The organism is Burkholderia sp. AU30198, assembly GCF_020419825.1.
In the GTDB taxonomy this organism is placed as follows: domain Bacteria; phylum Pseudomonadota; class Gammaproteobacteria; order Burkholderiales; family Burkholderiaceae; genus Burkholderia.
Genome location: NZ_JAIZSA010000012.1, coordinates 169798 through 227468, shown reverse-complemented (window position 1 = coordinate 227468; position 57671 = coordinate 169798). Strand labels below are relative to the sequence as shown.

Here is a 57671-nt window from a genome sequence, read left to right as displayed (position 1 = left end):
ATAGCGGCATCCGCTCACCGCGCGACGACCCGGTTTCGCCCCTCCCGCTTCGCCTGGTACAACCGTTCGTCGACCACGCGCAGCAACGCATCGACCGTGCTGCCGTCGGCCCCGTATTGCGCGACACCGACACTGACCGTCACCTGCACGCGCTTGAAATCGAGCCCGAACGGCGAGCTCGCGATCGATGACCGCACACGCTCGGCCGTCATCCGCGCGCCTTCGAGCGGCATATCCGGCAGCAGCGCCATGAACTCCTCGCCGCCGACCCGCGCGAGCCCGCCGGCGGGCCGGATCGCATCGAGGCACTGGCGCACGACGCCGCGCAGCACCTCGTCGCCGATCTGGTGCCCGTACGCATCGTTGATGTTCTTGAAATTGTCGAGATCGAGCGCGAGCAGGCAGAACGGTGTGCCGTCGCGCTCGGCCCGCACCATCTCGCGCTCGACCTGCGCGATGAACTGCCGGCGGTTCGACGCGCCCGTCATCGGATCGGTCGCGGCCATGTATTCGAGCTTCTGGTTCGTGCGCCGCAGTTCCTGCAGCGCGCTCTCGGTACGCGCCATCGATTCCGACAGCCGGCTCATCAGGTCTTCCTGGCTGTAGATCGCCGAGAACGAGCGGGTCGTCTGCAGCGCCTGCACGACGCCGTAGCTGAGCAGGAAGAAGCCGCCCGCGAAAATCGCGTGCGCCAGCCACCACATGTGATTCCACGGCTTGCCGAGGATGAACGCGAGCGACGACAGCGCGAACGCCATGATCGACACGCCGTAAATCACCATCAGCGGCGAGCGGATCCGCCGCGCGAGCAGCACGGCGACGTTCAGCAGCGAGAATACGAGCGCGCCGCCTTCCATCGACAGCCGCGTGCCCAGCGCGCCCGCGACCGGCGAATACGCGATGTATGCCACGGCCGCGTTGACGATCACGAAGAACACGATCCACGGCAGCCACGTGCGCACGCTCGTGCGCCTCTCGATCCGATCGGGCGGACGCGAATACGACAGCAGGCCCGTGAGCAGCAGGATCGACATCACGAGCCGCGACGCGGGCCCGTACAGCAGGAACAGCCAGATGTTGTGATGCGCCATCCCGGTGAACACACCGTGCAGCGCATAGATCATCGCGAAGCCGAGAAAGCCAAGTGTCAGCCAACGCAGCAGCGGCTCGCCGGATGACCGGTAGCACACCCACGTCACGTAGGTGACGAACGCGCCTTCGAGCGTCGCGGCAGCAATCGCGATTTCATGGAACGCGTGGCTCTCGAACACGACGTGCGGGTCGCTGAAGAACCACAGATAGGCGATCAGATAGGCGGGCAGCAACGCGAATCCGACCAGCAGGCATTTCGCGTAGAGCCTCGCGGCCGCGCTGACGACGCGCGGCGGTTCCCCGGCTGCATAGGTCGTACTCATTCGGTCCCCGGTCGGTCTGCTGCGTTGGTTCGAACCTTCGCGGTACGGATCGCACGACGCACGATCCGGCCCATCGTGCCGAAAGGCAAATGTCAGAGCAAGTATAGGTGGGGCAATTCGTTTGACAAGTAAGGGGAAACGGCATTGCCGGGTGCACGCCTTTTGCTTCCCGATTGTTTCGAATGGCGATCCAGTCCCACCGATTCGCGTCGCGGCCGCCCGCTTCGCCGAAGCGAAACCGCGGCCGCCCCCCTGCCAAAGATCAGAGGATTTCGAACAGGCCGGCCGCGCCCTGCCCGCCGCCGATGCACATCGTGACGACCACGTACTTCACGCCGCGCCGCTTGCCTTCGATCAGCGCATGGCCCGTCAGGCGCGCGCCCGACACGCCGTACGGATGGCCGACCGCGATCGCGCCGCCGTTCACGTTCAGGCAATCCTCAGGAATCCCGAGCGTGTCGCGGCAGTACAGCACCTGCACCGCGAATGCTTCGTTCAGTTCCCACAGGCCGATATCGTCGACCTTCAGCCCCGCCTGCTTCAGCAGCTTGGGCACCGCGAACACGGGGCCGATGCCCATCTCGTCCGGCTCGCACCCGGCCACCGCGAAACCACGGAACACGCCGAGCGGCTGCAGCCCTTCGCGCTGCGCAGCGTCGGCGCTCATCACGACGCATGCCGACGCGCCGTCCGAGAACTGGCTCGCATTGCCGGCGGTGATCACGCCACCCGACACGGCCGACCGGATCTTCGACACGCCTTCCAGCGTCGTGTCGGGGCGGATCCCTTCGTCGGCCGAGACCGTCACTTCCTTCGTGAACAGGCGGCCCGTCGCCTTGTCGGCCACGCCCGCGAGCACGGTGATCGGCACGATCTCGTCGCGAAAGCGCCCGGCTTCCTGCGCGGCCGCGGCACGCAGTTGCGACTGCACGCCATACTCGTCCTGCCGCTCCTTCGAGATGCCGTAGCGCTTTGCGACGTTCTCGGCCGTCTGCAGCATGTTCCAGTAGATCTCAGGCTTGTGCTGGACGAGCCAGCCTTCCTGGATCATGTGGTGGTTCATCTCGTTCTGCACGCACGAGATCGATTCGACGCCGCCTGCCACATACACTTCGCCTTCGCCCGCGATGATCCGCTGCGCAGCCAGCGCGATGGTCTGCAGCCCCGACGAGCAGAAGCGGTTCACCGTCATCCCCGGCACGCTCACGGGCAGCCCCGCGCGCAGTGCGATCTGCCGCGCGATGTTCGCGCCGGTCGCGCCTTCGGGGTTCGCGCAGCCCATGATCACGTCCTCGACGCGTGCGGGGTCGAGCTTCGCGCGTTCGAGCGCGGCCGCGACCGCGTGGCCGCCGAGCGTCGCGCCATGCGTCATGTTGAAAGCACCGCGCCAGGATTTCGCCAGCGGCGTGCGGGCGGTCGATACGATTACGGCTTCGGTCATGCGAGTCTCCTTCGGTCCTGCTTCATGTCCTGAATCGAATGGGAAGGCGCTACGCCGCCGGGCGCGCGCCCGCGGACGTCACATGCGCGACGCCCGCTGCCTGCATCTGCTGCCATGCGTGGGCGAGCGACCCGTTCAGGTCGATCGCGCGGCACGCATCGTTGATCACCGCGGCTTCGAAACCGGCCGCGCGCGCATCGAGCGCCGACCACGCGACGCAGTAGTCGGTCGCGAGCCCGCAGCACCACACGCGCTTCGCGCCGAGCTCGCGCAGATAACCCGCGAGCCCGGTGCGCGTCGTGCGGTCGGCTTCGACGAACGCGGAATAGCTGTCGACCTGCGCGTCGCCGCCCTTGCGGATCACGAGCCGCGCATGCGGGATGTCGAGGTCGCGATGCAACGCCGCGCCTTCGGTGTCCTGCACGCAGTGGACGGGCCACAGCACCTGCTCACCATACGGCAGCGCGAGCGTGGAGAACGGTTCGCGGCCAGGATGGTTCGCCGCGAACGACACGTGCTCGCGCGGATGCCAGTCCTGCGTCAGCACGACCTGGTCGAAGCGTTGCGCCAGTGCGTTGATCACCGGCACGACCGCGTCGCCGTCGGGCACCGCGAGCGCGCCGCCCGGCATGAAGTCGTATTGCACGTCGATCACGAGCAGTACGTCGTCGGTGCGTTTCATTGCGTTTCTCCGGGTGTGCGTCGCGCCGCGATCCGGCGCGTCAGCCGTTGAACCCGCGGCCAGCCTTCGCGAGCTCCGCGATCGACGGCGCGAGCTGCCATGCATCGCCGTTCGGTGCCGCCGCGTAGCGGCGAATCGCGCGCTCGACGTTGTAGAGGCCAACCACGTCCGCGTACAGCATCGGGCCACCGCGCCACACCGGGAAGCCATAGCCGGTCAGGTAGACCATGTCGATGTCGGACGCCTTCGATGCGATCTTTTCCTCGAGAATCTTCGCGCCTTCGTTGACGAGCGCGAGCACGAGCCGCTCGACGATCTCGTCGTCGCCGATCTTGCGCCGCTCGACGCCGCGCTCCTTCGAATACGCGACGACCATCTCGTCGACGAGCGACGACGGCTTCGCCTTGCGCTCGCCCGGCACGTAGTCATACCAGCCGGCGCCCGTCTTCTGGCCGAAGCGGCCCTGTTCGCACAGGCGGTCGGCGATCTTCGAATACTGGAGATCGGGCTGCTCGATGTAGCGGCGCTTGCGGATCGCCCAGCCGATGTCGTTGCCGGCGAGGTCGCTCATCCGGAACGGCCCCATCGCGAAACCGAACTTCTCGATCGCGCGATCGACCTGTGCGGGCAGCGCGCCTTCCTCGAGCATGAAAAGCGCCTGGCGGATGTACTGCTCGATCATCCGGTTGCCGATGAAGCCGTCGCACACACCCGACACGACCGCCGTCTTGCGGATCTTCTTCGCGACGGCCATCACGGTGGCGAGCACGTCCTTCGCAGTCTGCGCGCCGCGCACGACCTCGAGCAGCTTCATCACGTTCGCCGGGCTGAAGAAGTGCATGCCGACGACGTCCTGCGGACGCTTCGTGAACGCCGCGATCTTGTCGACGTCGAGCGTCGACGTGTTCGACGCGAGGATCGCCCCCGCCTTCGCGACTTCGTCGAGCTTCGTGAACACCTGCTCCTTCACGCCGAGTTCCTCGAACACGGCCTCGACGATCAGGTCGGCGTCCTTCAGGTCGTCGTAGGACAGCGTCGGCGTGATCAGCGCCATGCGCGCGTCGAGCTTCTCCTGCGTGAGCTTGCCCTTCTTCACCTGCGCGTCGTAGTTCTTGCGGATCGTTGCGACGCCGCGCTCGAGTGCATCCTGTTTCGTCTCGAGCAGCGTGACGGGCAGGCCCGCGTTGATGAAGTTCATCGCGATCCCGCCGCCCATCGTGCCCGCGCCGATCACGCCGACGCGGCGGATCTCGCGCAGCGGCGTATCGGCCGGCACGTCGGGAATCTTGCTCGCCGCACGTTCACCGAAGAACGCGTGCCGCAGCGCGCGGCTTTCCGGCGTCATCATCAGCGCGACGAAACCCTCGCGCTCGGCAATGCTGCCCTTGTCGAAGCCATGCAGCACGCCGGCCTCGACTGCGTCGATGCACTTGTGCGGAGCGGGGAAATTCGGTGCGGCGGCCTTCGCGGAATTGCGCGCGAACTGGATGAAGCCCGCGGCGTTCGGGTGGACGATCTTGCGATCGCGTACGCGCGGATGCGGCCCCTTCTGCGCGCCGACCTTGCCCGCGAACGCGACGGCCGCGTCGAGCAGGTCGCCGTCGGCCATTTCGTCGAACAGCCCGCTCTTCGCGAGTTGCTCCGACGGCACGGGCGCGCCCGACACGATCATGTTCAGCGCGGTTTCGAGCCCCACCGCGCGCGGCAGGCGCTGCGTGCCGCCCGCGCCCGGCAGCAGGCCGAGCTTCACTTCGGGCAGCGCGACCTGCGCGCCGGGTGCCGCGACGCGGTAGTGCGCGCCGAGCGCAAGCTCGAGGCCGCCGCCCATCACGACGCTGTGCAGCGCCGCGACGACGGGCTTCGCGCTCGCCTCCACCGCGCGGATCACGGTGTGCAGCGTCGGCTCCTGAAGCGCCTTCGGCGTATTGAATTCGGTGATATCGGCGCCGCCCGAGAATGCGCGTCCCGCGCCGGTCAGCACGATGGCCGTGACCGACGGGTCCTGCGCGGCGCGATCGAGCGCGTCCATGACGCCCTGACGGGTCGACAGGCCGAGCCCGTTGACGGGCGGATTGTTGAGCGTAAGGACGGCTACGCCGTCACGAGTCGAGTAATCCACTGCCATCTGCCTGCCTCCATGCATCGCGCGCCGGGGTGGCTGCGCTTCATTGTGCGCGGTCGAACAGCCGCATGTCCGAATGAACTGAGGCAGCATACAACGAAAAAGCACGGTCGTTCAATTTGAATTTTGTTCCCGATCCGGGGACGGATCGGGCGACCGCTTCGCGAGCCCTTCCCGGCCCGGGCGTCGGCGCTACGGCGCGCAGACCGCCGTCGGCAATACGTAATCGCGGAACGTCTCGCGCAGCTTCAGCTTCTGCAGCTTGCCGGTGGCGGTGTGCGGCAGCGATTCGACGAACACGACGTCGTCGGGAATCCACCATTTCGCGACCTTGCCTTCGTAGAACGCGAGCAGCGCGTCACGGCTCAGGTTCGCCCCTTCGCGCGGCACCACGACGAGCAGCGGGCGCTCGGTCCATTTCGGATGTGCGCAGGCGATGCACGCGGCCTCGGCCACGCCCGGGTGCGCGATCGCGACGTTCTCGATGTCGATCGAGCTGATCCACTCGCCGCCCGACTTGATCACGTCCTTGCTGCGGTCGGTGATCTGCAGGAAGCCGTCGGGGTCGATCGTCGCGACGTCGCCGGTCGGGAACCAGCCGTCCGACAGCGGCGACGACTCGCCGCGAAAGTAGTGGTCGATCACCCACGGGCCGCGCACCTGCAGCTCGCCGAACGCGACGCCGTCCCACGGCAGTTCGTGGCCGTCCTCGCCGACGATGCGCATGTCGACGCCGCAGATCACGCGCCCCTGCTTCTCGAGCAGCTTGCGCTGCGCGTCGAGCGGCCGCTGCGACTGCGCCCAGTTGAGCTTCGCGAGCGTGCCGAGCGGCGACAGTTCGGTCATCCCCCATGCGTGGATCACGCGCACGCCGTATTCGTCCTCGAAGGTGCGCAGCATCGCGGGCGGGCACGCGGAGCCGCCGATCACCGTGCGGTTCAGCGTCGAGAAGCGCACGCCGGCTTCGCGCATGTAGTTGAGCAAACCGAGCCACACGGTCGGCACGCCCGCGGAGAACGTCACGCGCTCCGCTTCCATCAGCTCGTACAGCGATTTCCCGTCGAGATCCTTGCCGGGCAGCACGAGCTTGCCGCCCGTGAGCGGCACCGCGTACGGCAGCCCCCATGCGTTGACGTGGAACATCGGCACGACGGGCAGCACGGCGTCCATCGCGGACAGGTTCATCGCGTCGGGCAGTGCGGCGCCGTATGCGTGCAGCACGGTCGAGCGGTTCGAATACAGCACGCCCTTCGGGTTGCCGGTGGTGCCCGACGTGTAGCAGAGCCCCGACGCCTGCTGCTCGTCGAGGCGCGGCCAGTCGTAGCGGCCGTCCTCCGCTTCGACGAGGGTTTCATAGCAGAGGAACGGCGTCGTGCCGGACGGCAGGTGCGCGGCGTCCGTCATCGCGACCCAGCCCTTCACGTGCGGGCATTGCGGCGCGATGGCGTCGACGAGCGGTGCGAAATTGATGTCGAAGAAGACGTAGCGGTCTTCCGCGTGATTGACGATGTACGCGATCTGCTCGGGGAACAGGCGCGGGTTGATCGTGTGGCACACGGCGCCCATGCCGCCGATCCCGTAATACGCTTCCAGATGCCGGTAGCCGTTCCACGCCAGCGTGCCGACGCGATCGCCGGTCTCGACGCCGAGCCGCGCGAGCGCCTGCGCCAGCTGCTTCGCGCGGCGTTCGCAATCGCGATACGTGTAGCGATGCAGATCGCCTTCGACGCGCCTCGACACGATCTCCGTGTCGCCGGCATGCCGCGCGGCATGAGAAATCAGCGAGGACACCAGCAACGGCATGTCCATCATCTGGCCCAGCAACGGCTTACCCATCGTCTTGTTCTCCGTGAGGATGCGAATCGGTGCCTCTGCAACGCGCCCGTCAGCGGCCCCGGACGGGCGTGGCGCACGGTGCGCGCGTCACCATGCGGGCGGCGCGGCGCCGCCTTACAATATCGGCTTACCCAGAGGCGCTCAACATGTCGTTTTCCCGAAGCGCAGCCGATCCGGCTGACACCCTCCCCGACCTCGCTGCCACGCTCGGCGCACCCGCCGAAGGCGCGTTCGTCACCCTTGGCGACGCGTTTCATACGCGGCTGCCGGCTGCGCCGCTTGCCGCGCCATACGTCGTCGGCTTTTCCGACGAAGTCGCGCATCTGCTCGACCTGCCGCCGTCGGTCGCCGCGCAACCCGGCTTCGCCGAGCTGTTCGCCGGCAACCCGACGCGCGACTGGCCCGCGAACGCGATGCCGTATGCATCGGTGTATTCCGGCCACCAGTTCGGCGTGTGGGCCGGCCAGCTCGGCGACGGCCGCGCACTGACGATCGGCGAACGCACCGGCACGGGCGGCCGCCGCTACGAGCTGCAGCTGAAAGGCAGCGGCCGCACGCCGTACTCGCGGATGGGCGACGGCCGCGCGGTGCTGCGCTCGTCGATCCGCGAATTCCTGTGCTCGGAAGCGATGCATCACCTCGGTATCCCGACCACGCGCGCGCTGACGGTGATCGGTTCCGACCAGCCGGTGGTGCGCGAGGAGATCGAGACGTCGGCCGTCGTCACGCGCGTGTCGGAGAGCTTCGTGCGCTTCGGCCACTTCGAGCACTTCTTCTCGAACGATCGCCCCGACCTGCTGCGCCAGCTCGCCGATCACGTGATCGACCGCTTCTATCCGGAGTGCCGTCGCGCCGACGATCCGTACCTCGCGCTGCTCGAAGCCGCGACGCTGCGCACCGCCGATCTCGTCGCGCAGTGGCAAGCCGTCGGCTTCTGCCACGGCGTGATGAACACCGACAACATGTCGATCCTCGGCGTGACGATCGACTACGGCCCGTTCGGCTTCGTCGATGCGTTCGACGCGAACCACATCTGCAACCACTCGGATACGAGCGGGCGCTACGCGTACCGGATGCAGCCGCGCATTGCGCACTGGAACTGCTATTGCCTCGCGCAGGCACTGCTGCCGCTGATCGGGCTGCAGCACGGCATCGCCGACGACGATGCGCGCGCCGAGCGCGCAGTGGAAGACGCGCAGGCCGTGCTCGCGAAGTTCCCGGAACGTTTCGGCCCCGCGCTCGAACGCGCGATGCGCGCGAAGCTCGGCCTCGAACTCGAACGCGAGAACGACGCCGAGCTCGCCAACAAGCTGCTCGAGACGATGCATGCGAGCCACGCGGATTTCACGCTGACGTTCCGCCAACTCGCGCAGATCTCGAAGCACGACGCGAGCCGTGACGCGCCCGTGCGCGACCTGTTCATCGACCGCGACGCGTTCGATGCGTGGGCGAACCTCTACCGCGCGCGGCTGTCCGAGGAAACGCGCGACGATGCGGCACGTGCCGCCGCGATGAACCGCGTGAACCCGAAATACGTGTTGCGCAACCATCTGGCCGAAGTCGCGATCCGGCGCGCGAAGGAAAAGGATTTTTCGGAAGTCGAGCGGCTCGCGCAGATCCTGCGTCGGCCGTTCGACGAACAACCGGAGCATGAAGCGTACGCCGCGTTGCCGCCCGACTGGGCCGGGTCGCTCGAAGTGAGCTGCTCGTCCTGAGCCCCAACCCGCGCGTATCGACCGACCGATCAGGAGAACCCCACATGTCCCACGATTCCGACGACAAGACCTTCCCGTACGAGAAGGACGACGCCGAGCTGCGCCGCCGGCTCACGCCGATGCAGTACGAAGTCACGCAGCACGCGGCCACCGAGCGTGCGTTCACCGGCGAATACACCGACACCGAAGACACCGGCATCTACCACTGCGTCGTCTGCAGCACGCCGCTATTCGAATCCGGCGCCAAATTCCACTCGGGCTGCGGCTGGCCCAGCTACTTCAAGCCGCTCAACGGCGAGGTGATCGACGAAAAGGTCGACTACTCGCACGGGATGGTACGCGTCGAGGTGCGCTGCAACCACTGCGGCGCGCATCTCGGCCACGTCTTCGAGGACGGCCCGCGCGACAAGACCGGTTTGCGGTACTGCATCAATTCGGCTGCGTTAAACTTCGAGTCCCGACCCGAAAACGAATGAGCGGCGCCGGGCGGATCCGCGGGGCGCCACTCGTCGCCGCCCGATCCGCTCCAGCGGTGCCTGGCGGGTCCCTACAACGGTGAAAGGCCGCGCAAGCGGCCTTTCACGCAGCTGCGAGCGCCATGAAATTCCTGTTCGATCTGTTTCCGATCATCCTGTTTTTTGTCGCCTTCAAGGTCTGGGGCATCTTTACCGCCACCGCCGTCGCGATCGTCGCGACGCTGGCCCAGGTCGCATGGGTCGCCTTCCGGCACCGGAAGGTCGACACGATGCTGTGGGTCAGCCTCGGCGTGATCGTCGTCTTCGGTGGCGCCACCCTCGTCCTGCATGACGAGAAATTCATTCAATGGAAACCGACTGTGCTGTACTGGCTGTTTGCGATCGGGCTGCTCGCCGCGCGCTATGCGTTCGGCAACAACCTGATCGAGAAGATGATGGGCAAGCAGCTCACGCTGCCGCACCCCGTGTGGGACAAGCTGAACGTCGCATGGGCGCTGTTCTTCGCGGTGCTCGGCGTCGCGAACCTGTACGTGGTGCACAACTTCACCGAATCGCAATGGGTGAACTTCAAGCTGTTCGGCACGACGGGCGCGATGGTCGTGTTCATCATCCTGCAGAGCCTGTGGCTCACGAAATACCTGAAGGACGAGTGACATGACGGACACCTTTCTCCACGCATCGCCCGACGAACGCATCGCACTGATCGAAGCGCGCCTCACCGCCTCGCTCGCCCCGCTGTCGCTCACCGTGCGCGACGACAGCGCGCAGCACGCGGGCCACGCCGGCGCGTCCGCCGGCGGCCACTTCACGGTCACGATCGTGTCGGCCGCCTTCGCCGGCAAGCCGCGCGTCGCGCGGCACCGGCTGGTGTATGATGCGCTCGCTGATGCGATGCAGCGCGGCATTCACGCGCTCGCGATCGTGGCTTACACGCCCGAAGAATTCAACGAATCTTCAATCTAGTCTCATTAGGAATTCCCGATGATCCTGAAATCCCCCCGCCTGTGGGTCGCGGCGGCTGCTTTCGCAGCGGCACCGGCATTTGCCCAGAACATCGCCGTCGTCAACGGCACGCCGATTCCGAAGTCGCGCGCCGACGCGATGGTGGCTCAGCTCGTCCAGCAAGGCCAGACCGACAGCCCGCAACTGCAGCAGGCCGTGCGCCAGGAACTCGTGAACCGCGAAATCCTGATGCAGGAAGCGATCCGTGAAGGCATCCCGAACCGTCCGGACGTGAAGGCGCAAGTCGCCGTCGCGCAGCAGACCGTCGTGCTGCGCTCGATGATCGAGAGCTTCCTGAAGAAGAACCAGCCGACCGACGCCGAAGTGAAGGCGCGCTACGACGACCTCGTCAAGAGCACCGGCGGCAACCGCGAATACCACCTGCACCACATCCTCGTCAGCGACGAGCAGCAGGCGAAGGACCTGATCGCGAAGATCAAGGCCGGCGCGAAGTTCGAGGATCTCGCGAAGCAGTACTCGAAGGATCCGGGCTCGGGCAAGAACGGCGGCGATCTCGACTGGTCCGACCCGAAGGCGTACGTGCCGGAATTCGCGGCGGCCGCGCAGAAGCTGCAGAAAGGCCAGATGACCGACACGCCGGTGCGGACGCAGTACGGCTGGCACATCATCCGTGTCGACGACATCCGCGACATCGCCCCGCCGCCGTTCGATCAGGTGAAGGCGCAGATCGCGCAGCAGCTCGTGCAGCAGAAGCTGCAGGCGTTCGAGGAAGGTCTGCGCCAGCAGGCAACTGTCAAGTAACGCCGGCACGCGTCGCACGCGCATCGAAAAGCCGCTCTTCGGAGCGGCTTTTTTATTGCCCCCGCGCTGACTGCCGGTGCGTCACGCTGCGCCGCAGCCCGACAAAAGAAAAGGCCGCTCCGAAGAGCAGCCTTTCCCGTGCCGGATTCACGCGCACCGCAGGCGCAGGCTACGCGGGATAGAACACGTCGTGATAGCGGACGTCGCCCGACGGGCGCGGTGCCGAATCGTCGAGCGACAGCGCGAGGAAATACTCGGGCGGCACGCCCGGGAACACGATGTCGCCGGATGGCGCAAAGCCGAACCGCGTGTAGTACGCGGGTTCGCCGAGCAGGACACAGCCGCGCGCGCCAAGCCGGCGCAACGCGTCGAGCCCCGTGCGCACCAGCCCCGCGCCGATGCTCTGCCGCTGGCAGTCGGGCAGTACCGCGAGCGGTGCCAGCCCGTACCAGCCGTCGGACGGTTCGCTGCCGATCGACACCGGCGAGAACGCAACGTGCCCGATCAGGCGGCCGTCGCGCTCCGCGACGAGCGAGACGCTCAACGCACCGTCCGCCCGCAGCGTGTCGACGATCCGCCGTTCGAACTGCCCGCCTTCCGGTTCGCCCGCGAACGCGGCGACGATCACGCGACCGATCGCGTCGGCCTCGCTCGCGCGTGCGTCGCGCAGCGTGACGACCTCGACCGGCGCATTCGGGTCGAACATCATCCCGATCAGCCGATCCAGCGGCGCGCGTTACGGAACACGCGCATCCACGGGCTCGCTTCACCCCAGCTTTCCGGGTGCCAGCTCATCGCGACCGTACGATGCACACGCTCCATGTGCGGCATCAGCACCGAGAAGCGGCCGTCGGCCGTCGTGACCGACGTGATGCCGGCCGGCGAGCCGTTCGGGTTGAACGGATAGCCCTCGGTCGCTTCGCCGCGGTGGTCGACGAAACGCATCGCGACCGCGACGCGATCGATGTCGCCCTGCTGCGAGAAGTCCGCATAGCCTTCGCCGTGCGCAACCGCGACCGGAATCCGCGAGCCTTCCATCCCCGCGAAGAAGATCGACGGCGACTTCTCCACTTCGACGAACGAGAAGCGCGCCTCGAACTGCTCGGACTTGTTGCGCGTGAACTTCGGCCACGCTTCCGCGCCCGGGATCATCGACGCGAGGCTCGACAGCATCTGGCAACCGTTGCAGATGCCGAGCGCGAACGTGTCGGGACGCGCGAAGAATGCCGAGAACATGTCGGCGAGGTTCGCGTTGAAGCGGACAGTCTTCGCCCAGCCTTCGCCCGCACCCAGCACGTCGCCGTACGAGAAGCCGCCGCATGCGACCGCACCCGCGAAATCGGCGAGCGTTGCACGGCCGGCGAGCAGGTCGCTCATGTGTACGTCGTGCGCGTCGAAGCCCGCGCGGTCGAACGCGTAGGCCGTTTCCAGATGCGAGTTCACGCCCTGCTCGCGCAGGATCGCGACGCGCGGCCGTGCGCCGGTCGCGATGAACGGCGCGGCGATGTCGTCGGCCGGATCGAAGCTCAGCACCGGTGAGATGCCCGGATCGGCCACGTCGAGCAGCGTGTCGTATTCGGCATCCGCGCACGCGGGGTTGTCGCGCAGGCGCGCGATGCGCCAGCTCACTTCGCTCCAGGCGCGATGGAGTTCGCTGCGCGGTGCGTCGAAGATCTTCTTCGCGTCGCGGTACACCTCGATCACGTCGCGGTCGTTGACCGAGCCGATCACGTGCGAGCACGCCGACAGCCCGAACTCGCGCAGCGCGCCGAGCACCGCGTCACGGTCGGTCACACGCACCTGCACGACAGCGCCGAGCTCTTCCGAGAACAGCGCACGCAGCGTGCGATCGTCGCGGCGGCCGCTCGTCTGCTTCGCCCAGTCCTTCGCGTCGCCGTAGTCGGATTCGTGGTTCGGGTCGAGCGTCAGCATGTCGACGTTCAGCGACACGCCCGCGTGGCCCGCGAACGCCATTTCGCACACCGTCGCCCACAGGCCGCCGTCCGAGCGGTCGTGGTATGCGAGCAGCTTGTCTTGCGCATTGAGCGACTGGATCGCGTTGAAGAAGCGCTTCAGGTCTTCCGCATCGTCGACGTCCGGCGTCGTGTCGCCGACCTGCTGCGTGACCTGCGCGAAGATGCTGCCGCCCATCCGGTTCTTGCCGCGGCCGAGATCGATCGCGATCAGCACGCTGTCGCCTGCGTCGGCGATGCGGCGCAGTTGCGGCGTCAGGTGGCGGCGCACGTCCTCGACCGGCGCGAACGCGGAGATGATCAGCGACACCGGCGACACCACTTCCTTCGCGACGCCCTGCTCGTCCCACTTCGTCTTCATCGACAGCGAATCCTTGCCGACCGGGATGCCGATCCCGAGTGCCGGGCACAGCTCCATGCCGATCGCCTTGACCGTGTCGAACAGCGCGGCGTCCTCGCCGGCCGTGCCGCATGCGGCCATCCAGTTCGCCGACAGCTTCAGCTTGTCGAGCGACGCGATCGGCGCGCTCGCGATGTTCGTGATCGCCTCGCCAACCGCCATGCGGCCCGATGCCGGCGCGTCGATCACCGCGAGCGGCGTACGCTCGGCCATCGTCATCGCCTCGCCCTTGAAGCCCGCGTAGTCGAGCGCGGTGACCGCGCAGTCGGCCACCGGCACCTGCCACGGGCCGACCATCTGGTCGCGCACCGACGTGCCGCCCACCGAGCGGTCGCCGATCGTGATCAGGAACGACTTGCTGCCGACCGTCGGGTGCTTCAGCACGTCGACCGCCACTTCCGACAGCGCGATGCCCGTCACGTCGACCGGTGCGCGCTCGGTCGCCACACGCGTGACGTCGCGATGCATGCGCGGCGGCTTGCCGAGCAGCACTTCCATCGGCATGTCGACCGGGTATTCGTCGGTGCCCGTCGCTTCGTCGTCGACGAGCTTCAGCTGGCGTTCGTCGGTCGCGACACCGACCACCGCGAACGGGCAGCGCTCACGTACGCAGATCGCCTCGAAGCGCGGCAGGTCGGCCGGCGCGATCGCCAGCACGTAGCGCTCCTGCGCTTCGTTCGACCAGATTTCGCGCGGCGACAGGCCCGATTCCTCGAGCGCGACCTTGCGCAGCTCGAAGCGCGCGCCCTTGCCCGCACCGTCGACGATCTCGGGGAACGCGTTCGACAGGCCGCCCGCACCAACGTCGTGGATGCTCAGGATCGGGTTTTCCGCGCCGAGCTGCCAGCAGCCGTTGATCACTTCCTGCGCGCGACGTTCGATTTCGGGGTTGCCGCGCTGTACCGAATCGAAGTCGAGTTCGGCCGTGTTCGCACCGGTCGCCATCGAGCTCGCGGCGCCGCCGCCCATCCCGATCCGCATGCCGGGGCCGCCGATCTGGATCAGCAGCGAGCCTGCCGGCACGTCGTGCTTGTGCGTATGTTGATCCGCGATGTTGCCGAGGCCACCCGCGATCATGATCGGCTTGTGATAGCCGTGCACCTTCCCGCCGACGTTCTGCTCGTACACGCGGAAGTAGCCGCCGAGGTTCGGGCGGCCGAATTCGTTGTTGAACGCGGCGCCGCCGAGCGGGCCGTCGATCATGATCTGCAGCGGCGACGCGATGCGGTCCGGGCGGCCATACGGGCCGTGCGCGTCGTTCGGGTTGCGCTCGCCGACCGGCTGCGCCGCGTCACGTGCGTTTTCCCACGACTGGCGGGCGTCCGGCAGATCGAGGTTCGACACGGTGAAGCCCGTGAGGCCGGCCTTCGGACGCGCACCGCGGCCCGTCGCGCCTTCGTCGCGGATCTCGCCGCCCGCGCCGGTCGCCGCACCCGGGAACGGCGAGATCGCCGTCGGGTGGTTGTGCGTCTCGACCTTCATCAGCGTGTGCGTGAGCTCGGTGTGGCGGCCGTAGCGCTCGCCCGGCTCGCCGGCAGCGCCTGCGTTGCGCGGGAACCAGCGTTCGGCTTCGGCGCCGACCATGATCGACGAGTTGTCCGAATACGCGACGATCGTGCCCTGCGGGTTCAGCTTTTCGGTGTTGCGGATCATCGCGAACAGCGACATGTCCTGCGCTTCGCCGTCGATCGTCCACTGCGCGTTGAAGATCTTGTGGCGGCAGTGTTCGCTGTTCGCCTGCGCGAACATCATCAGTTCCACGTCGGTCGGGTTGCGTTCGAGCTTGCGGAACGCGTCGACCAGGTAGTCGATCTCGTCGTCGGCGAGCGCGAGACCCAGCTCGGCGTTCGCGCGTTCGAGCGCGCCGCGGCCGACACCCAGCACGTCGACGCTCGCGAGCGGCTTGGCCGGCAGTTCGTCGAACAGGTGCTTCGCGTCGTCGCGTGCGGCGACCACGCTTTCGGTCATCCGGTCATGCAGCGCGGCCGCGACGGCCGCGCGTGCGTCGTCCGACAGCGCCTTCTTGCCGCCGAGCAGGCCCGACTTCAGCGTGACCGTGAATTCGATGCCGCGCTCGATGCGGCGCACGTGCGTGAGGCCGCAGTGCTGCGCGATGTCGGTCGCCTTGCTCGCCCACGGCGAGACCGTGCCGAAGCGCGGCAGCACGACGAAGGTCTCGGCCGTGCCCTTCTCGGCCGCCGGTTCGAACGGCGCGCCGTAGTGCATCAGCGCGTCGATGCGCGCGCTGTCGTCGGCCGACAGCGGCTCGGCCGCATTGACGAAGTGCAGGAACTGCCCGCGCACCGCGACGATGTTGGCGTCGATTTGCCTGAGCGTGTCGAGCAGACGGGTTTGACGGAAATCGGAGAGGGCCGAAGCGCCGGGAAAACACGAGAAGTGAGCCATGGGCTGGACTGACGTCGATGAGTCGCGCGAGGTGGCGACGTGGGGCGAAAGGTAGGGTAGCCCCCCTTCCTTACGGAAGAAGGGCCCCCTAAGAACCGTACGTGCGAGTTTCCCCGCATACGGCTCAAGCCTACAAGAGCAAAATCTGGCCTACGGCCAGACCGGCTTAGTTACTGCAATTTTACCGGCGTGCACCTGCCGATGACAGTCCGGATGTAGCAAAACCCGGTTGGAGAGAGAGTCCGATCCGCCATGCATCCGATATTCCAGATGATGATCGTGCCAACCCGTCTCGTCCGTCAGGGCACTGCCACAGTGCGCACAACAGCCGCTTTGTGACATGTACAGCGAAGCCCATTGCTTCCGGTAGCGCATCGAATTCCACATACGCTCCTGCCGCAACTCTTCGCCGTACTGCTCCATCGTGGGATCGAAGGGATTGAAGTCCCCTCTCACCTTCTTGTGCCTTCTGATTTCCGTACCGCTGAGTTGGTACATCTCCAGAAGGCCCTTACTGCCGTCTTCGCGCACCGTGGGCGCCGCGAACACCCAATTACGGTTTCCGACCGTGTGAAAGTACTTCCTCTTCACCCAGTCTTTACCCTTGTTTGGATGCCGCCGTTTCGACCACCGCCAGAGCCTCCTGACCACTAGATGCTCCATGCGGGTGTACGCCTGCTTGGCAACTACGGGGCTGTGATACTGCGCCCATCCTCGTAGCATCGGGTTCAGCAGAAGGATCAAGCTCTCCTGCTTCGCCGCCTTGTTACCGCTGATTGTTTCCTCGACCTTGCGATAGAACGTCTTTACGTTCTTCTTGCTCGGTTTGATGAGCAGCGTTCCCGAGTACTTCCGGAAATTCCACCCAAGGAAATCGAAACCGTCGTTGATGTGGACGATCCGCGTCTTTTCCTCGGAAAGTTGCAGTCCTCGTTGTGCGAGGAAGGCTTCTACCCAAGGTCTGACGTCGCTTTCTAGCACCTCTTGCGAAGTGCCGGTGATCACGAAGTCGTCGGCGTACCGCACCACTCTCACCTTCAGCTTCTTGGCCCGAACAATCCCGAACGTGGCATTCAGATGCCCCGCAAGTTCTCGTTCAAGCCCATTCAGCGTCACATTGGCCAACGTCGGGGAAATGATGCCTCCCTGTGGCGTACCGGCCTCAGTCGCCTGTAGCTGCCCTTCGTAAATCAGGCCAGCCTTCAACCACTTCCGGAGAATCCCCTTGTCCATTGGGACGTGGTTCACCAGCCAGTCATGGTTGATGTAGTCGAAGCAGCCTTTGATGTCTGCCTCCAGAACCCATTGGGCCGAAGCTTTCTGAGCCAAAGAGACAAACAACTGCGACATGGCGTCGGCCGTTGAGCGGTTGATCCGAAACCCATATGAGTTCGGGTCGCTCGTCGATTCCGACACCGGCTCCAGAGCCAGCAAGTACAAGGCTTGCATCGCCCTGTCCCGCATGGTCGGTATGCCCAGGGGGCGTAACTTCCCATTGGCCTTGGGGATGAAGACCCTCCGTAATGGCAGAGGCTTATATCCGCGCCGCTTCAACCTGCCGACAGCTTCCCATCGGCTCTCAGGCGTGTCCCACAGTTCGCGATCGACCCCAGCCGTTCGCGCACCTTGGTTTTGCGTAACACGTCGTACCGCGTACAACTTCGCGGACAACGTGCGGGTCAGCATCCGTTGCAGGGCTTTCACCCTGCGCCAGTCACCTTCCCGCGTTGCCTTCGCAATTCGAATCTGCATCCCTCTCACGTTCCGTTCCACGCGGCGCCAATCAACGTCGTGCCAGTGGTTCGGCGCATGGGAAAGCGCAGACCCACCCTTACGGGTAGATACTTTCATGCTGCTCTCCTGCTCAAAGAAGTGAATCCCTTCGCGGAAAGCAGCACGCCCCTTGCGGGAGCGTTTTGCTCCCACAAGGGAAAGAACAACACTGATGGCTAAGAAACCACCAGCAATCACTATTTCAGCTTGAGGGTTAGTCAGCCGTCTTGCGACGGTAGACCAGACGGAAGTCTGCCCGCTTTCGCGTGGGGTGATGTCTCAACCCCTATCCGAGCCATTACAGCCCGGCATTCGCTTTTTCCGTCCTCCCATACCCGCACGGCCAACAACATCCCTTGCGGTCTGCCTGCCGAGCCAATGGCCCGGCAGCCATACGGGCTTACCACGTTCCCGGCGTGTCACACGACTGGTTTAGGTCCTGCCTCTTCCCCGGCGGTCCGATGACGACGTAACCCGAACCTTCAGCGGGTTATCCGACCGCGCACCTTTTGGTCGATGCCTAACAGCAGCTTTGGCACCACAATTATTACGAGGTTTATCAGCAGTTCACTTACGTTGACCCTGCCAGTCAGCCTAGCTCCTTGATCCGATTGCTGCTCCGAATCTCCACGTGGCGATCTCACGATCTCCGCGCGCCCGATACATCCGGGGGCTTCATTGTCGGGAGAGCTTCACACCCCACCGTTACCAGTGACGCATGTCTCCCTAGGCTACTGCTGGTCGTACAACAGGTTCACTATCTCCCGACCACTGAGAGATTGAACAATGACACACCGAGCTTTCGCTCGTCTCAAGCTTCGAAACCCCAAGCCACGCATGTCTTGAGGAATTGCATACAACACCCCACCGAGTCGGCGGAGGTGAAGCCGCTGACTGGGCGGGTCCTGACGGTAATCAGGCCAATGCAATGCGATGTCCAGTTGAATGCAGCACACCGAACACCGCCTATGGCGACACCCGGAGTACCCAACCGGGTTCGCTTCGTTACCAATAAAAGTACAGCGCTTGTGGGCAGTTGCACTCGGAAGCTCGCGCTTCTTCGTGATGCACCGCGGTGTACTTCTCGCAGCCGGTCAAGGTTTCCCCTCCAGACACTGCTAGTCGATGTCCCTTACGTTGGGACTACCCGGACACGAGCGTGCGTGTCGCACGAAGGCCGTAATTATACCCGGAAGTCGGTCGCCCAAGACCGGCCGATCGGCAGCCTGCATGCACCGCAACGGTGCCGCGGTGCGCGCCGCGCACGAATCGCCCGCCGGGCCGCCCCGCGCGGGCGCGGCAACCGGCGGCCGTGGCGCGGCCGCACGATCGCTGCTCGCCCGGCGCCGTTTCCCGCGATTTTGGCGCTATCATTCCGGGTTCACCGGGCCGGGGCCCTCAGCGAATTCTCACCGGGCGGCGCCTGCGCGCCGCCCGTCATCGAAGCAATCCATGGATGTCATCGTCATCGGCGGCGGAATCAGCGGCGTCGCCACCGCCTACCAGTTGCGCGCGGCTGGCCACCGCGTGTGCGTGGTCGAACGCCACGCGACCGTCGCGCAGGGTGCGACCTACGGCGACGGCGGCGCGCTGCAGCCGAGCCCGCTCGACGTCTGGTTCGGCCCGACCTTCATGCGCCAGCGCCAGCCGCGCGACAGCGGCATCGTCTACAAACCGGGCTTCAACGGCGGCGTGCGCCGCTTCGTCAAGCAACTCGGCACGCTGCGCGAACCCGAAGCGTTCGCGGCCCAGTACGCGCGGCTGCGCCCGCTGATCGACGCATCGCGCGACACGCTCGCCGACATCGAGACGCACCTCGAACTCGAATTCGACCAGAAGCCCGGCATCCTGCACGTCGTGCGCGACCCGCGCGACTGGGACGCGATGCAGCCCGCGCTCGACCTGCTGCGCACGCTCGACCAGCCGTACCGCCTGCTCTCCGCCGACGAATGCGCGGCCATCGAGCCGTCGGTGCCGGCCGAGCCCGGCTTTGCCGGCGGCGTGCTGCTCGAGACCGAACGCACCGGGAATTGCCCGCTGTTCACGAAGCTGGTCAAGCAGGCGCTCGACGAGCATGGCGTGCAGTTCCGTTTCGGCGCGGAAGTCGCCGCGATCCGCGTCGACACCGGCCGCGCCGCGGTCGAGCTCGTCCCGCCCGGCGACCGGCGTGCGTCGAACGCGCGCGAGGTCGACGTGATTTCCGCCGACGCGATCGTGGTCGCCGCCGGCGCCGGCAGCCTGCCGCTGCTCGCCCGGCTCGGCTGGCGCCTGCCGCTGCATCCGGTGCGCGTCCATACGCTCACCGCGCCGATCGCCTACCAAGAACACGTGCCGCACCTGAACGTCATCGATTCGATCAAGCGGATCTCGATCACGCCCACTCACCAGAGGCTGCGCGTCGGCGGCGGCGCCGTACTGCAGGGCGTGCCCGACACCGCGAAGCCGCTCGCCGAGCCGCTGTCCGAGGCGGCGCTCGCGCTGCTTGGCCAGGCCGTCCATGACTGGGTGCCCGGTGCCGCCAGGATCTCGGCCGCGTTGTCGTGGCAAGGCATGCAGTTGCTGTCGCCGGACGGCCTGCCGGTCGTCGGTCCGACCCCGCATCCGCGCGTGTTCGTCAATTTCGGGCACGGCCCGGCCGGCTGGGGGCTTGCGTGCGGGTCTGCTAAAGTGGTGACCGATTATCTGGGCGGCGACGTGCAACACTGGCCCGCCGACACGCTCGCCGCGCTGCGCGCCGGGCGCTTCACGACCTGACCGCCGCGGGCCCGTCCCCGGCGGCCGCCTTGCCAGCCGCCACGACCCCGCGATGACCGTTACCCGCCCGCTCCCCGATTCCGATCCCATTGCGCTGCTACGCGTCGCCGACCTGCGCTCGGCCGAAGCCGCCGCCGCCGCGGCACTGCCGCCGCATACGCTGATGGCGCGCGCCGGCGCCGCCGCCGCGCGCTGGCTGTCCGAACGCGCGGCCGGCGACGACCGCCCCGTCTGGTTCGCGGTCGGCCCGGGCAACAACGGCGGCGACGCGCTGGTTGCCGCCGCGCACCTCCAGCAGCTTGGCGTCGCGACGCAGGCGTGGATGCCGGTGCCGGTGAAGCCGGACGACGCGCAATGGGCGCTCGGCCTCGCGCGCGCAGCTGGCGTTCCGCTGTCGGCCATGCCACCCGCTTCGCTGGACGGCTATGCATGGATCGTCGACGGGCTATTCGGCATCGGTCTCGGCCGCGCGCTCGACGGTGCATTCGCCGAGCAGGCAGCGCGCATCGCCGCGCACGCGCGCAGCGGTGGCCACGTACTCGCGCTCGACGTGCCGAGCGGGCTCGACTGCGATACGGGCCAGATCGTCGGCGCGGGCGTCGCCGTCGCTGCCACTCACACGCTCACCTTCATCGGCGCGAAGCCTGGCCTGTATACCGGCGAAGGCCGGGATCTCGCCGGCGAGATCGACGTCGCATCGCTCGACGTCGCGCCGCTCGCCGCGCCGGCCATCGTGCTGAACACACCCGCGCGGTTCGCCGCCGCCCTGCCCGCGCGCGCATTCGCGTCCCACAAGGGCACGTTCGGCAGCCTCGCGGTGCTCGGCGGCGACACGGGCATGTGCGGCGCGCCGATCCTGGCCGCCCGCGCCGCGCTGTTCGCGGGCGCCGGCAAGGTGCACGTCGGCTTCCTCGGCGCCGGCGCGCCGCCGTACGACCCGCCATTCCCCGAACTGATGCTGCACCCGGCCGACGGCCTCGATCTCGACGCGATGACCGCGATCGCGGCCGGCTGCGGACTGGGCACGCGCGAGGCCGCGGCGACGCTCGTGCGCGACGTGCTCGCGCACGACGCCGCGACGCTGCTCGATGCCGACGCACTGAACCTCCTTGCGACGCATGCGGATCTCGCGGCCGCGGTCGCCACGCGCGGTGCGCGCGGCAATCCGTGCGTGCTGACGCCGCATCCGCTCGAGGCCGCGCGATTGCTCGGCAGCGACACCGCAACGGTTCAGCGCGACCGCATCGCGGCCGCGCAGGCGCTCGCCGCGCGCCATGCGGCCATCGTCGTGCTGAAAGGCTCGGGCACCGTGATTGCGGCGCCCGACGGCCGCGTGACGATCAATCCGACCGGCAACGCGGCGCTCGCCACCGGCGGCACCGGCGACGTCCTCGGCGGCCTGATCGGCGCGTTGCTCGCGCAGCGCGTCGCGACGTACGAAGCGGCGCTCGCGGGTGTCTACCTGCACGGCCTCGCGGCCGACACGCTGACCGCACACGGCACGGGCCCGGCCGGACTCACGGCCGGCGAGCTCGCGCCGATGGTGCGCACGCTGATCAATCGCCTTTTTTATCCGTCGCCGCGCGCCGACACATAACGCCGCTATACTGACTGCCCCGCCGCTCGGCGGGCCCTCTCGTCCGCCGGCCTTCCGATCCCGATGAGCCGGCGCGGCATTCCTCCCGATTCACGCTTCACTCGAACCGCCATGACGCTGAATTCGCTCCCCGCCTGGACTGCCCTTCAATCCCACTTCGAGCAGATCCGCCACGCCCGGCTGCGCGACTGGTTCGCACCGGAAAACGACCATACGCCGACCCGTGCCGAGCGCTTCACGCTCGCGGGCGGCGGCCTCGCGGCCGATTTCTCGAAGAACCGCATCAACGACGACACGCTGCGCCTGCTCGTGCAGCTCGCGCGCGACGCGGGCGTCGAAGCGCGCCGCGATGCAATGTTCGCGGGCGAAATCGTCAACCCGACCGAAGGCCGTGCCGCGCTGCACACCGCGCTGCGCGCGACCGATCCGCAAGCGCCGTTCCATGCACAGATCAGCGCCGAGCGCGCGAAGATGGCGACCTTCGCGCGCGCCGTGCGCAGCGGCACGTGGACGGGCTACACCGGCAAGCGCATCCGCCACGTGATCAACATCGGCATCGGCGGCTCCGATCTCGGGCCGAAGATGGTCGTGCATGCGCTTCACCACGTCGCAACGCCCGACATCTCCACGCACTTCGTATCGAACGTCGACGGCGCCGATCTCGCGCGCGTGCTCGAACAGGTCGATCCCGAGGAAACGCTCGCGATCATCGTGTCGAAGACCTTCACGACGCTCGAGACGATGACGAACGCCCGCTCGCTGCGCGACTGGTTCATCGCGCGCGGCTGCCCCGAGGACGCGCTCGCGAAGCACTTCGTCGGCGTATCGGCGAACCCGGCCGAAGTCGTGAAGTTCGGCATCGCCGCGGACAACGTGTTCGAAATGTGGGATTGGGTCGGCGGCCGCTATTCGCTGTGGTCGGCGGTCGGCCTGTCGATCATGATCGCGATCGGCCCCGAGCAGTTCGACGAGCTGCTGGCCGGCGCGAACGACATGGATCGCCATTTCCGCGAAGCGCCGCTCGAACGCAACCTGCCCGTGCTGCTCGGCCTGATCGGCATCTGGTACCGGAATTTCTTCGGTTCGCAGAGCTATCTCGTCGCGCCGTATTCGGAAGCGCTGCACTACCTGCCGTCGTACCTGCAGCAGCTCGAAATGGAGAGCAACGGCAAATCCGCGCGCCTGGACGGCACCTTCGTCGATTACCCGACGTCGGCCGTCACGTGGGGCGAGCCGGGCACCAACGGCCAGCATGCGTTCTTCCAGATGCTGCACCAGGGGCCGACGATCGTGCCGATCGACTTCATCGCGGTGCTGACGCCCGAGCATCCGCTCGCGAGCCATCATCCGAAGCTGCTGGCGAACTGCTTCGCGCAGAGCGAAGCACTGATGCTCGGCCGCACGCTCGAAGAAGCACGCCAGGTCGCGGGGCCGGGCAAGGAAGCGCTCGCGCCGCACCTGACGTTCCCGGGCAACCGCCCGACGACGACGCTGCTCGTCGATGCGCTGACGCCGCGCACGCTCGGCGCGCTGATCGCGCTGTACGAACACAAGGTGCTCGTGCAGGCAACGGTGTGGGACATCAATCCGTTCGACCAGTGGGGCGTCGAGCTCGGCAAGATTCTCGGCAAGGTGGTGGAAGCCGACCTGTCGGCCGAATCGGTCGATCCGGCCAAGCACGACTCGTCGACCACCGCGCTGATCGAGCGCGCCCGCGCGGCGCTGAAACGCTGAAGCCCTGACGCAAAGGCGTCATCCGATGCCGGCCGCACAGCCCTGCCTGCGCGGCCGGCCGAAAAACTCAGGCGCCGCGCGGCGCGGCTTGCGGCGCGATGATGCGCCCGGCGTCGAGCGTCACCGTCGTCGCGCAGCGGCGCGCGAGTTCGGCATCGTGCGTGACGAGCACGAGCGTGGCACCGTGCGTGCGGTTGAGTTCGAACATCAGGTCGATGACCGCATGGCCGGTGGCGGCATCGAGGCTGCCGGTCGGCTCGTCGGCGAACAGGATCGCCGGGCGCGTGACGAATGCGCGCGCAAGCGCGACGCGCTGCTGCTCGCCCCCGGACAACAGCTTTGGATAATGCGCGGTGCGTTCGCCGAGACCGACCTGCACCAGCAGCGCCCGGGCGCGATCGGCTGCGTCGCGCGCGCTGATGCCGCCCCGCAGTTCGAGCGGCAGCATCACGTTCTCGAGCGCCGTCAGGTGCGGCATCAACTGGAACGACTGGAACACGAACCCGACAGCGCCGCTGCGCAGCGCGGCGCGCGCATCCTCGTCGAGCTGGTCGAGCGCGCGACCGAGCAGGCGAACCGTGCCGCTCGTCGCGCTGTCCAACCCCGCAAGCAGGCCGAGCAGCGTCGATTTGCCGGACCCCGACGCGCCGACGATCGCGAGGCTGCTGCCCGGCGTCACCGCAAGCGTGATGCCGTCGAGGATCGTCAGCTCGCCCGTTGCGTCGGCGACCCGCTTGCACACGTCATGGACTTCGATGATCGGATCGGTAATCTTGAACATGGACACGACATTTCGCTGGAAAAGACGCGCGGCGGTCGCCGCGCTGCTGGGCACCCTGCTCGCTGCCACCATGCCGGCACGCGCCGCAACGACGCCCGCGACATCGGGCTCGCCCGTGATCGTCGTGCTCGGCGACAGCCTGTCGGCCGAATACGGGCTGCCGCGCGACACCGGCTGGGTGGCGTTGCTGCGGCAACGGCTCACGACCGAGCGAATCGATTATAGCGTCGCGAACGCCAGCGTCAGCGGCGACACCACGAGCGGCGGCCGTGCGCGGCTGCCCGCGGTGCTGCAGCGACTCAAACCGTCGATCGTCGTCGTCGAGCTCGGTTCGAACGATGCACTGCGCGGCGTGCCGCTCGCGACGACCGAGCAGAACCTGCGCGACATCATCGCCGGCGCGCGACAGGCACGGGCGAAGGTCGTGCTGGTCGGCATGTACGTGCCACCCAACTACGGCCCCGACTACACGCAGAAGTTCCACGCCGTCTATACGCGCCTGTCGAAGGATCTCGACGTGCCGCTCGTGCCGTTCCTGCTGGCCGGCATCGAGAACAAGCCCGAGATGTTCCAGGCCGACCAGATGCACCCTGCGCAGCAAGCGCAGGGCGTTCTGCTCGACAACGTGTGGCCGGCGCTGAAACCGCTGCTCGGCAAGCCGCGCGGCTGACGAGCAGTCCTCGCCGGAAAACAAAAAGCCCCGCATGATGCGGGGCTTTTTGTTGCGTACGAAACGACTATCAGTTGTCGCCGTTCTGCGACTGGCTGGTCGTCGAGCCGTACAGCTTCACCTTCGAGCGATCGCGCAGCGCGGCGAGATACGCTTCGCCTTCGCTCTGTGCGTCGACCTGCGCCATCTGCTGCTGCGCGGCCGCCAGTTGCTGCGGATCGACCGCCGAACCCGGGATCACCGCGTTCACGCGGTAGATCGCATAGCCGTCCGCACCGAGATCGACACCGACGTAGGCCGGCAGCGTCTTCGCATCGACCTTGTAGACGGCGCTCAGCGCAGCCGGCGTCAGGCCCTGCGACTGCGTGCGCGATACCTTCTGCGCGGCCGCGAACCCGTCGGTCGACTTCGACTTCTGCAGTTCGGCGAGCTTCGCCGCGCCGTCCTTCTTCGCGAGTTCCGCGGCCTGCTCGGCGACGACCTTCTGGCGCACGACGTCCTTGATCGCGTCGAGTGCGGGCACGGCAGCCGCCTTGTAGTCGGTCACGCGCGCCGAGATCAGCGTGTTGTTGCCGACGTCGATCGCCTGCGTGTTGTTCTGACTCTTCACCGAGTCGGTGGCGAACACGGCGGCCAGGAACTTCGGATTGTTCAGCGGGCTCGTCGGCGGCAGTTGCGGATTCGGCGTCGGCGTGACGGTAGCCGTCTGGAGCGTCAGCTTGTACTTGTCCGCGGCCGGCTGCAGCGTCTTCGCCTTTTCGTAGACGGTGGACGTGAACCCCTCCGCGTTGTCCGTGAACGCCTTCGATGCATACTGCTGCTTCAGGTCGACTGCGATCTGATCCTTCACGTCCGCGAACGGCTTGACGGCCGCGGGCTTCACTTCCGTTGCCTTCAGGATGTGGAAGCCCAGATCCGACTGCACGACACCGCTCACGTCGCCCTGCTTGAGCGCGAACGCGGCATCGTCGAACGCCTTGCCGCCTGCCGTCGAGCCGGGCGTGATGAAGCCGAGGTCGCCGCCCTTCGCAGCCGACGGTGCGTCCTGCGAGCTCTTCTGTGCGATCTGCGCGAACTGGTCTGGATGCGCCTTCACGTCGGCCAGCAGTTGCTCGGCCTTCGTCTTCGCTGCCGCCTTGTCGGCCGCGCTGGCGCTGCCCGCTGCGGCGATGAAGATGTGGCTCACGCGAACCTGCGCTTCGGTGCGGAAGTGCGTCGGGTTGTCGTCGTAGAACTTCTTGATGTCCGCATCGGTCGGCTGCGCGCCCGCGGCCGCTGCGGCCGGCGAATAGACGAGGTACTGGATCGTCGCGGTCTCCGGCGTCGCGAAGCTCTGCTTGTGCGCGTCATAGTACGCGGTGAGCTGCGCGTCGGTCGGCTGGACCTTCGCTGCGAAATCGCTCGTCTTCAGCACGAGCGGCTGCACTTCGCGCTGCTGCGCGGCGAGTTCGGACAGGCGTTGCGCGAGGCTCTTCGGCGTGAACGCGCTCGATACGATGCTGGCCGGAATCTGCTGCAGCGAGAGGCTGTAGCGCACGCGCTCCTGATACTGCTCGGGCGTCATCCCCTGGAACGACAGCAGTTGCGCATAGCGCTCGACGTCGATCGAACCATCGGGCTTCTTCAGCGACGCGATCATCGGGTCGCTCATCAGCGCTTCGCGCACGGCGTTGTCGGATGCGGTCAGGTGCAGACGCTGCGTTTCGTCTGCCAGCACGCGTTGCTGGATCAGGCCGTCGAGCACCTGCTTGCGGTGCTCGGGCGTATCGAACATCTTGATGTCGAACTGCCCGCCGAGTGCCTGGCGCGCCTGGTCGATCTGCTGGCGGAACGCGCCGTCGAATTCGACCCGCGTGATCTTGTGCCCGTTGACTGCCGCGACGTTCGCGCTATCGTCAAAGAAGCCGCGGAAGCCTTGGATCCCGACGAAACCCAGCCCCGGCAACACGATCAGGAGCAGGAGCGCCATCATCAGGCGCTGGTGATTACGGAAGAAATCGAGCATGCGTGACGGGAAAATTGGACAAAACGACCGATATTACAACATACGGGGTGGGACGGGAGAAAAGCAGGCGTACTACAGGCGAGCGCAACGCGACAACCGGGCGCACAAAACAATAATGCCTGCACAACGCGGGCATTTTTGATTGTTTGGCGGAGCGGACGGGACGCGCCTACATCCCGCAGGCCGCGGATGCGCGTGCACGCGCAACCCTTCGAGTCCCGCCGGAAGCTGCGCAGGCAGCTTCCTCCACTCCGCTGTCACGCGCCCGCCAGCGGGCGCATCGGACAACACAAATGAAAAAGCCCGCACAAGGCGGGCTTCTTCATTTTTTGGCGGAGCGGACGGGACTCGAACCCGCGACCCCCGGCGTGACAGGCCGGTATTCTAACCGACTGAACTACCGCTCCTTGGTCTGGCTGAATCAGGAAACTGGTGGGTGCTGAGGGGTTCGAACCCCCGACCTACGCCTTGTAAGGGCGCCGCTCTACCAGCTGAGCTAAGCACCCGTTTCCGATTCGTTCTGGCTGCGATCTGCGTTTCGGCATCAACAACCAGCGAGCCCGCAAGTTTAATTCATCCCCAATCATTTTGCAAAGCCCCGACGTGAATTTTTTAAACGTTCGCGCGCACGATGCCGACACGCATAAAAAAACCCGCGGCCACGCCGCGGGTTTCGTGAACAACCGTCAGGAAGGACGGTGCCCCAATGCTTAGTGCTTGACGAATTCCGTCGAGCCGGCATCCTTCGCCGCATCGGCGACCGGTGCCGCCGCCTTCGCCTCTTCTTCCGGCGGCAGCGGGGTCGGCGAACGCTCGAGCGCGAGTTCCAGCACCTTGTCGATCCAGCGGACCGGCACGATCTCGATCGCGTTCTTCACGTTGTCCGGAATCTCGGCGAGATCCTTCACGTTCTCTTCCGGGATCAGCACGAGCTTGATGCCACCGCGATGCGCTGCGAGCAGCTTCTCCTTCAGGCCGCCGATCGGCAGGACTTCACCACGCAGCGTGATTTCGCCCGTCATCGCGACATCGGCACGCACCGGGATACCCGTCAGCACCGACACCAGCGCGGTCGTCATCGCACCGCCGGCGGACGGACCGTCCTTCGGCGTCGCACCTTCCGGCACGTGGATGTGGATGTCCTGCTTCTCGAACGCTTCGTCCTTGATGCCGAGACGACGCGAACGCGAGCGCACGACCGAACGTGCCGCCTCGACCGACTCCTTCATCACGTCACCGAGCGAACCCGTACGGATCACGTTGCCCTTGCCCGGCATCACCGCGGCTTCGATCGTCAGCAGGTCGCCGCCGACTTCCGTCCACGCGAGGCCCGTCACCTGACCGACCTGGTTTTCCTTCGCCGCGAGGCCGAAGTCGTACTTGCGCACACCAAGGAACGTGTCGAGGTTTTCGCCATCGACCTTGATCGCACCCGATGCCTTCTTCAGCAGCAGCATCTTCACGACCTTGCGGCAGATCTTCGACACTTCCCGCTCGAGCGAACGCACACCGGCTTCGCGCGTGTAGTAGCGGATGATGTCGCGGATCGCCTGTTCGGTGACGTCGATCTCGCCTTCCTTCAGCCCGTTGTTCTTCTTCTGCTTCGGCAGCAGGTAACGCTGGGCGATGCTGACCTTCTCGTCTTCCGTGTAGCCCGACAGACGGATCACTTCCATCCGGTCGAGCAGCGGCGGCGGGATGTTCAGCGAGTTCGACGTCGCGACGAACATCACGTCCGACAGGTCGAAGTCGACTTCGATGTAGTGGTCGGCGAACGTGTGGTTCTGTTCCGGATCGAGCACTTCGAGCAGCGCCGACGACGGATCGCCGCGGAAATCCATGCCCATCTTGTCGACTTCGTCGAGCAGGAAGAGCGGATTGCGCACGCCGACCTTCGTGAGGCTCTGCAGGATCTTGCCCGGCATCGAACCGATGTACGTACGACGGTGACCGCGGATCTCGGCTTCGTCACGCACGCCGCCGAGCGCCATCCGGACGAACTTGCGGTTCGTCGCGCGGGCGATCGACTGGCCGAGCGAGGTCTTGCCGACGCCCGGGGGCCCGACGAGGCACAGGATCGGCGCCTTGACCTTGTCGACGCGCTGTTGCACCGCGAGATACTCGAGGATGCGTTCCTTCACCTTCTCGAGGCCGAAGTGATCTTCGTCGAGCACCTGCTCGGCGTTCGACAGGTCATTGTTGACCTTGCTCTTCTTGCGCCACGGCAGGCCGATCAGCGTGTCGATGTAGTTGCGCACGACGGTCGCTTCCGCCGACATCGGCGACATCAGCTTCAGCTTCTTCAACTCGGCGTCGGCCTTCTTCTTGGCTTCCTTCGGCATGCGCGCGGCGTTGATGCGCTTCTCGAGTTCCTCGAGATCGGCGCCCTCTTCGCCTTCGCCCAGTTCCTTCTGGATCGCCTTGACCTGTTCGTTCAGGTAGTACTCGCGCTGGCTCTTTTCCATCTGGCGCTTCACGCGCCCGCGGATGCGCTTTTCGACCTGCAGGATGTCGATCTCGGCTTCGAGCTGCGCGAGCAGATGCTCGAGGCGCTCGATGACCGGGAACATCTCGAGGATGTGCTGCTTCTGGTCGAGTTTCAGCGGCAGACGCTCGGCGATCATGTCGGCGAGGCGGCCTGCTTCGTCGATGCCCGACAGCGACGTGAGGATCTCCGGCGGGATTTTCTTGTTCAGCTTCACGTACTGGTCGAACTGCGACACGATCGCGCGGCGCAGCGCTTCCGTTTCAGCGCTGTCGGCGTGATCGGGCTCGAGCGGCATCACGTCGCAGGAGAATTGCGTTTCCTGCTCTTCGATCGACAACGCCTTCGCGCGCTGCAGGCCCTCGACGAGCACCTTCACGGTGCCGTCCGGCAGCTTCAGCATCTGCAGGATGTTGGCGATACAACCGACCTCGTACATGTCCTTTTCGGTCGGTTCGTCCTTGGCCGCGGTTTTCTGGGCGACGAGCATGATGTGCTTGCCGCCTTCCATCGCTGCTTCGAGGGCCTTGATCGATTTCGGCCGGCCCACGAAGAGCGGAATCACCATGTGCGGGAAAACGACGACATCCCGCAGCGGGAGCAGCGGGAGCGTGATGCGTTCCGGCGGGAGAAGTTGGGTGCCTGACATTTCATTTCCCCATGAGTGGAATCAATTGTTCGGTAATTGAGGCCGCCACAACGAATTGCAAGCCTTCAAGTGCGGGAAATATTCGGTAAGAAAGTAACCACCGCGTGTCGAGTCAGAGTTACCCACAAGATAAACGAAAAAAAGCCGCCCACGGTCTCATGAACGGCCTTTTTCGCAGAACATCGTCGGCTAGCCGGTCAGTTCGAACCCGCCACCTTCGGCGTGTCCTCGTAGATCAGCAAAGGCTTGCCGTCACCTTCGATGACGTTCTCGTCGATGATGACTTTGCTGACCCCTTTCATCGTCGGCAGTTCGTACATCACGTCGAGCAATGCCTGTTCGATGATCGAACGCAAACCGCGCGCGCCGGTCTTGCGGCGGATCGCCTTGCGGGCGACTGCCTGCAGCGCGCCCGGCCGGATCTCCAGCTCGACGCGCTCCATCGCGAACAGCTTGTGATACTGCTTGACGAGCGCGTTCTTCGGCTCGACCAGGATCTTCATCAGCGCGGCTTCATCGAGCTTGCCGAGCGTCGCGACCACCGGCAGGCGGCCGATCAATTCGGGGATCAGACCGAATTTGATCAGGTCTTCCGGTTCCGTTTCGCGCAGCACTTCGCCCGCGTCGCGTTCCTGCTTGCTCTTGACCGTCGCGCCGAAGCCGATACCGGTTTTCTCGGTACGATCGGTGATCACCTTTTCGAGACCGTCGAATGCGCCGCCGCAGATGAACAGGATGTTGGTCGTGTCGACCTGGATGAAATCCTGGTTCGGGTGCTTGCGGCCGCCCTGCGGCGGCACCGACGCCATCGTGCCCTCGACGAGCTTCAGCAGCGCCTGCTGGACACCCTCGCCCGACACGTCGCGCGTGATCGACGGGTTGTCCGACTTGCGGCTGATCTTGTCGATTTCGTCGATGTAGACGATCCCGCGCTGGGCCTTGTCGACCTCGTAGTTGCAGTTCTGCAACAGCTTCTGAATGATGTTCTCGACGTCCTCGCCGACGTAGCCGGCTTCGGTCAGCGTCGTCGCGTCGGCGATCACGAACGGCACGTTCAGCAACCGCGCGAGCGTCTGCGCGAGCAGCGTCTTGCCGGAACCCGTCGGGCCGATCAGCAGGATGTTGCTCTTCGACAGCTCGACGTCGTCCTTCTTGTCGAGATGCTTCAGGCGCTTGTAGTGGTTGTACACGGCCACCGCGAGGATCTTCTTCGCGCGCTCCTGGCCGATCACGTACTGATCGAGGATGTCGCGAATTTCCTGCGGGCTCGGCAGATCCGACCGGGACAGGCTGGCCTCGACGCCGGCGGCAGCCGCCTCGTCACGAATGATCTCGTTGCAAAGGTCGATACATTCATCGCAGATGAATACCGACGGGCCAGCGATGAGTTTTTTCACCTCATGCTGGCTCTTTCCGCAAAACGAGCAATACAACAGCTTCTCGCTGTTCGAACCTTTTTTGTCCGCCATGAATGTAGAGCCTCCGGACAGGTAAATGACATGATACGCCGAATGCTCCGAGCGCCGCGCCTAGGGCGCGACCGGAGCCGGCTGGATGCGCTTGCCGCAGATGCTCAGGGCGTTCGGGACATCGCAGGGGCGCCGCACGAATCGGGGCGGCACCCCACTTAAGCTCACGGGCGCTTCAGCAGCACCTGATCGATCAGCCCGTACGCCTTCGCATCCTCGCTCGACATGAAGTTATCACGGTCGGTGTCGCGCGCGATGCGCTCGACGTCCTGGCCCGTGTGCTGCGCGAGCAACTGGTTCAGCCGCTCCTTCAGGTAGAGGATTTCGCGTGCCTGGATCTCGATGTCGGATGCCTGGCCGCGTGCGCCGCCGAGCGGCTGGTGAATCATCACGCGCGAGTTCGGCAGCGCGAAGCGCTTGCCCTTCGCACCCGACGCGAGCAGGAACGCGCCCATGCTGGCCGCGAGGCCCATGCACAGCGTCGACACGTCCGGCTTGATGAACTGCATCGTGTCGTAGATCGCCATGCCGGCCGACACCGACCCGCCCGGGCTGTTGATGTACAGGCTGATGTCCTTGTCGGGATTCTCGCTCTCGAGGAACAGCAGCTGCGCAACCACGAGGTTGGCGGTCTGGTCGTTCACTTCGCCGACCATGAACACCAGGCGCTCCTTCAGGAGACGCGAGTAGATATCGTACGAACGCTCGCCGCGGCCGCTCGTTTCGACGACGATCGGCACCAGCCCCAGCGCTTGCGCCTCGAAACCCTGCGGCGCGTTCGAAGCAAGCATGTCCAGCAATTCAGCGCGAGTGATCATTCAATGAACCTTGTTCGAATGGAAAATTGAACGGAAGGAAGCCGCCCGCTCAATCGCCATATTAATGGCAACCGTGCGCTTGACGTAAAAACGGCGTGCGGGCCGTCGCTCCGACAGCCGGCACGCCGCTAGAGCAACACTTACGCTTGCGCCGATGCGCTCGCGAGTGCTTCGAAGCTCACTTCCTTGTCCGTCACCTTCGCCTTGCCCAGCACGAAATCGACGACGTTGCTTTCAACGACGAACGCTTCCATCTCGGCGAGGCGCTGCTGGTTCGAATAATACCAGCGGACCACTTCCTTCGGGTCTTCGTAGCTCTTCGCGAACTCGTCCACTTCCGCGCGGATCTGTTCCGGCTTCGCTTCGAGGCTGTTCGACTTCACGAGTTCGGCCAGCACGAGGCCCAGCTTCACACGGCGTTCTGCCTGCTCGGCGAACATCTCGGCCGGGATCGGTGCGTCCTTCGCGTTCGGCACGCCGCGCTGCGCCAGATCCTGGCGAGCCATTTCGACGAGGCGTTGCTGATCCTGCTCGATCAGCGCCTTCGGCACGTCGAGTTCGGAAATCTTCAGCAGCGCGTCCATCACCTGGTTCTTGACGATCGACTGCGTGCGGCGCTTCGCTTCACGCTCGAGGTTTTCCTTGATCTCGCCGCGCATCTTCGTGAGATCGCCGTCTTCGATGCCGAGCGACTTCGCGAATTCACCGTCGATTTCCGGCAGGTGCGGCCACTCGATCTTCTTCATCGTGACCGTGAACTGCGCCGTCTTGCCCGCGACGTCCTTGCCGTGGTAATCCTCCGGGAACGCCAGGTCGAACGTGCGCGACTCGCCGTCCTTCAGGCCCAGCGCTGCCGTTTCGAATTCCGGCAGCATGCGGCCTTCGCCGAGCACGAACGGGAAATCTTCAGCCGTGCCGCCCTGGAACGCGACATCGTCGATCTTGCCGACGAAGTCGACCGTCACGCGGTCGCCGTTCTTCGCTGCGGTGTCCGCGCCGCCGTCGCCGTGCTCGCCGGCTTCGCCACGTGCGTGGAAGTGCACGCGCTGCTTGCGCAGGATGTCCAGCGTGCGGTCGATTTCATCGTCGCCGATCGACGTCGTCGAACGCTCGACTTCAGCCGTCGCCAGATCGCCGATCGTCACTTCCGGGTACACCTCGAACGTCGCGTCGAACGCGTATGCACCTTCAGCCTGCTCCTGCTTCGGCTCGAAGCTCGGCTGGCCAGCGACGCGCAGGTTTTCCGCGCGGCTGATCGTGAAGAATTCCTGGCCGATCTTGTCGCTCAGCACTTCTGCCTCGACCTGACCCGCATACTGTTGCGCGACCATCTTCACCGGCACCTTGCCCGGGCGGAAACCCGGCATGCGCACGGTCTTCGCGAGTTTCTGGATACGGGCGTCGATTTCCTTCTGCACGGTGTCTTTCGGCAGGGAAATCGTCACGCGGCGTTCAAGCTTGCCGAGGTTCTCAACAACGTTAGCCATGGCTTCAATCGTCCTAAAATTATTCGAGCGAATCGGGTTTTCCTTGCCGTGCCTGCCTGCGGCGTGATGTGCGTCACATCCACTCGCCGCGCCGGAGCGCCACGCCATCCCTGCACGCGCCGGATGGCTAGCGCAAGCGGCTCGGAGCACGGCTTTGGCCGGAAGAATCGACTATTCTAGCAAACAATTTTCCTCACACCGCCAGATCGGCGCGACGTACATGCGTCTGCCCCGCATCGGCAGCCCTCTGCACGGCAATGCGCGCGGATCGCCGCTATGCCGAACGCCGTATCCACCACGGGCCCGCCATCCTGTAAGCTCCGATTGAAGGTATGCCGCCGCCGCGGCTCCATTCATTCCTCACACCAATCACGCCTTCCGGAGACACCATGCCGCAACACCCGTCCGCGCCTGTCGTCGTCATCGCGCCCGATTCGTTCAAAGGCTCGCTTTCCGCCGAGCAGGTCGCGGATGCGATCGCCACCGGCATCCGCCGCGCCCGCCCCGACGCGGTCGTGCGCTGCTGCCCGATGGCCGACGGCGGCGAAGGCACGCTCGACGCGATGCTGGCAGGCGGCGGTACACGGCGTGCGCTGCGGGTGGCCGGCGCGTCGCTCGCGGCACGCGACGCGGCGGTCGGCGTGATCGACGCGCGCACCGCGATCGTCGAGACGGCCGAGATCGTCGGCATCACGGATCCGGTCGGCATGAGCGTGCCCGTTGACGCGCGCAGCACGCGCGGGATGGGCGAAGCGATCCGCACGCTGCTCGACGAAGGCGTGCGCCGCTTCTTCGTCGCGCTCGGCGGCAGCAGCACCAACGATGCGGGCGCCGGGCTGCTCGCCGGCCTCGGCCTGCAGTGCTTCGACGCGGGCGGCCAGCCGGTCGAACCGGTACCGTCGCGGCTCGCCGACATCGCGCGCATCGACGCGTCGGGGCTCGACCCGCGCCTGAAGGAAACCGAATTCATCGGCATGTCCGACGTCGACAACCCGCTGACGGGCGCGCACGGCGCGACCGCCGTGTTCGGCCCGCAAAAGGGTGTGACGCCCGAGCAGGTTGCGACCCTCGACGCCGCCCTCGCCCGTTTCGCCGACCTGCTCGAAACCGCGCTCGACCGCCGTGGCCGCGACCTGCCGGGCGCCGGTGCCGCGGGTGGCCTCGGTTTCGCGCTGCATATGCTCGGCGCGCAGTTCGAAGCGGGCGCCGAAGTGGTCGCGCGGCAAGTCGGCCTCGACGCGGCGCTCGCCGGCGCCGACTGGCTGATCACCGGCGAAGGCCGCTCCGACGTGCAGACGCTGCACGGCAAGGCGCCGTTCATCGCGTGCCGCCACGCGCAGGCCGCGGGCGTGAGCGCGTCGCTGCTGTCCGGCGCGGTCGACCCGGCCGCGCTGCCGCGCCTGTCCGAACATTTTTCCGGCTGCTTCTCGCCGGCTCCCGGGCCGATCACGCTCGACGTCGCGATCCGCGACGCGGCCAATCTGCTCGCGAACGAAGCGGAGCAATTGACGCGCCTGAAATACGGTGCACACTGACCGTTGACCCGAGCGCGCGATACAGGAACAATCGGGCCCGCCCTTTTTCTTCAGGATTCGACATGAAAGGCCGTCAAGCCGGGCTCGATCAGTTTCTGACCTATCGCCTCCACGCGCTCACGAAGCGCTCCGACCGCGGGATCGGCGAGGTGTACCGGCACAAGCTCGACATCTCGCTGCCCGAGGCGCGCGTGATCGCCGCCGTCGGCGCCTTCGGCCCGTTCTCGATCATGGATCTCGCGCGCCACACCAACCTCGACAAGAGCCAGGCGAGCCGGGCGGCCGAGGCGCTGCTGCGCCAGGGGCTGCTCGAGCGCAGTGCAAGCGAGGAGGACGGCCGGATCGTGCTGATCGCGCTGACCGCCGACGGCCGCGCGCTGCATCGCAAGATCATGCCGATCGTGCGCAAGTGGAACGACGGCTTGCTCGCGTGCCTGTCCGACAGCGAACGCCAGACGTTCGAGAGGCTGCTCGACAAGGTCGTCGCGCACGCGACCGAGCGGGACGACTGAGCGGCAACACGGGCACGGAGCCCGCTGTATTGATCCGATGAATTCGACGGGCCGCCCCGGTCGCTTCAACCGCGACGCGGGCGGCCCGCTTTGCGTCATGCGTTGCGCACGGCAAGCGGCTCGCAGCGCCCCGCCTCACCCGCGTTGCGCATGCACCCGCCCGGCACGCGTCACAGCCCGCTGTTCGTCGCGCGCTGCCGGAGCAGCCCGAGTACCGCGTCGCAATACGGGGTCGGCACGCCGAGCTTGCGCCCGAGTTCAGGAAACACGCCGAGGATCGGCCCGATCTCGAGCGCGCGCCCCGCTTCGAAATCCTGCAGCATCGACGTCTTGAACGCGCCGAGCTTGCGCGTGACCGCGATCCGCTCGGGCCCGCTCATCCCGGTCGACAGGCCGAGCTTCGCGCCGATCGCGGCCGCCTCCTCCATCATCCGCAGCGCGAGATCCTGCGTGAACGGATCGTCGAGCAACTGCTCGGACGTCGACCCCGTCAGCGCGCTGAGCGGATTCATGTTCATGTTGCCCCACAACTTCGTCCAGATCTCGGCCCGGATCGCGGGCGTCGACTCCACGTCGAAACCGCCCGCCGCGAGCGCCGCGGCGAACCGGGCCGTGGCCGTGTCGAGCCGCGCATCGGGTGCCCCGACGATCAGCCGGTTGCCGCGCCCGCGGCGCACGATGCCCGGCGCGTCGGTACTCGACGACAGGTGCACGACGCACCCGATCGCCTGTGCGGGCGGCAACGCCGCCGACACAGCACCGGCCGGATCGACCGCATCGAGCGGCACGCCGTCGAGCGCCCCTTCGAGCCCGTGCGTGAACCACCACGGCAGCCCGTTCATCGCCGCGACGATCACCGTATCCGGCCCGATCAGCGGTGCAATGCGCGCGGCCAGCGCCGGCAGCGCCTGCGCCTTCAGCGCGATCACCACGTAGTCCTGCACGCCGAGCGCGGCCGCATCGTCGCTCGCCCGCACCGGAACCGACGATGTGGCGCCCGCCTCGTCGATCACGCGCACGCCGTGCGTGTTCAACGCATCAAGCGTCGCGCCGCGCGCGTACGCGCTCACGGTCATGCCGGCCCGCGACAACGCGGCCGCAAGCAACCCGCCGATCGCGCCGACCCCGACCACCGCCGCGCGCACCGACCCTGAATTCGTGTCGTTCATGATGGAATTCCGTCTCCTGGGAGCTGACGAGCATAACGCCCAATGGTTGCGGGCACAACCATTCACGCGAGCGCGTGCGACGCGCAGGGTTCGACCGATTCAGCGCGGCTCGCCGCCGGCTTCCACCGGCTCGTCGTCGGCCGCGCCGCCGGTCGCGCCGAGCACGCCGGCGATCTGGCTCTTGTCGTGCATCCCGAGCTTGCGATACGCGCAGCGCAGATAGTGGCGCACGGTCGTCGGCGAAATCGCCATCTGTTGCGCGACTTCCTTGTGCGAGCGCCCGGCGCCGTAATAGCGGATCGCCGCAAGCTCGCGCGGGCTCAGTCGGTCGAGCAGTGAGCGCGGCCGCGCCTCGATCTGGAACAGCCCCGCAACCGGCACGCACTGGATCCGCAGCGCATCGCCAACGAACGGCTGGCCCGACTGGCGCCGCAGGTGCGCGACGAGCGGCTCCGGCACGCGCACACCAGCCCAAGCCGGCCATTCGGTACGCAGTACGTCGTCGAAACCGTGATCGGCGTGGTGGAGCACGCCGAAGTTGTCACACAGCGCGCGCGCCGCCGGTGTGATCGTATCGCCGCGCTCGCGCGTGAGCTGCGCGGCGCGATTGATCGTCAGCGCGGCCGCGAGATGCGGAATCACTTCCTCGAAACGGCGTGCGTCGTCGTCGCTGAACGGCCGATTCAGGCCCTGGCGGTAGATCGACATGAACGTCGTCAGGCCGAAACGGCGATCGAGCGTACACACGCACATCAGTTGCGCGAGCCCGTATTTCACGCACCAGTCGCGAAACCGGGCATCGAGCCCCGGTTCGACGACCGACAACCGGACCGCGTGACCGTGCGCACCGCGCAGCGTGCGGTGCGCGAGCGGGTCGCAATCGCGCACGCGCTTCCAGTCGCGGAAGAACGCGTGCGGCAGACGGTACAGGAAGCTGTTGTGCATCACGGGGCCGGTCGGCACATGGGTCGCGACGCCCGTCCAGGCGGCGTCGAACGGAATGAGCGCCTGCAGCAGCGAAAAGAACCGGTATTCGAATTCGCCGATGGCAGACCGGGCGGCAACCGCGTACAGGTCGAGCAGCATCAGCCCGAGTTCGCGCTGCGATGCGTCGCCGCGCGTGACGCCGTCGAAATCGGCGCGCCGGGACGGCAGCGGCGGCCACGCGAAGTCGTCGAGCACGATGGCGGCCGGCACGTCGCGCAGCGCATCGAGATCCTGCCCGATATCCGTCGTGATCCTCACCTTCCGCTCCCCTGCCCGATCGGGCTGCTGATGTGCACAACGACACCGGCCGATTATAGCGACCGGCTTTTTTGACGGGCCACGGTGCCGGAACGGGCGCCAGCCCCATCCATTTGAACGGTGCACCGCACGTTGCTGCTCCGCAGCACGCCGCGCCGCGGCGCGTGCCGCATGCATGCCGTGCCCCGCGGGTTTTCCGCACCGTTCATCTGGACGACTGTTCGAAGGTTTTCCCGCTGCGGACACTGCGTCGCGACAACACCAACGACAAACCGATGCAGGACGGTATGGAGAACCCCACGTGACGAAACCCCGCTTCATCCGCACGGCCGCGGCCGTCGTGACGCTTGCCGCGTGCAGTGTCGCTGCGCACGCGCAGTCGTCCCTCACGCTGTACGGCGCGCTCGACGCCGGCGTGCAATACCTGACCCATGCCGACGGGCGCCACTCGGCCGTGCAGTTGCAGAACTACGGCATCCTGCCTTCCCAGATCGGGCTGAAGGGCCACGAGGATCTCGGCGGCGGCTGGCGGGCGCTGTTCAAGCTCGAACAGGGCCTCAACCTCAACGACGGCACCGCGACCGTGCCCGGCTACGCCTTCTTCCGCGGCGCATACGTCGGCATCGCGGGGCCCGTCGGCACCGTCACGCTCGGCCGGCAGTTCAGCGTGCTGTTCGACAAGACACTGTTCTACGACCCGCTCTGGTACGCGTCGTACAGCGGCCAGGGCGTCATCGTGCCGATGAATGCGAACTTCATCGACCACTCGGTCAAGTACCAGTCGCAGACATTCGCCGGTTTCGATGTCGAGGCGCTTGCCGCGACCTCCGGCGTCGCCGGCAATACGCGCGCCGGACGCGTGCTCGAACTCGGCGGCCAGTACACGAGCAACGGCCTGTCGGTCAGCGCGGTGCTGCATCAGGCGCACGGCGATATCTCAGCGGCCGACGACACGTCCGCACGACGCCGCGAACTCGGCACGCTCGCCGCGCGCTATGCGTTTGCCACGCTGCCGCTCACCGTCTATGCAGGCGTCGAACGCCTGACCGGCGACCTCGACGCGGCGCGCACGATCGTCTGGGGCGGTGCGCGCTACCAGATGTCGAGCGAGATCGGCCTGAACGCGGGTGTCTACCACACCGACTCGCACACGCCGGCGATCGGGCACCCGACGCTGTTCATCGCGAGCACCACGTACGCGCTGTCGAAACGCACCGTCGCCTACGTCAACCTCGGCTACGCGCGCAACAACGGCCAGAGTTCGCAGACCGTCTACGAATACGACCCGACGCCGCTCGCCGGCGCATCGCAGTTCGGCGCGATGGTCGGCATGTACCACCTGTTCTGATTCCCCACACGAGAGCCCGCCATGAAAACCCTTTCTCCGGATGCCGTACTCCCGCCCGACGGCCGCGCCTCGACCTTCGCGCGCTCGACGCTCGTCGCGCTCGTCGTGTTCGCGGCCATCACGCCGCTGCTGCTGCTCGTGGCGCCGGCCGTCGCCGGCCAGCTCGCAACGCAGCTCGGGCTATCCGCATCGCAGATCGGCACCTACTTCTTCGTCGAACTCGGCGCGTTCAGCCTCGCGACCGTGCCGTCGTACCTGTGGCTCGGCCGGATCGACGCGCGCCGCGTCGCTGCGTTCGCGATCGCGCTGTTCGGTGCGGGCAACCTGCTGACCGCGCTGTGGATGCCGGGCTTCGTCGCGCTGCTCGCGCTGCGCGCCGTCACCGCGCTCGGCGGCGGTTCGCTGATGGTGCTCTGCATGACGAGCGCCGCGACAAGCGAGAACAGCGACCGCGTGTACGGCCTGTGGGTAGTCGGCCAGTTGATCGCGGGCGCGATCGGCCTGTTCGTACTGCCGCATGTGTTCGCGGCGTTCGGGCTGCGCGCGCTGTATGTCGCGCTCGCCGCGCTCGCGCTGCTCGCGGCGCCGCTGTCGCGCGGCTTTCCGTCATCGCTGGGCGCGCGCACCACGCCTGCGCAAAACGCGCGCGGCGCTGCGGCGCAAACGCCGCAAAGCTTCGTCATGCTCGCGATCGGCGCGGTGCTGACGTTCTATCTCGCGATCGGCAGCGTGTGGACGTTCGCAAGCCGTGCCGCGAGCGATGCCGGGCTCGATCCGCAGTCGACCGGCAACGTGCTCGCGATCGCGAGCGTGATGGGCATCGCCGGCGCGGCGCTTGCGTCATGCGCGGGCGGCCGGCTTGCGCGGCGCGCGATGCTGGCGGCCGGTTACGCGCTGCTGGCGGCCTCGCTCGTCGCGCTCGCCGTGATGCGGCACGCCGGCGGCTACAGCGCAGCGATCTTCGCGTTCAAGTTCGCGTGGACGTTCGTGCTGCCGTTCATCCTCGCGACCGTCGCGCAAATCGACACGTCGGGCCGCCTCGTCGCCACGCTCAATTTCGTGATCGGCGCCGGCCTCGCGGCCGGCCCGCTGCTCGCCGGGCTGATGCTCGACGCCGGCGGCACGATGCGCGCGCTGTTCGCGGCCGCGACGGCCGTCGCGATCGTGTCTTTCGCCGCGCTGCGCCACATCGATCGCCGCACGCGCCCTTCCGTTTCCTCCCAACCGTGACAGGTCACGCACATCCATGAATCGCATTGCCTTCTTCACCGACGAACGCACCTTCTGGCATACGGGCGGCACGCACGCGCTGTTCTTCCCGGTCGGCGGCTGGGTCCAGCCGCCGTCGAGCGCGGGCTACGCGGAATCGCCCGATTCGAAGCGCCGTTTCCTGTCGCTCGTGCAGGCCTCGGGCCTGGCCGCACAGCTCGACCTGCACGGCGCCGCGCCGGCATCGACCACCGACCTGCTGCGCATTCATCCCGCACACTATCTCGACGCGTTCCGCGCGCTCAGCGACGCGAACGGCGGCGACCTCGGCGATCTCGCGCCGTTCGGCAAAGGCAGCTACGAGATCGCCGCGCTGTCGGCCGGCCTCGCGATCGCGGCGGTCGATACGGTGCTCGGCGAGCGTGCGACAAACGCGTTCTCGCTGTCGCGGCCGCCCGGCCATCACTGCCTGCGCGACCGCCCGATGGGCTTCTGCCTGCTGGCGAACATCCCGATCGCGATCGAGGCCGCCCGTGCGAAACACGGCATCGAGCGCGTCGCGGTGATCGACTGGGATGTGCATCACGGCAACGGCACACAGTCGATCTACTACGACGATCCGGACACGCTGACGATCTCGCTGCATCAGGATCGTTGCTTCCCGCCCGGCTACAGCGGCGCGGACGACCGCGGCGAAGGCGCGGGAGTCGGCGCGAACCTGAACGTGCCACTGCTCGCGGGCAGCGGCGACGATGCGTATCGCTATGCGTTCGAACGGATCGTGCTGCCGGCGCTGGAGCGTTTCCGGCCCGAGCTGATCGTCGTCGCGAGCGGCCTCGACGCGAGCGCGGTCGATCCGCTCGCGCGCATGCAGTTGCACACCGGCAGCTACCGGTTCATGACGCGCGCAGTGAAGGATGCCGCGCAGCGCCATTGCGGCGGGCGGCTCGTAGTCGTTCACGAAGGCGGCTATTCGGAAGCGTACGTGCCGTTCTGCGGGCTCGCGATCGTCGAGGAGCTGGCCGGCATTCGCACCGAGGTTGTCGATCCGATGCTCGACCTCGCGATCGCGCAGCAGCCGGGTGAGCGGTTCGTCACCTTCCAGCGCGAACTGCTCGACGAACTGGCGGTGTCGTTCGGGTTGTAGTGCGCGCTGGCAGACGCGACGAGGGCCGGCCTGCGCCGGCCCTCTTGCGCGATCGGGGCGAATGGGGTTTCCTGTGCTTTTATCCCCGTTCCGGCCCGACGCCGCACTCTTCCGATGAAATCGTCCCCGCACGATAACCATGACGATGCCAAGACGCGCCGCCAGCCTTCGAAGCTCGTCCTGAACATCGCCGCCGTGACGGTCGGCCTCATCACGTTCGCGATCGGCGCGGCGTGGGTGATCTATAGCTGGATCGTCGATCGCGAAGCGCAGTATTTCGCGATTCCGCTGGTGTTCTCGGTGCCGGTGATCGTGGCAGTCGCGATCCGGAGTTTCTGGGAATAGACGGGCCTGAGATGACGAAGCGCCGCGGGTCGGGTGACGTGCGGCGCTGGGGGTGGGGCTTGTTTCAGACGAGGCGGGGATCCCCGCGGTTCACTCGCGGGCTGGGGCGCCTGCACGGATTGGGGACTGCGCCCCGATATCCAGGTGAACACGAAATTGCACGCGGCACGAATTTTCGTTCAGCGTTGTACAGGTTCGCGTGCCGGGAAAAACACCGGCATCAGCAAAAAAGCGCTGCGGTCAATCGACCGACAGCGCTTTTTAATGAACGGCCCCTGACGGAGGCGCATTCGACTTCTGGTGCGTGAGGCCGGACTCGAACCGGCACACCCTTGCGGGCGTCAGGACCTAAACCTGGTGCGTCTACCAATTTCGCCACTCACGCGCATGCTCTGTCGCCTGATCGCGCGGCACGCAAGAGCGTTTCCACGCGCCCGGGACATCGCGCCGGCCTGCAGCCGGCACGCCCGATCAGGCGAGCGCGAGATTCTACCCGATCCGTGCGGGCTTGTCTCGCCCCTGCCGGCACCCGTCGTGCAGCGGTGCTAGAATGCCGCGCTCGACGTTTCGGCACCGCGCCGCCGCGCGTCCCCCGAACCCGCCCCCACACGATTCCGCCCGTGAACTTCGACGACTACTGTCAGCAAAAGGCCGCCCCTGCGGGCTCCAGCGTCTACTACGCGCTGCGCCAGGCGCCGCTCGCCACGCAACCGCGCCTGACCGCCCTGTTCGCGCTGCGCCGCGAACTCGAGGAAACCGTCAAGGAAACCAGCGACCCGACCATCGGACACACGAAGCTCGCGTGGTGGCACAAGGAACTCGCGGCGCTGGCCGACGGGCAGCCGTCGCACCCGGTCACGAAGGCGCTCGCGCAGCATCATCCGGCGATCGCCGCCGAGGCCGACGCATTGCGCACGCTCGTCAACGGTTACGGGATGGATCTCGAACAGGCGCGCTACCTCGATTTCGCGAACCTGCAGCGCTATATCGCGCAGGTCGGCGGCGTCTTCGCGTCGCTGGTCGCGCGCGCCAGCGCCGCGAACCCGGCCGACCCGCAACCGTGGGCCGCGGATGCCGGCCGCGCGCTGATGCTCGCGCAATTCGTGCAGGAACTCGGCAACGACGCGCGCCACGGCCGCATCTACCTGCCGATCGACGAACTGCAGCGCTACAACGTGACCGCGGCTGATCTGCTGAACCGCCGCTACAGCCCGGCCTTCACCGAACTGCTGCAATTCCAGACGGCCCGCGCGCGCGAAGCGCTCGTGGCCGCCGAAGCGGCGATCCCCGCATCCGAACGCCGCGCGCAACGCACGCTGCGCGCGCAGATCGCACTGACCGGCTCGCTGCTCGATGAAATCGAGCGCGACGGCTACCAGGTACTGCACCAGCGCATCGCGCTGACGCCGATCCGCAAGCTGTGGATCGCGTGGCGCGCCGCGCGCCGGCGCTGACCCTCGCGCATCACGCCTTCAGCAACGGCAGCGTGTCGAAGCGCTGCTGCAGCACGCGCGTCGCATCGAGCCCCCACCACGGCCCGAGCACGGTCGCGTAGAGCTGGCGGAAATCGACCGCGACCGGCAGGTTGCCGTTGCCGTCGAGCCGCCCGAGCGCCGGTGGCGCACCGTATAGCCCGCCAGCCACGCGGCCGCCCATCACGAAATGCGGCGCGGCCGTGCCGTGATCGGTGCCGTTGCTCTGGTTCTCGCGCACGCGCCGTCCGAATTCCGCATACGTCATCACGAGCGTCTGGTTCCAGCGCCCGAGCTCGATCAACGCGCCGCGCATCGCGCTCATCCCTTCCGCGAACTGCTTGAGCAGCGCAGCCTGCTGCCCCGGCTGGTTCTGGTGCGTATCGAAGCCGTTGAGCGTCAGGCGCAGCACCGCGACACCATCCTGCGCGCCCGGCCCGGACGCTTCGCACGCGGCCAGCACCTGCATCGCGGTCTTGACCGACGTGCCGAACGCGCCGGCCGGAAAGGCCGTCCTGAATTCACGCATCCCGCCGCGCGGGCGCAGCCGGTCGGCCGCCTTCACGATGTCGTTCTCGACGTCGATGATGTGTGCAAGCGCGGGGTTCTGTTCGCGCAGCGACGACGGCTCGGCGAGCCGGGCCGCGCGGATGAACTGCGCGGGATTGACGAGCGCGATCGCACGCGCGCCGTTCGAGAGCGGCCCCATCTCGGCGCTGCCGAGTACGACCCCATCCGCCGCGAAACCGGGCGGCACGGGCGCCTGCGCGAAGGTGCGTGTGAGCCAGCCTTCGTGCAGGTACTGGTCCGAGCGCGACGCGGTATCCCAGATCTCGATCGAGCGGAAATGCGACAGGTTCGGCTGCGGATAGCCGACGCCCTGCACGACCGCGACCTGTCCGTCGCGCCACAGCGGCATCAGCGGCGCGAGCGACGGATGCAGCCCCGTATGCGCATCGAGTTGCAGCACCTGCTCACGCTTGATGCCGATGCTGCGCCGGAACTGGTAGTACAGCGGATCCGCATACGGGACCACCGTATTGAGGCCGTCGTTGCCGCCCTTCAGCTCGACGAGGATCAGCACGTTCGCATACCCGGCCGCCAACTGCCGTCCCGTCGCGGCTGCGGCCATCGCGGGTGCCTGCCACATCGACACGCCGGCCGCGGCCGCAGCGCCCGTCAGCGTCAGAAAATCACGTCGGTTCATCGCGCATCCTTTGGTTCGCCGCCCGGCACCTTTGCCGCACCGGCGCCCCGTTTCATCGTCGTTCGAATCATTTCAGTTGGTAAGCCGGATCCATCAGCAGCGCCTCGAGATATGCGCTGCCGGTCGAATCCGTGTCGATCGCCGCGACCGGCGAAAGCTGCAGCACCGCATGCTGCAACTGAAGCTCGGTCGACAAGCCCGCGATCGCCTGCGGCCGCGCGCGATATTGCGCCAGCCAGCGCTCGAGGTCGAAACGCAAGCCGGCGCGCGCGGGCTTGGCAGGCGCACCGCGCATGCCGGCGGCGGACGCCGTATCGACCACCGGCATCGCGTGCGCGCGGGCACTCGTCGGCGGCGCCATCGCATGCGCCGGCGGGTGCATGCCGGCCGTCTCCGTCGCGCGGAACAGTTGCTCGACGAACTGCTTGCGTGCGAGCAGCGTGGTGCTGTTGATCCACAGCGCGCCGCCCGGCCAGCCCTTCACGTTCGGCGGGTAGAACAGGTTCTGCCCGAGCGTGCGCACGGTGTTCGCAAGCATCTGCGGATCGCCGTATGAAACGTCGAACAGCCGCACCGACCCGACGACGAATTCCGCCGGCGATTTGACAAGCACGCCGCGGTTGCGCGGATCCCAGAACGCGTCGGTCGACCACAGCGCGGCGAGCGCCGCGCGAATGTCGTAGCCGCTCGAACGAAACCGCTCGGCCACCGTATCGAGCGCACCCGGGTCGGGCGTATCGGACACGAACTCGCGCCACAGCTTGCCGGCGATGAAGCGTGCGGTGCCGGGCCGCTTCAGCAGGATGTCGAGAAAGCCGTCGCCGTCGAACGGCCCCGTTTCGCCGAGGATCGTCTTGTCGCCCGCATCGTGCAAATCCGGCCGCACCTCGAAGCGATAAGTATCGGGATCGACCGTCCAGCCCGTCATCGCGCGTGCGGCTTCGGTCACGTCGTACTGCGTGTAATGCCCTTCGCCGAGCGTGAACAGCTCCATCACCTCGCGCGCGAAGTTCTCGTTCGGGCGCCCCTTGCGATTGCTCGCGCCGTCGAGGTACTGCAGCATCGCCGGATCCTTCGCGACCGCGTGCAGCAGCACGCCGAAATTGCCGAGCGCCTCGCGGCGCAACAGCGCGTTCTGCGCGGCCATCGTCTGCGGGTAAGGCACCTTGTCCTGCCCCGACGTGAAGTGCCCGTGCCAGAACAGCGTCATGCGCTCGGTGAGCGGCGACGGCGTGACGATCATCTCGTTGACCCAGGCCGCGCGCAGCGCATCGTACCGAACGTTGCGCTCGCGCTGCTCGTCGCGCCGCATGTCGGGAGTCAGCGCCTGGCGCTGCGCGCGCGTCGGCGGCAGCTCGGCGATCCAGTCGGGCCACGTCGTAACGGGGTCGTGGCGCACATTGCCGAGCGTGTCGGCCACGACCTGCGCACGCGTCATGCCGACGATGCGCGCGACATCGGCGGGTGCGGGAGAAAAACCGGTACGGCTCAGGAAAAACAATGCATCGTCCGCGTCGAGCGGCGACTGCATGGCGGGCGACGGCGCCGGTGCGGCAGCGTTCGCTTTCATCGTCATGGACTCCCGGAACGCACCGGCGGTGCGGATGCCGGTACAACGGCAATCGGCAGGCGAAAGTTGACGGAAAAATTGCTACGAAACTTTTCCGCGCGAGGTATTTCGCGCAGGGGGAAAATGGCGTGTCAGCGCTTGTACAGCTCGCGAACGGCGTCCTCGATGTGCTGGCGCAAAAGGTGGCGCTCCTCGGGCGTCATGTGCCCGTCGCGGCGGCGCTGTTCGAGATCGGGAGGCACGGCGGAACGAACCGTCATCTCGGCGGTACGGTCGGACTGCGGCGCTTTGCCGCGCGGCAGCTTGCGCGACGATGCGCCCTGCTCGGGGCGCTGCGCGTATGCGAAGTTCGACGCATACGGACCGGCAAGTGCGATCGTCAGCATCAGTGCAATCCGGGCAGATCGCATGACCGTCCTCGCTTCTTTGGTCGATTTGTTCCCTTCGTCACGCGGCAACCGGTTACCTCTGGTACTTGAAAAACCCTGCGGAATTCGGGTGTGCAAAGATGAAAGATGGAGTGCAGGGGAGTATCTACCGAATTTCGGCTTCGAGTAAAGGAATCTCTATAGCCTGCCTTTACTCCGCGCGACACTACGGGTAAATTTTGTAACCGACTGTAACGCGCGAAAATACGCGGCCGTGCGTCAATTCCCATTCGCGATAAGATGCCGATCATGGAAACGAAAAACCCCTCCAAGATTCTCGTCGTCGACGACGACCCGCGCCTGCGCGATCTGCTGCGCCGCTATCTCGGCGAGCAGGGTTTCAATGTCTACGTCGCCGAAAACGCGACCGCGATGAACAAGCTCTGGGTCCGCGAGCGTTTCGACCTGCTCGTGCTCGACCTGATGCTCCCGGGCGAAGACGGCCTGTCGATCTGCCGCCGCCTGCGCGGCAGCAACGACCGCACGCCGATCATCATGCTCACCGCGAAGGGCGAGGATGTGGATCGCATCGTCGGCCTCGAGATGGGCGCCGACGATTACCTGCCGAAGCCGTTCAACCCGCGCGAACTCGTGGCGCGCATTCACGCGGTGCTGCGCCGCCAGGCGCCGGCCGAACTGCCGGGTGCGCCGTCGGAAACCACCGAGGTGTTCGAGTTCGGCGAGTTCTCGCTGAACCTCGCGACGCGCACGCTGACGAAATCCGGCCAGGAAATTCCGCTCACCACCGGCGAATTCTCGGTGCTGAAAGTGTTCGCGCGCCATCCGCGCCAGCCGCTGTCGCGCGAGAAGCTGATGGAGCTCGCGCGCGGCCGTGAATACGAAGTGTTCGACCGCAGCCTCGACGTGCAGATCTCGCGCCTGCGCAAGCTGATCGAACCGGATCCGGGCAGCCCGCGTTTCATCCAGACCGTCTGGGGCCTCGGCTACGTGTTCATCCCGGACGGCGCCGCCTGATCTTTTTCCTTTCCGGTTTCGCCCGCCCACGGCCCGTCCCATGCGTATCGACCGGCGCCTCCTGCAGCTCGCGTTCGGCGGGCTGTTCTGGCGCACCTTCCTGCTGATCGCGCTGCTGATCTCGGTCAGTCTCGCCGCGTGGTTCCAGAGCTTTCGCGTGATCGAGCGCGAGCCGCGTGCGCAGCGCGTCGCGCTGCAGCTCGTCGCGATCGTGAAGCTCACGCGCACCGCCCTGCTCTATTCCGATCCCGATCTGCGGCGCGCGCTGCTGCAGGATCTCGAGAGCAACGAGGGCGTGCGCGTGTACCCGCGCGAGAAGACCGACAAGTTCAAGCTGCAGCCCGACGAATCGCTGAACCGCCTGATCGAACACGATATCCGCAGCCGTCTCGGCGACGATACCGTGATCGCGCAGTCGGTCAACGACATTCCCGGCGTGTGGATCAGCTTCAAGATCGACGACGACGATTACTGGGTCGCGCTCGATCGCGACCAGCTCGACAGCGTCACGGGCCTGCAGTGGGCCGGCTGGGGGCTGTTCGCGCTCGCGTTGTCGCTATTCGGCTCCGCGTTCATCACCAGCCTCGTGAACCGGCCGTTCTCGCGGCTCGCGCTCGCCGCGCGGCAGATCGGCTCGGGCCAGACACCCGAACTGCTGCCCGAGCGCGGAATGGGCGTCGCGGCCGAGACCAATCGCAGCTTCAACCAGATGGTGCGCGACCTCGAACAGCTCGAGGCCGACCGCGCGCTGATGCTCGCGGGCATCTCGCACGACCTGCGCACACCGCTCGCGCGGCTGCGGCTCGAAACCGAGATGAGCCCGTCGGACCAGGCGACCAAGGACGCGATGGTCGACGACATCGAGCAGATGGATCGCATCATCGCGGCCTTCATCGACTACGCGCGCCCGTCGCAACGCAAACCGGAACCTGTCGACCTGTCGTCGATCGTGCAGGAAGTCGCTGCGCGCGTGTCGGGCGAGGACGGTGTCGAGATCCGCACCCGGCTCGCGCCGAGCGCGGTGATCGAAGCCGACGAGACCGACATGCGCCGCGTGATCGGCAACCTCGTCGAGAACGCGCGCAAGTATGGCCAGAGCAAGCAGGACGGCGTGTCGCGCATCACGCTCGAGACGCGCGTATCGCACGCGCGCGTCGAGCTGTCGGTGAGCGACGAAGGCCCCGGCATCCCCGAGGATCAACTGCCGCTCGTGATGCGGCCGTTCTACCGCGTCGACACCGCGCGCACCAAGGCGGACGGCACAGGCCTCGGGATGGCGATCGTGCTGCGCCTCGTCGGCCGCTATCGCGGCGCGCTGCGCCTGCGCAACCGCAACCCCGAAGCGGGCCTCGAAGTTACGCTCGAATTCCCCGGCGCCGGCAAGGCACGTGCGACGGCGTGACGCGCTCGCACACGCTTCTCGCACTGCACGCTATCGATCCGGTTGAAAAAAACTATGAAGATCGTTAGTTAAAATCTATTGAAACACTTTACTAATAGTGTTATAGTTTCGCCCATGCTGTCACATCATCGTTGCAGCACCGAGGTAGCTTGACTCAGTCTTCTTCCCAACTCATACAGGAGTATCCGCATGAAAACCGTGGGCGATAAACTCGAAGCTTTCACCGTCGTAGCCGCGAAGCCGGGCTTCAACAATCACGAGGAAAACGGCCAGTCGGCATTCGAGACCGTCACCGAAGCGTCGTTCCCGGGCAAGTGGAAGATCATCTACTTCTATCCGAAGGATTTCACGTTCGTGTGCCCGACGGAAATCGTCGAGTTCGCGAAGCTCACGAAGCAGTTCGAAGAGCGCGACGCCATCCTGCTGGGTGGCAGCTCGGACAACGAATTCGTCAAGCTCGCATGGCGCCGTGAGCACAAGGACCTCGACAAGCTGAACCACTACGCGTTCGGCGACGTCAAGGGCGAGCTGATCGACCAGCTCGGCGTGCGCGACAAGGAAGCCGGCGTGGCCCTGCGTGCAACGTTCATCGTCGATCCGGACAACACGATCCAGCACGTTTCGGTGAACAACCTGAACGTCGGCCGCAGCCCGGCAGAAGTCCTGCGGATTCTGGACGGCCTGCAAACGGACGAACTGTGCCCGTGCAACCGTGCAGTCGGCGGCGCAACGCTGTAAGCGCATCGATGCACGAAGCCCGCGGCGCACGTCCTGCCTGCGGGCTTTTTTAACGGCCAACCCATAGGAGATATCAATGGAATTCATCGATTCGATTAAGGTGCGTATTCCCGACTACGCGAAGGACATCCGCCTGAACCTCGACGGCACGATCTCGCGCTCGTCGCTCGAAGGCACCGACGCGGTCGGCGTCGCGCTGGCGGCGGCAATCGCGGCGAAGAGCACGGTGCTCATCAAGACGATCCGCGAAGCCGGCGTGCTGTCGCCCGAAGAGACGAACGCCGTGCTGACGGCGGCCGCGCTGATGGGGATGAACAACACCTGGTATCCGTATGTCGAGATGGCCGACGACGCCGACCTGAAGACGCAGCGCGCCGAGCTGCGGATGGGTGCGTATGCGACGCACGGTGGCGTCGACAAGCGCAAGTTCGAGATGTACGCGCTCGCCGCATCGATCGTCGGCAAGTGCCACTTCTGCGTGAAGTCGCACTATGCGCTGCTGAAGAACGAGCAAGGGATGACCGTCACGCAGCTGCGCGACGTCGGTCGTATCGCGTCGGTGATCAACGCCGCCGCGCAAGTGATCGCCGCTGAAGGCGAGTAAGCGCTGCCTGCGCGCGATGTCGCGCAGCGCGTCGACCGGAAAATGCCACGCCCATGCGCGTGGCATTTTCATTTGCAGGACGTATCGCGCGGCGATACCGCCCTGCCGCCCCAACCTCTCGATATCGCGGCCCCGTCCAATACGGATCACCGATCGTGCGTCGGCACATCCGCGCGTGACGCTCAGCGCACCCTCAAGCGAGAGACCCACGGCGTCATCGCAACCGCCACGAGCGCAATGCCCGCCGCGATATAACCGATGCTGCCGAGCCCCCAGCGCGAAATAGCCAGCCCGCCGATCATCGCGCCCAGTCCCGTGCCGGCATTGGCGGCCGATACGTTCAGCGTCCCGGCCAGTGCCTGCGCATGCGAGGCCGCCTTCATCACCCGCACCTGACAGATCGGAAACAGCGCCGTATAGGCCGTGCCCCATACTGCCAGCGCAAGTCCGAACAAAACCGGCGCACCCGCCAGCGGCACGCTGGCCGCCATGCCGGCGCCCAGCAACAGCGTGAAGACGATCGTCGCGCGCAGCGGATTGCTGTCGACGAAGCGGCCGCCGAGACCGTTGCCGACGAGGCCGATCGCGCCAAACCCCATGAGCCACCACCCGACCCGGGACGGCGTCACGCCGACCACGCGCTCGAGCATGTCGGCCAGATACGTATAGGCCGTGAACATCGCGGTGAACACCGCCACGGACAACAGCACATCGGCGACGAAACGCGGGGACGCGCGGATGCGGGCCTGCTCCATCAGGTGCAGGCGCTTCGGCTTTGCCATCGCGGGCATGAATGCCAGCAACGCGAGCGCCATCAGCAACGACAGCCCCGCCAGCCCCCAGAACGTGCCGCGCCAACCGACGGCGTCCGATGCCAGCGTGCCCAGCGGGATGCCGAGGACGAGCGCAGCCGAAATGCCGAGGTAGACCTGCGAAACCGCACGCCCGGCCCGCTGCGGCCCGGCCAGTTGCCCCGCCGTTTCACTCGCCGTCCCCCAGAACACCGGCAACACGAGTGCCGGAACGAACCGCGCCACCGCCAGCATCCACACGTTGGTGGCAACGGCGGCCAGCGCGTTGGCGCCGGCAAAAATCAGCAGAATGGCGACGAACAGGCGCTTGCGCCCGACATGCGACAGCAGCGCCGTCAGAATCGGGCCGAACATCATCACCGTGAACGCGAACAGCGTCACGAGCTGCCCGGCGGCGGAGATCGAGATCCGCAAATCGCGCGCCAGGGCCGGCAGCAATCCGACGATCAGGTATTCGGTCGTCACGATGACGAACGCCGCCACCGCCAGGATGCCGATGGAAAAGCCGCGATCGCGGGCGGAAGCGGCCGTGTCCGGCGCCGTGAGGGAAGACATCGAATGGGCTCCTGCATCTTGTTGCGATGGCCCAGTCTATTGGAGACTTATTTTCTTATTTACGATATCTTTTCGCGTTACTCTTGAATCAGAATCCACAATCGAGATATCGGAATGATTCATTCGGAACGACTCAAGGGCATCGATGCCTTTGTCGCGACCGCCGATGCGGGCAGCTTCACGGCCGCCGCCGAGCGCCTCAACCTCACCAATTCCGCCGTCAGCAAGAGCGTCGCGCGCCTCGAAGAACGGCTCGGCACGCGGCTGTTCGAGCGCACGACGCGCCGGCTGGCGCTCACGGACGCCGGAACGGCGTTCTACCGCACCTGCGTGCGTGTGCTGGCCGACCTGGAAGAAGCGGAAACCGTGCTCGCCGCGCAGCGCCACGAACCTGCGGGGCGCCTGCGGCTCGATGTGCCCGCCGCCTTCGGCCGCCTGAAGGTCCTGCCGCTGCTGCTGGAGTTTGCCGAGCGGTATCCGGGCGTGCGTCCGCATGTGTCGTTCACCGATCGCTTCGTCGATCTGCTCGACGAAGGCATCGACGTGGCGATCCGCATCGGTGGCCCGGATCACTGGCCCGCGTCGCTCGGCCATCGGCATCTGGGCCGGGAACGGCTGGTGTTTTGTGCTTCGCCTGCCTATCTCGCCCGGCACGGCACGCCGGCATCGCCGGCCGAACTCGTCCGGCACGACGCGGTGCTGTACGGCAAGGCCGACGGCACCACCAGCCCGTGGCGGATCGCGCATGGCGAGGACAGGGTCGAATCGCTGGCGCTGGAAGGCCGCATCGTCGTGGGCAGCGGCGAAGCCCAGGTCGCCGCGGTCAAGGCCGGATACGGTATCGCGCAACTCGCGACCTGGCTGGTCGACGACGAGATCGCCGGCGGCGCACTGGTGCCGGTGCTGCCTTCGCTGCACACCGACGGCTTGCCGTTGAATCTCGTGTGGCCGCTCGGGCGTCAGTTGCTGCCGAAAGTGGACGCCGTGCTGGAACAGCTCGCCAGCGCCCTGCGGATCAGTTAGCCGGCAGACGACTCAAGCGCGGCCCGGCTCGATGCACTTGCCCGAGCGCCGCGCATCGTCCCGGCGGGCGGCACGCCCGCCGTCGGCGCTCACCCCGCCTGCTTCACCAGCAGCGCGGCGGCCTGCGCCTCGATCCCCTCGCCGCGGCCGAGATAGCCGAGCTTCTCGTTGGTCTTCGCCTTCACGTTCACGCGATCGAGCGGCAGCCCGAGGTCGGCCGCGATGTTCGCGCGCATCCCGTCGATATGCGGTGCCAGCTTCGGCGCCTGGGCGATCACGGTGCTGTCAACGTTCTGGATCGTGAAGCCGGCCGCCTTGATCCGTGCCACGCACTCGCGCAGCAGCACGCGGCTGTCGGCGCCCTTGAATGCCGCGTCCGTGTCGGAAAAATGGCGGCCGATGTCGCCGAGCGCCGCCGCGCCGAACAGCGCGTCGGTGATCGCGTGCAGCAGCACGTCCGCGTCCGAGTGGCCGAGCAGGCCGCGTTCGTAAGGAATCGTCACGCCGCCGATGATGAGGGGGCGCCCCTCGACGAGCTGGTGCACGTCGTAGCCTTGTCCGATTCTGAAATCCATGCGTATTCCGATTGTGAGGGGGTAAATGTCAGGAGGCGTTCGCAGGGCGCGCGGCGAGGATCGCCTCCGCGAGCGCGAAATCTTCCGGGTACGTGACCTTGAAATTGCGCAGGCTGCCCTGCACCACGCGCGGCGTATGGCCGGCCCATTCGATCGCGCTCGCTTCGTCGGTCAGGTCATGCCCTTCCCGCTGCGCGCGCAGGATCGCCTCGCGCAGCATGCCGATGCGGAACATCTGCGGCGTCTGCGCCTGCCACAGCGCGTCGCGCGACTCGGTGCGCGCGATCGCGTCGCCGCCGGCCGGCACGCGCTTGAGCGTATCGGCCACCGGCAGCGCGACGATGCCGCCGACCGGATCGTCCTTCAGCGCCGCAACCAGCGTGCGGATCAGCTCAGGCGTGATGCCCGGGCGCGCGGCGTCGTGCACCAGCACCCAGTCGTGGTCGGTCGCGCCGAACTCGGCCAGCTCGAGCAAGCCGTTCAGCACCGACGCCTGGCGCGAGCCGCCGCCGCAGCGGCGCACCGCGAAGCGCAGCCCCGCGAAGCGGCGTGCATCGAAATGGGTATCGTCGGGCGCGAGGACGACGAGCGTCTGCGCGAATTCGCTGCACGCGTCGAACGCGGCGAGCGTGTAGTGCAGCAGCGCGCGGCCGGCCAGCGTGCGGTATTGCTTCGGCACGGCCGAACCGGAACGGCTGCCCGTGCCGGCACAGGGAATCAGGGCGAAAAGTCGGGGAGTCACGAAATGGAACGCCGGAAAGATGAAATCGAGAAGCGGATTTTATAATAGGTCTTTCGTCTCGACCGGCGCACCGCGATGCGCCCGTGCACGCCACCCCTGTCGTCCCTATGCCAGATAACGCTTCCACCCCGTCCGCCTCGCCCGTTGCCCGCGTCAAGCCCGGCCAGCGCTTCGCCTTCGACGGCGCGCATGGTTCCGCCGATGCGCTCGCCATCGCCCGTTATCTCGCCGACAACCGCGGGGAGGTGCCGCTCCTCGCGGTGATCTGCGCGAACGCGGTCGACGCGCAGCGGCTCTCGCAGGAAATCCGCTACTTCTCGCCCGACGCGCGCGTGCGCCTGCTGCCGGACTGGGAAACACTGCCGTACGACACCTTCTCGCCGCACCAGGACCTCGTGTCCGAGCGTCTCGCGACGCTGCACGATCTCGGCGAAGGCCGCTGCGACATCCTGCTCGTGCCCGCGACCACCGCGCTGTACCGGATGCCGCCCGCGTCGTTCATGGCCGCGTACACGTTCGCATTCGCACAGGGCGAGCGGCTCGACGAAGCGAAGCTGAAGGCGCAGCTCACGCTGGCCGGCTACGAGCACGTGAGCCAGGTCGTGCGGCCCGGCGAATACTGCGTGCGCGGCTCGCTGATCGACCTGTACCCGATGGGCTCGCCGCTGCCGTACCGGATCGACCTGTTCGACGACCAGGTCGACTCGATCCGCGCGTTCGACCCGGACACGCAGCGCAGCCTCTACCCGGTGCGTGACGTCCGCCTCCTGCCCGGCCGCGAGTTTCCGTTCGACGAAGCCGCACGCACGGCCTTCCGCAGCCGCTGGCGCGAAACCTTCGAAGGCGACCCGAGCCGTGCGCCGATCTACAAGGACATCGGCAACGGCGTGCCGTCGGCCGGCATCGAGTATTACCTGCCGCTGTTCTTCGACGAAACCGCCACGCTGTTCCACTACCTGCCGCAGGACGCGCACCTCGTGTTCACCGGCGATCTCGAGGCATCGATCCGCCGCTTCACGGCCGATACGAAGCAGCGCCATGCGTTCCTCGCGCACGATCGCGAGCGGCCGATCCTCGAACCGCAGCGGCTGTTTCTGTCCGACGAGGATTTCTTCGCGTTCGCGAAGCCGTTCGCCCGCGTCGTACTGCCCGCGCAGCCGGCCGGCGGCTGGGCGACCGCGCTGCCCGAGCTCACCGTCGATCGCCATGCCGACGATCCGCTCGCGTCGCTGCGCACGTTCGTCGAATCGTCGGGCAAGCGCGTCCTGCTGACCGTCGAATCGGCCGGCCGCCGCGAAACGATCCTGCAGTTGCTCGCCGAACACCATCTGCGGCCCGCGTCGAACGACCACTTCGCGGGCTGGCTCGAGAGCGACGAACGCTTCGCGCTCGGCGTCGCGCCGCTCGCGAACGGCTTCGCGGTGCCGGGCGAAGGCTATGCGGTCGTCACCGAGACCGAACTGTACGGCGCGCTCGGCCGCCGCGCGGGCCGCCGCCGGCAGGAACAGGCCAGCAACGTCGACGCGATGGTGCGCGACCTGTCGGAGCTGAAGGTCGGCGACCCGGTCGTCCACGCGCAGCACGGCATCGGCCGCTACATGGGCCTCGTGTCAATGGATCTCGGCGAAGGCGAAACCGAATTCCTGCATCTCGAATACTCGGGCGACAGCAAGCTCTACGTGCCCGTCGCGCAACTGCACGTGATCTCGCGCTACAGCGGCGCCGATCCCGACAGCGCGCCGCTGCACGCGCTCGGCTCCGGCCAGTGGGAGCGCGCAAAGCGCAAGGCCGCGCAGCAGATCCGCGATACGGCCGCCGAACTGCTGAACCTGTACGCGCGCCGCGCGGCCCGCGAAGGCCACGCGTTCTCGCTCGATCCGCGCGACTACGTGAAGTTCGCCGAAAGCTTCGGCTTCGAGGAGACACCCGACCAGGCCGCCGCCATCGCGGCCGTGATCGGCGACATGACGAGCGGCAAGCCGATGGACCGCCTCGTGTGCGGCGACGTCGGCTTCGGCAAGACCGAGGTCGCGCTGCGCGCTGCGTTCATCGCGGTGCTGGGCGGCAAGCAGGTCGCGCTGCTGTCGCCGACCACGCTGCTCGCCGAGCAGCATACGCAGACCTTCGCCGACCGCTTCGCGGACTGGCCGGTGCGGATCGTCGAGCTGTCGCGCTTCAAGACCGCGAAGGAAGTCAACGCGGCGATCGCGCAGATCAACGAAGGCAGCGTCGACATCGTGATCGGCACGCACAAGCTGCTGTCGTCCGACGTGCAGTTCAAGCGCCTCGGCCTCGTGATCATCGACGAGGAACACCGCTTCGGCGTGCGCCAGAAGGAGGCGCTGAAGGCGCTGCGCGCGGAAGTCGACGTGCTGACGCTCACCGCGACGCCGATCCCGCGTACGCTCGGGATGGCGCTCGAAGGGCTGCGCGATTTCTCGGTCATCGCAACCGCGCCGCAGAAGCGCCTCGCGATCAAGACCTTCGTGCGCCGCGAAGAAGAAAGCGTGATTCGCGAGGCGATGCTGCGCGAGCTGAAGCGTGGTGGCCAGGTGTACTTCCTGCACAACGAGGTCGAGACGATCGAGAACCGCAAGACGATGCTC

General features: G+C 66.6%; 44 protein-coding genes and 3 tRNA genes (1 of these 47 running past the window's edge). 22 read left to right on the top strand and 25 right to left on the bottom strand.

The annotated features are described in order from the left end of the window. Positions 1 to 14: 14 nt before the first annotated feature. The 5 genes from LGN19_RS25410 to LGN19_RS25390 form a co-directional block, all read right to left on the bottom strand. The gene (locus tag LGN19_RS25410) at positions 15 to 1415 is read right to left on the bottom strand and encodes a GGDEF domain-containing protein (protein ID WP_226217762.1); all 1401 of its coding nucleotides are present in this window, start codon (positions 1413 to 1415) and stop codon (positions 15 to 17) included. A 262-nt stretch (positions 1416 to 1677) separates the two neighbouring features. After that, positions 1678 to 2856 carry an acetyl-CoA C-acyltransferase gene (locus tag LGN19_RS25405; RefSeq protein ID WP_226217760.1) on the bottom strand — a complete coding sequence of 393 codons (1179 nt, stop codon included), beginning with the start codon at positions 2854 to 2856 and terminating at the stop codon, positions 1678 to 1680. 49 nt (positions 2857 to 2905) lie between these two features. Further along, a complete protein-coding gene (gene pncA / locus LGN19_RS25400) occupies positions 2906 to 3538 on the bottom strand; it encodes a bifunctional nicotinamidase/pyrazinamidase (protein ID WP_089445808.1) in 633 nt (210 codons plus the stop codon). Between the two features lie 40 nt (positions 3539 to 3578). Further along, positions 3579 to 5663: a 3-hydroxyacyl-CoA dehydrogenase NAD-binding domain-containing protein gene (locus LGN19_RS25395; protein WP_226217758.1), complete on the bottom strand. Its 2085-nt coding sequence runs from the start codon at positions 5661 to 5663 to the stop codon at positions 3579 to 3581. A gap of 189 nt (positions 5664 to 5852) precedes the next feature. Further along, complete coding sequence (locus LGN19_RS25390; RefSeq protein WP_226217756.1) at positions 5853 to 7496, bottom strand: 3-(methylthio)propionyl-CoA ligase; 1644 nt, start codon at positions 7494 to 7496, stop codon at positions 5853 to 5855. Between the two features lie 146 nt (positions 7497 to 7642). Here LGN19_RS25390 and LGN19_RS25385 point away from each other — a divergent pair, with 146 nt between their 5' ends. The 5 genes from LGN19_RS25385 to LGN19_RS25365 all read left to right on the top strand — a co-directional run bounded on the left by LGN19_RS25385 (position 7643) and on the right by LGN19_RS25365 (position 11451). Further along, complete coding sequence (locus LGN19_RS25385; RefSeq protein ID WP_226217755.1) at positions 7643 to 9211, top strand: protein adenylyltransferase SelO; 1569 nt, start codon at positions 7643 to 7645, stop codon at positions 9209 to 9211. Between the two features lie 44 nt (positions 9212 to 9255). Beyond that, complete coding sequence (msrB, locus tag LGN19_RS25380) at positions 9256 to 9687, top strand: peptide-methionine (R)-S-oxide reductase MsrB (protein WP_122945624.1); 432 nt, start codon at positions 9256 to 9258, stop codon at positions 9685 to 9687. Positions 9688 to 9809: 122 nt separating this feature from the next. Next, positions 9810 to 10340, top strand: coding sequence for a septation protein A (locus LGN19_RS25375; RefSeq protein ID WP_043188089.1), 531 nt, complete (start codon positions 9810 to 9812; stop codon positions 10338 to 10340). A 1-nt stretch (position 10341) separates the two neighbouring features. Then, positions 10342 to 10650: a BolA family protein gene (locus LGN19_RS25370; RefSeq protein WP_122945625.1), complete on the top strand. Its 309-nt coding sequence runs from the start codon at positions 10342 to 10344 to the stop codon at positions 10648 to 10650. Positions 10651 to 10668: 18 nt separating this feature from the next. Further along, a complete protein-coding gene (locus tag LGN19_RS25365; RefSeq protein ID WP_122945626.1) occupies positions 10669 to 11451 on the top strand; it encodes a peptidylprolyl isomerase in 783 nt (260 codons plus the stop codon). Between the two features lie 169 nt (positions 11452 to 11620). Here the strand turns inward: LGN19_RS25365 and LGN19_RS25360 are convergent, their stop codons facing one another. The 3 genes from LGN19_RS25360 to ltrA all read right to left on the bottom strand — a co-directional run bounded on the left by LGN19_RS25360 (position 11621) and on the right by ltrA (position 18081). Then, positions 11621 to 12160 carry a GNAT family N-acetyltransferase gene (locus LGN19_RS25360; RefSeq protein WP_226217753.1) on the bottom strand — a complete coding sequence of 180 codons (540 nt, stop codon included), beginning with the start codon at positions 12158 to 12160 and terminating at the stop codon, positions 11621 to 11623. Positions 12161 to 12165: 5 nt separating this feature from the next. Next, positions 12166 to 16230 carry a phosphoribosylformylglycinamidine synthase gene (purL, locus tag LGN19_RS25355; RefSeq protein ID WP_226217751.1) on the bottom strand — a complete coding sequence of 1355 codons (4065 nt, stop codon included), beginning with the start codon at positions 16228 to 16230 and terminating at the stop codon, positions 12166 to 12168. Positions 16231 to 16380: 150 nt separating this feature from the next. Next, positions 16381 to 18081 (bottom strand): group II intron reverse transcriptase/maturase, encoded by a 1701-nt coding sequence (gene ltrA, locus LGN19_RS25350; RefSeq protein ID WP_226217749.1) that lies wholly within the window; start codon positions 18079 to 18081, stop codon positions 16381 to 16383. A gap of 1374 nt (positions 18082 to 19455) precedes the next feature. On the opposite strand from ltrA, the gene LGN19_RS25345 reads away from it, so the two are divergent. The 3 genes from LGN19_RS25345 (at position 19456) to pgi (ending at position 24088) form a co-directional block, all read left to right on the top strand. After that, entirely contained in the window at positions 19456 to 20757 is a 1302-nt protein-coding gene (locus LGN19_RS25345; RefSeq protein WP_226217748.1) for an FAD-dependent oxidoreductase, read from the top strand. A gap of 52 nt (positions 20758 to 20809) precedes the next feature. After that, positions 20810 to 22354 carry an NAD(P)H-hydrate dehydratase gene (locus LGN19_RS25340; RefSeq protein ID WP_226217746.1) on the top strand — a complete coding sequence of 515 codons (1545 nt, stop codon included), beginning with the start codon at positions 20810 to 20812 and terminating at the stop codon, positions 22352 to 22354. Between the two features lie 111 nt (positions 22355 to 22465). Next, entirely contained in the window at positions 22466 to 24088 is a 1623-nt protein-coding gene (pgi, locus tag LGN19_RS25335) for a glucose-6-phosphate isomerase (RefSeq protein WP_175223377.1), read from the top strand. Between the two features lie 67 nt (positions 24089 to 24155). Here pgi and LGN19_RS25330 read toward each other — a convergent pair whose 3' ends face one another. Continuing rightward, a complete protein-coding gene (locus LGN19_RS25330) occupies positions 24156 to 24869 on the bottom strand; it encodes an ABC transporter ATP-binding protein (RefSeq protein WP_226217744.1) in 714 nt (237 codons plus the stop codon). Between LGN19_RS25330 and LGN19_RS25325 the strand changes: the two genes are divergently transcribed. Further along, positions 24868 to 25539: an arylesterase gene (locus LGN19_RS25325; protein ID WP_226217743.1), complete on the top strand. Its 672-nt coding sequence runs from the start codon at positions 24868 to 24870 to the stop codon at positions 25537 to 25539. The two genes, LGN19_RS25330 and LGN19_RS25325, sit on opposite strands and share 2 nt — an antisense overlap. Before the next feature lie 70 nt (positions 25540 to 25609). Here LGN19_RS25325 and LGN19_RS25320 read toward each other — a convergent pair whose 3' ends face one another. From LGN19_RS25320 to tig, 7 genes are all read right to left on the bottom strand, one after another. Continuing rightward, positions 25610 to 27544: a SurA N-terminal domain-containing protein gene (locus tag LGN19_RS25320; RefSeq protein WP_226217741.1), complete on the bottom strand. Its 1935-nt coding sequence runs from the start codon at positions 27542 to 27544 to the stop codon at positions 25610 to 25612. Positions 27545 to 27874: 330 nt separating this feature from the next. Beyond that, positions 27875 to 27951 (bottom strand) — tRNA-Asp (locus LGN19_RS25315). Positions 27952 to 27974: 23 nt separating this feature from the next. Then, positions 27975 to 28050: transfer RNA gene (locus tag LGN19_RS25310), tRNA-Val, on the bottom strand. Positions 28051 to 28254: 204 nt separating this feature from the next. Beyond that, complete coding sequence (gene lon, locus LGN19_RS25305) at positions 28255 to 30678, bottom strand: endopeptidase La (RefSeq protein ID WP_226217739.1); 2424 nt, start codon at positions 30676 to 30678, stop codon at positions 28255 to 28257. 197 nt (positions 30679 to 30875) lie between these two features. Beyond that, the gene (gene clpX / locus LGN19_RS25300) at positions 30876 to 32147 is read right to left on the bottom strand and encodes an ATP-dependent Clp protease ATP-binding subunit ClpX (protein WP_048248493.1); all 1272 of its coding nucleotides are present in this window, start codon (positions 32145 to 32147) and stop codon (positions 30876 to 30878) included. A gap of 164 nt (positions 32148 to 32311) precedes the next feature. Then, on the bottom strand, positions 32312 to 32965 hold the full coding sequence (gene clpP, locus LGN19_RS25295) for an ATP-dependent Clp endopeptidase proteolytic subunit ClpP (protein ID WP_010092137.1): 654 nt from the start codon (positions 32963 to 32965) through the stop codon (positions 32312 to 32314). Positions 32966 to 33105: 140 nt separating this feature from the next. Next, positions 33106 to 34452 (bottom strand): trigger factor, encoded by a 1347-nt coding sequence (tig, locus tag LGN19_RS25290; protein WP_122945635.1) that lies wholly within the window; start codon positions 34450 to 34452, stop codon positions 33106 to 33108. A 389-nt stretch (positions 34453 to 34841) separates the two neighbouring features. Here tig and LGN19_RS25285 point away from each other — a divergent pair, with 389 nt between their 5' ends. Together LGN19_RS25285 and LGN19_RS25280 are read left to right on the top strand one after the other, a co-directional pair. Then, a complete protein-coding gene (locus tag LGN19_RS25285) occupies positions 34842 to 35987 on the top strand; it encodes a glycerate kinase (protein ID WP_122945636.1) in 1146 nt (381 codons plus the stop codon). 62 nt (positions 35988 to 36049) lie between these two features. Continuing rightward, positions 36050 to 36499 carry a MarR family winged helix-turn-helix transcriptional regulator gene (locus LGN19_RS25280; RefSeq protein ID WP_039367176.1) on the top strand — a complete coding sequence of 150 codons (450 nt, stop codon included), beginning with the start codon at positions 36050 to 36052 and terminating at the stop codon, positions 36497 to 36499. Between the two features lie 170 nt (positions 36500 to 36669). Here the strand turns inward: LGN19_RS25280 and LGN19_RS25275 are convergent, their stop codons facing one another. Further along, a complete protein-coding gene (locus tag LGN19_RS25275; RefSeq protein ID WP_226217737.1) occupies positions 36670 to 37668 on the bottom strand; it encodes a 2-dehydropantoate 2-reductase in 999 nt (332 codons plus the stop codon). Between the two features lie 99 nt (positions 37669 to 37767). Next, positions 37768 to 38913, bottom strand: coding sequence for a helix-turn-helix transcriptional regulator (locus tag LGN19_RS25270; protein ID WP_226217735.1), 1146 nt, complete (start codon positions 38911 to 38913; stop codon positions 37768 to 37770). Between the two features lie 301 nt (positions 38914 to 39214). On the opposite strand from LGN19_RS25270, the gene LGN19_RS25265 reads away from it, so the two are divergent. From LGN19_RS25265 to LGN19_RS25250, 4 genes are all read left to right on the top strand, one after another. Next, entirely contained in the window at positions 39215 to 40261 is a 1047-nt protein-coding gene (locus tag LGN19_RS25265) for a porin (RefSeq protein ID WP_226217733.1), read from the top strand. Between the two features lie 21 nt (positions 40262 to 40282). Then, entirely contained in the window at positions 40283 to 41491 is a 1209-nt protein-coding gene (locus LGN19_RS25260) for an MFS transporter (protein ID WP_226217731.1), read from the top strand. Between the two features lie 16 nt (positions 41492 to 41507). Continuing rightward, positions 41508 to 42617 carry a class II histone deacetylase gene (locus LGN19_RS25255; RefSeq protein ID WP_226217729.1) on the top strand — a complete coding sequence of 370 codons (1110 nt, stop codon included), beginning with the start codon at positions 41508 to 41510 and terminating at the stop codon, positions 42615 to 42617. Positions 42618 to 42731: 114 nt separating this feature from the next. Further along, positions 42732 to 42962 (top strand): hypothetical protein, encoded by a 231-nt coding sequence (locus LGN19_RS25250; protein WP_122945642.1) that lies wholly within the window; start codon positions 42732 to 42734, stop codon positions 42960 to 42962. 298 nt (positions 42963 to 43260) lie between these two features. On the opposite strand, the gene LGN19_RS25245 is transcribed toward LGN19_RS25250, so the two are convergent. Next, positions 43261 to 43347: transfer RNA gene (locus LGN19_RS25245), tRNA-Leu, on the bottom strand. Between the two features lie 235 nt (positions 43348 to 43582). Here LGN19_RS25245 and hpnD point away from each other — a divergent pair. Next, positions 43583 to 44416, top strand: coding sequence for a presqualene diphosphate synthase HpnD (gene hpnD, locus LGN19_RS25240; RefSeq protein ID WP_174960960.1), 834 nt, complete (start codon positions 43583 to 43585; stop codon positions 44414 to 44416). Between the two features lie 10 nt (positions 44417 to 44426). On the opposite strand, the gene LGN19_RS25235 is transcribed toward hpnD, so the two are convergent. The 3 genes from LGN19_RS25235 to LGN19_RS25225 all read right to left on the bottom strand — a co-directional run bounded on the left by LGN19_RS25235 (position 44427) and on the right by LGN19_RS25225 (position 47621). Continuing rightward, a complete protein-coding gene (locus LGN19_RS25235; RefSeq protein WP_226217727.1) occupies positions 44427 to 45641 on the bottom strand; it encodes a DUF1501 domain-containing protein in 1215 nt (404 codons plus the stop codon). A 67-nt stretch (positions 45642 to 45708) separates the two neighbouring features. After that, entirely contained in the window at positions 45709 to 47211 is a 1503-nt protein-coding gene (locus LGN19_RS25230) for a DUF1800 domain-containing protein (RefSeq protein WP_122946699.1), read from the bottom strand. A 131-nt stretch (positions 47212 to 47342) separates the two neighbouring features. Next, the gene (locus tag LGN19_RS25225; protein ID WP_011352385.1) at positions 47343 to 47621 is read right to left on the bottom strand and encodes a hypothetical protein; all 279 of its coding nucleotides are present in this window, start codon (positions 47619 to 47621) and stop codon (positions 47343 to 47345) included. Between the two features lie 258 nt (positions 47622 to 47879). On the opposite strand from LGN19_RS25225, the gene ompR reads away from it, so the two are divergent. The 4 genes from ompR to LGN19_RS25205 all read left to right on the top strand — a co-directional run bounded on the left by ompR (position 47880) and on the right by LGN19_RS25205 (position 51358). Beyond that, positions 47880 to 48614: a two-component system response regulator OmpR gene (gene ompR, locus LGN19_RS25220; RefSeq protein ID WP_006478565.1), complete on the top strand. Its 735-nt coding sequence runs from the start codon at positions 47880 to 47882 to the stop codon at positions 48612 to 48614. A 40-nt stretch (positions 48615 to 48654) separates the two neighbouring features. Beyond that, the gene (locus tag LGN19_RS25215; RefSeq protein ID WP_174960955.1) at positions 48655 to 50016 is read left to right on the top strand and encodes an ATP-binding protein; all 1362 of its coding nucleotides are present in this window, start codon (positions 48655 to 48657) and stop codon (positions 50014 to 50016) included. A gap of 189 nt (positions 50017 to 50205) precedes the next feature. Beyond that, positions 50206 to 50754, top strand: coding sequence for a peroxiredoxin (locus LGN19_RS25210; RefSeq protein ID WP_160931726.1), 549 nt, complete (start codon positions 50206 to 50208; stop codon positions 50752 to 50754). A gap of 76 nt (positions 50755 to 50830) precedes the next feature. Beyond that, the gene (locus LGN19_RS25205; RefSeq protein ID WP_226217725.1) at positions 50831 to 51358 is read left to right on the top strand and encodes a carboxymuconolactone decarboxylase family protein; all 528 of its coding nucleotides are present in this window, start codon (positions 50831 to 50833) and stop codon (positions 51356 to 51358) included. A gap of 182 nt (positions 51359 to 51540) precedes the next feature. Here the strand turns inward: LGN19_RS25205 and LGN19_RS25200 are convergent, their stop codons facing one another. After that, complete coding sequence (locus LGN19_RS25200; RefSeq protein WP_226217723.1) at positions 51541 to 52725, bottom strand: MFS transporter; 1185 nt, start codon at positions 52723 to 52725, stop codon at positions 51541 to 51543. Between the two features lie 114 nt (positions 52726 to 52839). Here LGN19_RS25200 and LGN19_RS25195 point away from each other — a divergent pair, with 114 nt between their 5' ends. After that, on the top strand, positions 52840 to 53748 hold the full coding sequence (locus LGN19_RS25195; protein ID WP_226217721.1) for a LysR family transcriptional regulator: 909 nt from the start codon (positions 52840 to 52842) through the stop codon (positions 53746 to 53748). Between the two features lie 89 nt (positions 53749 to 53837). On the opposite strand, the gene ispF is transcribed toward LGN19_RS25195, so the two are convergent. Both ispF and ispD read right to left on the bottom strand, forming a co-directional pair. Continuing rightward, positions 53838 to 54323 (bottom strand): 2-C-methyl-D-erythritol 2,4-cyclodiphosphate synthase, encoded by a 486-nt coding sequence (gene ispF, locus LGN19_RS25190; protein WP_122945648.1) that lies wholly within the window; start codon positions 54321 to 54323, stop codon positions 53838 to 53840. A 28-nt stretch (positions 54324 to 54351) separates the two neighbouring features. Further along, positions 54352 to 55065 (bottom strand): 2-C-methyl-D-erythritol 4-phosphate cytidylyltransferase, encoded by a 714-nt coding sequence (ispD, locus tag LGN19_RS25185; protein WP_122945649.1) that lies wholly within the window; start codon positions 55063 to 55065, stop codon positions 54352 to 54354. A gap of 107 nt (positions 55066 to 55172) precedes the next feature. On the opposite strand from ispD, the gene mfd reads away from it, so the two are divergent. Further along, positions 55173 to 57671 carry the 5' portion of a transcription-repair coupling factor gene (mfd, locus tag LGN19_RS25180; protein ID WP_174960949.1) on the top strand. The gene runs 972 nt beyond the window's last position, so only the first 2499 of its 3471 coding nucleotides appear in the window; its start codon is at positions 55173 to 55175; the stop codon falls past the right edge of the window.

What these genes read in the sequence shown, in the direction of transcription:
- LGN19_RS25410 (WP_226217762.1), bottom strand. Translation starts at nt 1,415, where the DNA reads ATGAGTACGACCTATGCAGCCGGGGAACCGCCGCGCGTCGTCAGCGCG.
- LGN19_RS25405 (WP_226217760.1), bottom strand. Translation starts at nt 2,856, where the DNA reads ATGACCGAAGCCGTAATCGTATCGACCGCCCGCACGCCGCTGGCGAAA.
- pncA (WP_089445808.1), bottom strand. Translation starts at nt 3,538, where the DNA reads ATGAAACGCACCGACGACGTACTGCTCGTGATCGACGTGCAATACGAC.
- LGN19_RS25395 (WP_226217758.1), bottom strand. Translation starts at nt 5,663, where the DNA reads ATGGCAGTGGATTACTCGACTCGTGACGGCGTAGCCGTCCTTACGCTC.
- LGN19_RS25390 (WP_226217756.1), bottom strand. Translation starts at nt 7,496, where the DNA reads ATGGGTAAGCCGTTGCTGGGCCAGATGATGGACATGCCGTTGCTGGTG.
- LGN19_RS25385 (WP_226217755.1), top strand. Translation starts at nt 7,643, where the DNA reads ATGTCGTTTTCCCGAAGCGCAGCCGATCCGGCTGACACCCTCCCCGAC.
- msrB (WP_122945624.1), top strand. Translation starts at nt 9,256, where the DNA reads ATGTCCCACGATTCCGACGACAAGACCTTCCCGTACGAGAAGGACGAC.
- LGN19_RS25375 (WP_043188089.1), top strand. Translation starts at nt 9,810, where the DNA reads ATGAAATTCCTGTTCGATCTGTTTCCGATCATCCTGTTTTTTGTCGCC.
- LGN19_RS25370 (WP_122945625.1), top strand. Translation starts at nt 10,342, where the DNA reads ATGACGGACACCTTTCTCCACGCATCGCCCGACGAACGCATCGCACTG.
- LGN19_RS25365 (WP_122945626.1), top strand. Translation starts at nt 10,669, where the DNA reads ATGATCCTGAAATCCCCCCGCCTGTGGGTCGCGGCGGCTGCTTTCGCA.
- LGN19_RS25360 (WP_226217753.1), bottom strand. Translation starts at nt 12,160, where the DNA reads ATGATGTTCGACCCGAATGCGCCGGTCGAGGTCGTCACGCTGCGCGAC.
- purL (WP_226217751.1), bottom strand. Translation starts at nt 16,230, where the DNA reads ATGGCTCACTTCTCGTGTTTTCCCGGCGCTTCGGCCCTCTCCGATTTC.
- ltrA (WP_226217749.1), bottom strand. Translation starts at nt 18,081, where the DNA reads ATGAAAGTATCTACCCGTAAGGGTGGGTCTGCGCTTTCCCATGCGCCG.
- LGN19_RS25345 (WP_226217748.1), top strand. Translation starts at nt 19,456, where the DNA reads ATGGATGTCATCGTCATCGGCGGCGGAATCAGCGGCGTCGCCACCGCC.
- LGN19_RS25340 (WP_226217746.1), top strand. Translation starts at nt 20,810, where the DNA reads ATGACCGTTACCCGCCCGCTCCCCGATTCCGATCCCATTGCGCTGCTA.
- pgi (WP_175223377.1), top strand. Translation starts at nt 22,466, where the DNA reads ATGACGCTGAATTCGCTCCCCGCCTGGACTGCCCTTCAATCCCACTTC.
- LGN19_RS25325 (WP_226217743.1), top strand. Translation starts at nt 24,868, where the DNA reads ATGGACACGACATTTCGCTGGAAAAGACGCGCGGCGGTCGCCGCGCTG.
- LGN19_RS25330 (WP_226217744.1), bottom strand. Translation starts at nt 24,869, where the DNA reads ATGTTCAAGATTACCGATCCGATCATCGAAGTCCATGACGTGTGCAAG.
- LGN19_RS25320 (WP_226217741.1), bottom strand. Translation starts at nt 27,544, where the DNA reads ATGCTCGATTTCTTCCGTAATCACCAGCGCCTGATGATGGCGCTCCTG.
- lon (WP_226217739.1), bottom strand. Translation starts at nt 30,678, where the DNA reads ATGTCAGGCACCCAACTTCTCCCGCCGGAACGCATCACGCTCCCGCTG.
- clpX (WP_048248493.1), bottom strand. Translation starts at nt 32,147, where the DNA reads ATGGCGGACAAAAAAGGTTCGAACAGCGAGAAGCTGTTGTATTGCTCG.
- clpP (WP_010092137.1), bottom strand. Translation starts at nt 32,965, where the DNA reads ATGATCACTCGCGCTGAATTGCTGGACATGCTTGCTTCGAACGCGCCG.
- tig (WP_122945635.1), bottom strand. Translation starts at nt 34,452, where the DNA reads ATGGCTAACGTTGTTGAGAACCTCGGCAAGCTTGAACGCCGCGTGACG.
- LGN19_RS25285 (WP_122945636.1), top strand. Translation starts at nt 34,842, where the DNA reads ATGCCGCAACACCCGTCCGCGCCTGTCGTCGTCATCGCGCCCGATTCG.
- LGN19_RS25280 (WP_039367176.1), top strand. Translation starts at nt 36,050, where the DNA reads ATGAAAGGCCGTCAAGCCGGGCTCGATCAGTTTCTGACCTATCGCCTC.
- LGN19_RS25275 (WP_226217737.1), bottom strand. Translation starts at nt 37,668, where the DNA reads ATGAACGACACGAATTCAGGGTCGGTGCGCGCGGCGGTGGTCGGGGTC.
- LGN19_RS25260 (WP_226217731.1), top strand. Translation starts at nt 40,283, where the DNA reads ATGAAAACCCTTTCTCCGGATGCCGTACTCCCGCCCGACGGCCGCGCC.
- LGN19_RS25255 (WP_226217729.1), top strand. Translation starts at nt 41,508, where the DNA reads ATGAATCGCATTGCCTTCTTCACCGACGAACGCACCTTCTGGCATACG.
- LGN19_RS25250 (WP_122945642.1), top strand. Translation starts at nt 42,732, where the DNA reads ATGAAATCGTCCCCGCACGATAACCATGACGATGCCAAGACGCGCCGC.
- LGN19_RS25235 (WP_226217727.1), bottom strand. Translation starts at nt 45,641, where the DNA reads ATGAACCGACGTGATTTTCTGACGCTGACGGGCGCTGCGGCCGCGGCC.
- LGN19_RS25230 (WP_122946699.1), bottom strand. Translation starts at nt 47,211, where the DNA reads ATGAAAGCGAACGCTGCCGCACCGGCGCCGTCGCCCGCCATGCAGTCG.
- LGN19_RS25225 (WP_011352385.1), bottom strand. Translation starts at nt 47,621, where the DNA reads ATGCGATCTGCCCGGATTGCACTGATGCTGACGATCGCACTTGCCGGT.
- ompR (WP_006478565.1), top strand. Translation starts at nt 47,880, where the DNA reads ATGCCGATCATGGAAACGAAAAACCCCTCCAAGATTCTCGTCGTCGAC.
- LGN19_RS25215 (WP_174960955.1), top strand. Translation starts at nt 48,655, where the DNA reads ATGCGTATCGACCGGCGCCTCCTGCAGCTCGCGTTCGGCGGGCTGTTC.
- LGN19_RS25210 (WP_160931726.1), top strand. Translation starts at nt 50,206, where the DNA reads ATGAAAACCGTGGGCGATAAACTCGAAGCTTTCACCGTCGTAGCCGCG.
- LGN19_RS25205 (WP_226217725.1), top strand. Translation starts at nt 50,831, where the DNA reads ATGGAATTCATCGATTCGATTAAGGTGCGTATTCCCGACTACGCGAAG.
- LGN19_RS25200 (WP_226217723.1), bottom strand. Translation starts at nt 52,725, where the DNA reads ATGTCTTCCCTCACGGCGCCGGACACGGCCGCTTCCGCCCGCGATCGC.
- LGN19_RS25195 (WP_226217721.1), top strand. Translation starts at nt 52,840, where the DNA reads ATGATTCATTCGGAACGACTCAAGGGCATCGATGCCTTTGTCGCGACC.
- ispF (WP_122945648.1), bottom strand. Translation starts at nt 54,323, where the DNA reads ATGGATTTCAGAATCGGACAAGGCTACGACGTGCACCAGCTCGTCGAG.